Consider the following 57,263-nt stretch of genomic DNA (forward strand, 5'->3'; position numbering starts at 1 on the left):
GACGACGGAGCCGATGAACGGCGGCTGGCCGTACTGCCACGGTCCCAACGCGAACTACAACGAGTGGGACTACGCGACGTCGACGCCGGGCGACTTCTTCGACTGCGACGCCGGTGCCGTCAACAACTCGACGTGGAACACCGGCCTGGAGGTGCTGCCGCCGGCGACCGCGCCGCAGGTCTACTACGGCGACAAGGCCGGCGACCAGCCCGAGGTGCTCGACCCGCTGACCGAGTGGGGCGGCACCGGTCAGGCCCCGATGGGCGGACCGATCTACCGCTCGGCCGACTACCCGGACGCACCGGGCAAGTTCCCCGCGTACTGGGACGGCAAGCCGTTCCTGGCGGAGTTCTCCCAGGACTACGTCGCCGCGTTCACGCTCGACGAGCTGAGCAGCGACGGCGTGGTGACGGCCGTGGAGGACTTCCTGCCGAACGCGCACCTCACGAGCGCCGCCCAGCCCATCTGGGACAACGTCATGGACTTCGAGTTCGGTCCGGACGGCAACCTGTACGTCCTCGAGTACGGGGACGGCTTCTTCCGCCAGAACCCGGACGCAGGCCTGTACCGCGTGTCCTACAGCGAGGGCAACCAGCACCCGCAGGCGTCGTTCACCGCCAGCGCGATCTCCAGCAGCGAGGCCCCGCTCGAGGTCACGTTCGACGCCTCGCGGTCGAGCGACCCCGAGGGCGCCGAGCTCACCTACGAGTGGGACTTCGACGGTGACGGCCAGACCGACGCCACCGGCGTGAAGGTCACGCACGAGTTCACCGAGCTCGGGCAGTACGACGTCATCCTGCGGGTCACGGACCCCGAGGGTCTGTTCACGCTCTCGACGAAGCAGATCACCGTCGGCAACACGGCGCCCGAGATCAGCGTCGACGTCGCGGACGGGGCGATCTTCGACTGGGGCGACAAGCTCGAGCTGGGCGTCTCCGTGCACGACGCCGAGGACGGCGACGAGGTCACGTGCACCGACGTGAAGTTCACGTTCGGCCTCGGCCACAACACCCACGCCCACCCGGAGGTCACCGGGACGGCGGCTGCGACGGCAGACGGATGCGGCATCACGATCCAGACCAACGCGGACGCCGTGGAGCACGGTGAGGGCGAGAAGATCTTCGGCACGCTCGTCGTCACCTACACGGACAAGGCGCAGGGCGAGGTTCCTGCGACGACCGGTGAGCTCACGCGCATCTTCAAGCCCGAGGAGCAGCAGGCCGAGTGGTACGACGAGGCCGAGGGCGTCGAGGTCGTCGCCGACGAGACCGCCGACGCCGGTGGCTACGTCACGTCGCTCGACGCGGGCGACTCGTTCGCCTACGAGCCCGTGGCCTTCGAGCACGCCCCCTCGGGCGAGGCCATCAACCGCGTGACCGTCCTCGGTCGCGGCGAGGGCACCGTCACGCTGGGCTGGGAGGGCGCCGACGGCACGACCGACGAGTCGCTCGCCGAGCTCCGCTTCGCCAGCGAGGGCTGGACCGACGTCACCCGGACGCTCACCAGCGTGCCGGAGGGCTCGGGCAAGGTCGTCGTGACGAGCACGGGCGGCGTCGACGTCGACAACGTGTTCTTCGGGAAGTCCGTCATCATCCCGGCGGACCAGGTCTCGCTCCAGATGTTCTCGCTGATCCCCTGGGTCACCGCCGACGGCCAGCCGGCCGTGCTCGACCGCCTCGGCGAGATCGGGCTCCAGAACATCGAGCCCTTCGGCGGCAACTACTCCGGCCTGACGGCGGAGCAGTTCCGCGCGCAGGCGGACTCCGCGGGCCTGAGCGTGCCGTCCTCGCACTACAACGTGGGCGAGGCGACCTTCGACGACACGCTCGACTACGTGGCCACGGTGGGGCAGAAGTACGTGGGCTCCGGCGGCTTCCCCAGCCCGGGGATCGGCAGCCTGGAGAACACGCTCGCCACGGCCGAGACGATGAACCGCCTCGGTCAGCGCTCCGTGGAGGCCGGCGTCGGCAAGGTGTTCGGCCACAACCACGACCAGGAGTTCACCACCAAGTACGAGTACGACGGTGAGCTCACCTCGGCGTGGGAGATCCTCGTGGCGGAGACGGACCCCGAGTTCGTGACCTTCGAGCTCGACACGGCGTGGGCCGCCCACGCGGGCGTCGACGTCCCGGCGCTCATCGAGCAGTACGGCGACCGCATCGAGCTCATGCACATCAAGGACGCCGTCAACCTCAACGCCGGTGGTCGCCCGACCTTCACCAACCTCGGTGACGGCGACATGCCGCTGCAGGAGATCCTGGCCGCCGGTCAGGAGGCGGGCGTCGCGTACTACGTCATGGAGTACGACATGGCCGCCGACGGCGAGTCCTTCGCCACGACCGGGTTCGAGTACCTCACCGGTGAGGCCGCGGGCGGCTCGGAGGAGCCGACCGAGCCGGTCACCATCCCTGTGGACAAGGTGTCGATGCAGCTGTTCTCGCTCAGCTCGTGGAGCCGCCAGATCGGCTGGGAGGGCGTCTACGACCGCCTGGGCGAGATCGGCTTCCAGAACGTCGAGCCCTTCGGGTCGAACTACGCCGGCCTCACGGCGGAGCAGGCTCGCGCCCAGTTCGACGCTGCCGGTCTTCGTGTCCCGTCGTCGCACTACACCGTGAACGAGGGCACCTTCGACGCGACGCTCGCGTACGTCAAGACGATGGGCCAGGAGTACGTGGGCTCGGGCGGCTTCCCGTCCCCGGGTATCGGTGGGGGCCTGGAGAACGTGCTGGCCACGGCCGACGCCATGGACCGTCTCGGCGCGCGTTCGGTCGCGAACGGCACCGGCAAGCTGTTCGGTCACAACCACGACCAGGAGTTCACCACCAAGTACGAGTACAAGGGTGAGCTGACCTCCGCGTGGGAGATCCTCGTGGCGGAGACGAACCCCGAGTACGTCGCCTTCGAGCTGGACACGGCCTGGGCGGCGAACGCCGGCGTGGACGTGCCGGCGCTGATCGACGAGTACGCGGACCGCATCGAGCTCCTGCACATCAAGGACGCGACCAACCTCAACGCGGGTGGGCGTCCGACGTTCACCAACCTCGGTGAGGGCGACATGCCGCTGCAGGACATCCTGCGGGCCGGTCTCGACGCGGACGTGGCGTACTTCGTCATGGAGTACGACGGCTCGCCGGCGAACGACGTGTTCTCCGTCGAGGGCTTCGAGTACCTCACCGGCATCCCCGCCGGTGCGGACACCCCGGAGGTCGACGTGACGGTCGAGCCGCGCTGCCTGGCCGGCAAGACCTACGTCGCGGTCCGTGCGCTCAACGCGGACGACTCCACGCTCGACATCGCGATCGAGACGCCGTTCGGCGCCAAGACCTTCGCGGACGTGGCCCCGGGCAAGAACGCCTACCAGTCGTTCAACGCTCGGACCACGGAGATCGAGGCCGGCGAGGTGACCGTCACCGTGACGGACGTCGACGGCGTGACGGACACGGTCACGGTCGAGTACGCCGCGCGGTCCTGCGGCTGACGTGACCCGAACGCCGGGCGAGACGGGGGTCCGACACCGTCTCGCCCGGCGCCTCCGGGTCGCCACGTGGGGCGGCGGCCGATGCCGCCCCGCTTCTCAGGGGTGGTGTGCCCGTCCGGCAGCGGGCGCACCACCACCTGTCCGTGCCGTGCGTGGTGACCGCCGTGGCGGGCTACGCCTTCTCGGCGTGCACGACGGCGACCGGGTGCGTCGCGTGGTGCAGCACCTGCTGGCTCACGGAACCCAGGACCATGCCGCGCAGGTCACCCCGGCCGCGCGAGCCGACGACGGTCAGGGCGGCTCCCGCCGCGGCCTCCCGGATCGCGACGGACGGCTCGCGGTCCACCACGAACGTCTCGACGAGGACGTCGTCGTGCTCGGCGGCCCGCACGCGCGCGAGCGCCGCCTCGACGGTGCGCGACGCCTCGGCCCGCGCGTCGCGCTCGGCCGCGGTGTAGAACGACGGGTTCTCCTCCCACAGCGGCCCCACGGGCAGCCGCCAGGCGCACACCGCGACGACGCGCGACCGGGTGCGGGCCGCCTCGTCGAGCGCGAACCGCAGCGCCGCGTCGCCGTGCACGGACCCGTCGACGCCGACTACGACGTCCGTCGTCCGCTCGGCCCGGTCCACGACCGGCGGCACGACGACGACCGGCACGGGCGAGCGCGCGGCGAGCCGCGTCCCGACGGAGCCGAAGAACATGGAGCCGACCGAGCCCAGGCCGCGCGAGCCGACCACGACGAGGTCGGCGTCCTTGGCCTCGTCGAGCAGCGCCTCCGCGGGCGGGCCGGACCGCAGCGTGGTGCGCACGGGCACCGTGGGGTCGATGTGCGCGGCGCGCTCGGCGGCGGCCGACAGGATGGGTCCGGCGATCTCGCCCAGCTCCTCCACGCTCGGGTAGTACGCGCCTCCGACGAACGGCGTCGCGACCACCGGCACGTAGGCGACGTGCAGCACGCGGAGCTGGGCGCCGCGCCGGGCCGCCTCGTGCACGGCCCAGTCCAGGGCCTTGCCGCTCGTCGCGCTGCCGTCCACACCGACCAGCACGACCTGCTGCGTCGATCCGCTCACGGTTCCCACCTCGGTCCCTCGTCCCCTTCGCGGCGGACGTCCTCCCGCCGCCTGCACACCTCCTGGATACCCCGCGAGGCCGGGCGCACGCACCCTGCGACCGCCCCCGCACGCGGGGACCCACGGCTCCAGGTCGTGGGACGAAGGTCCCGCACCTGCGGCGTCAGACCTTCGCGCGCGCGAGAATCCGCCCCTGACGGGCTACGTTGTGGGCATGGGCTCTCCCCACCCGATCCGTGTGTTCCTGCTCGACGACCACGAGGTGGTCCGGCGCGGCGTGGCCGCGCTGCTCGAGGCGGCCGGTGACATCACCGTCGTCGGCGAGGCCGGCACCGCCGCCTCCGCGCTCGCGCGCATCAAGGCGACGCGACCCGACGTCGCGATCCTCGACGTGCGTCTGCCCGACGGCTCCGGCGTCGAGGTGTGCCGCGAGGTGCGCTCCGAGCTCCCCGAGGTCGGCTGCCTCATGCTGACGTCGTTCGCCGACGACGAGGCGCTGTTCCAGGCCGTGCTCGCCGGGGCGTCGGGGTACGTGCTCAAGCAGATCCACGGCTCCGACCTCGTCGGCGCGGTCCGCACCGTCGCGGCGGGCGGCTCCCTGCTCGACCCGGCGAGCACCGCGCGTGTGCTCGAGCGCCTGCGCCACGCCGCGGACGAGACGCCGGACCGGCTCGAGGGCCTGTCGCAGCAGGAGCGTCAGATCGTCGCGCTCATCGGGGAGGGCCTGACGAACCGCGAGATCGGCAAGCGCCTCTACCTCGCGGAGAAGACGGTCAAGAACTACGTCTCGCACGTCCTCGCGACGCTCGGTCTCCAGCGGCGCACCCAGGTCGCGGTGCTCGCGACCGAGATGCGCCAGGAGGAGGCGACGCGCCAGGGCGGCACCCCGGGCGCGGGCGCGCCGGCGGGGGACCGGCAGCACGGTGGCCAGCCCTTCCGTCCCTGACGGCGGCACCGGGCCCGTGCGTCCCGGGAGGCCCGAGGACTCGTCGCCGGACGGACCGGTGGCCGACGGCGGGGGTCCGGGCGACCGCGCGGCGTCGGGACCTTCGGCTCTCGCCGATCTGACACCGCGGCGCGACGATGTGGAGATGGACACAGTCGAGCGGACCGGGACAGGGGCACCGGTGGCGGGTGCGGGGGCCCTGACGGCCGAGCGTCCGCGCGCCTCGGCAGGGCTCGCGGAGCTCACGCCGGAGGAGAGCTACGCGCTCCTCGCGACCGTCCCCGTGGGCAGGATCGTCTACACCGACCACGCGCTGCCGGCGATCCAGCCGGTGAACTTCGTCCTCGACGGGCCGGACGTCGTCTTCCGCACCGCCGAGGGCTCCAAGCTCGCGGTCGCCGCGAGCCGGGCCGTCGTCGCCTTCGAGGTGGACCAGTTCGACGCCGAGGCCCGCTCCGGCTGGTCCGTCGTGCTCGTGGGCCGCACGTTCGAGGTCACCGAGCCGGTGGAGCGGGCACGGCTGCTCGCCCTCCCGCTCGTCACGTTCGTGCCGGGCGTGCGCGACCGCGTCATCAAGGTCGTCCCGCGCATCGTCACCGGGCGGCGGATACTGCGCTGAGGCCGCCCGGGCGACGGGTCAGACGAGCGGCACCCACCACTCGAGCCGCGTGCCGCCGTCGGGCAGCGCGGTCGCGGTGCTCGACCCGCCCAGCGCCGCCGCGCGCGCCTGCATGTTCCGCAGCCCCGAGCGGCGCCCGCCGGGCTGGATGCCCACGCCGTCGTCCGTCACCGTGAGGCGCGCCTCGTGCGCGGTCACGGACAGGTGCACGACGACGTGGCTCGCCTGCGCGTGCCGCGCCACGTTGGTCAGGGACTCGCCGAGCACGACGACGAGCTGGTCGGCGACCTCGGCCGGCAGGCTCGGGCCGCCGTCGGACACGCCCGCGCCCGACCCCTCGGCCGCGACCTCCACGCTCACCTCCGGCGCGAAGCCGAGCACCGTCGTCGCGGCCTCCGCCTGGGCGCGGAACCGGTCCTCGATCGACGGCGCGTCCGGGTCGGTCGCCGTGTGCAGGGCGAAGATCGTCGAGCGGATCTGCCGGATCGTCTCGTCGAGGTCGGAGACGGTCTCCTCGATCCGGGTCCGCGCGTTCGGGTCGGCCACGAGCGGCTGCACGCTCATGAGCGTCATCGCGGACGCGAACAGGCGCTGGATCACGACGTCGTGCAGGTCGCGCGCGATGCGGTCGCGGTCCTCGAGCACGCCCACCTGCTTGGCGCGGCCGTAGAGCCGCGCGTTCTCGATCGCGACGCCCGCGGCCGCGGCGAGCGCGATCACGGCCGCCTCGTCCTCGGCGGTGAACTCCGTCGTGGAGTCCTCGCCGCCCGCCCCGGGCACCCGCTTGTCCGTGAGGTAGAGGTTGCCGAACACCGTCTCGCGCACCCGGACCGGGACGCCGAGGAACGTGTGCATCGGTGGGTGGCCCTCGGGGAAGCCGGCCGAGCGGACGTCGTCGGCGATCTCCGGGACACGGATGGGCTCCGGGTTGTCGATGAGCTCCCCGAGCAGGCCCTCGCCGTGCGGCCAGTGGTCGATCGCGGCGACCTCGCCGTCCGAGAGCCCGAGCGGGATGAACTGGGCGAGACGCTCGCGGCCCGAGGCGTCGAGCACGCCCAGCGCGCCGTACCGGGCACCGGTCAGCTCCATGGCCGCCTCGACGATGCGTCGCAGGACCTGCGGGAGGTCGAGGTCGCTCGTCACCGCCACGACGGCGTCCAGCACGCGTTGCCCGACGTCGGTCGGCAGGTCGGTCGTTCCGCTCACCTGACGCAGTCTCCCAGACGCGGGGCCCGGGGCGGCACCCGGGGGCAAGGGGGAGTGACGTGGGCGACACCCCGCGCTATCGTGCGTCCACATCTCGGGACGTCCGTCGCCGTCCTGCCGGTCGCCCGCCGCGCCCGGCCCGGCGCGAGCCGACCGAGGCCGTCGACGCAGGGGCCGAAGGGACGCGGTGCCGCATGCCGACCACCGACCAGGGCGCGGGGCCTGCCACGGCGACCGTGCTCGCCGACCTGCGGGCCGCCGTCGGGCACCTGCACCCTGACGACCCCGCCGAGCTCGTCGCCATCGCCGACGACCTGCGCGCCCTCGGCAGTCCCGCCGCCGCCGTGCCGTTCTACGAGTCGGCCGTCGAGCACGGCGTCCCGGGGGCCGTGTACCGCCTGGGCGTCGCCCACCACGAGGCGGGCGACGCCGCCGAGGCGTTCCGCTGCTTCGAGCTCGCGGGGCTCGCGGGCGACGTCCTCGGCGCGTTCATGGCTGCGCAGGTCGCGTCCGAGCGCGGCGACCTGCACGCCGCCCGCCGGTGGTACGAGCAGGCGCAGGACGTCGAGGGCGCCTCCGTCCGGCTCGCGCAGGTGCTGTCCGACCTGGGGGAGCAGGACGCCGCCGCCGACCTCCTCGTCGCCACGTCGGGCGAGAGCTGGGAGGCCGCCGTGGAGCTGGCGCGCAGCGGCGCCCTCGCGGGGGACGACGCCGTGGCCCTCCTCGAGCGCTGGGCGGAGGCGGGTGAGGCGCGCGTCGCGGCGGCGCTGGCGGACCTCTACGTGCGTGCGGGCCGCGCCCTCGACGCGGAGGACCTGCTGGAGCAGGCGGCGCTCGTGGGCGAGCCGACCGCGCGCACGGGCCTCGGCGTCCTGCGGCTGCGTGCCGGCCGGGTCGCCGAGGCGATGACGCTCTGGAGCGAGGCCGCCGCCCAGGGCGACCCCCAGGCGGCAGAGCTGCTCGCGCGCTTCGGCTGAGCACGGGGGCGCGGCGACGCGGGTGCCACGACAGAAAGGCGCCCGGCGGGCGACCCGCTCCGTCGAGCGTCGGTCGCCCTGCCGGGCGCGGAGGGGCGGGACGTGCGGGTGGTCTCCCCACCGCCCGCACGTCCCTCTTCCCCCGGGAGCGACTCCCTGCAGCGACGGCCTCAGAATCGTCGCGCGGTATCGGTCGCCCCGTAGGCCCGCCGCACACGGCGGGCTGTCGGAACCGTCAGACCAGCCAGGCGTTGCGCTGGACGAACGGGATCTTCTTCCACGCCTTGCCGAGGCCGAGCACGCTGCCTGCCCCGAGGAGCGTGAGCGCGATGATCGTCAGGGCCATGGTGATGTGGTCGTCGATGATCGGGTTGGTCACGAGCGGGAGCTCGGCCAGGTACATGAGCAGGAGCAGGAGCGTGCCGCTCACCGAGGCGACCCGCATGCCGATGCCCAGGATGAGGGCGAGCCCGATGCCGAGCAGGCCGACCATGAACAGCACGTCGATGAACGCGTTGCCGGCGAGGCCGCTGAAGAAGCCCGAGAACGTGCCCTCGAGGTTCGACAGGAACCCGGTGGTCGGGCTGTTCCCGTTGATCCACGACCGCTCGGCGGGGGTCGCGAACCCGAGCCCGAACGTCTTGTCCAGGAACGCCCAGAGGAAGTAGAAGCCGATCACGATCCGCAGGACGCCGAGGACGACCTGGGTGTGTCGCGGAGCGCGCTCCGCGAGGCTGAGGGTCTCCGGCTCGTTGCCTTCGACCGTGGGGAGCGGCGCGTTGGCGTTCCGCTCGATCGTCCCCTTCATCAGTGTCCCCTCTCATCGACCCGGCCGGTGCGGTCGGGCTCCTGAGACCAAGCAAACCCCTGTGAAGGAAGGGTGGACGTCAGGCAAAGGTCGCCGCCCACGGGGACCTAGGTCACCGGTCAGCGGGGCGATCCCGCGCGAACGATGCGTCCCGGGCCGGACGATGCGTCCAGGGACGCAGCGGGCGGACGCAGACGCAGCGCTCGCCGGGCCCTTCGGCCGGGTGGCTCAGGAGCCGGTCGACCCCTCGAGCTCCGCACGCAGCTCGTCGACACGCGTGCGCAGGCTCTCGATCCCGTCCCGGACGGCGGCGTCGGCACCGGAGAGGGAGTCCGCGACCGCGTCGAGCTCGTTCGACGCGTCCTCGAGCGCGGTCTCCGCGTCGGCGAGCCGCTGCTCGGCCTCGGCGCGGGTGTCCTCCGTGGCCGTGGCCGCCTCGTCCGCCGCGGCGCGGGCCTCGTCCGCGGCTTCCTGAGCCGCCGCGACGGCATCCTCGGCACGCGTGCGGGCCTCGCCGGACAGCGAGCCGAGGTCGTCGGTGAGGGAGCGGACGTCCTCGCCGATGGTCTCGGCCTGGGACCGGGCGTCGTCGAGGAACTGCTGGACCTGGTCCCCGGTGAGGGTGAACTCCGGCACGCTCACGGAGCCGTCCTCCGCGCACCCGGTGAGCACGAGGGCCGTGCCGACCGCCGCGCCCAGCACGAACGAGCGTGACGTTGACCTGCGGTGACGCGTCGGTGAACTCATGGCGGCATTCTCCTCCGTGAACATGAGACAGGGGTGAGAGCCTCGTGGAGGCGGTGTACGGTAGGCGGACGAGGGCACTGTGGCGTGCAGCACACCGACCGGTGGGCGTGCGCAGCCGTGACGTCGGGCGCGACGACGCGCAGAACCGGCGTGCGGGACCGCAGGTCCGTGGCAGGGCACGAAGCACGGGAGTGAGCGGTGAGCACCACGGCAGAGCACGAGGGCGCGGCGGACGACGTGCCCGAGACGCCTGAGCCTGCCGCGCCCGGCGCCGCGCCGTCCCCGACCTTCGCGCGACGCGCACGCGCCGTCTCTCACGTCCTCATCTCCTCGGCGCTCGCGATCACGCTGGCCGCGGCGCTCGCGGGGAGCGTCGAGCCCCGCCCCGGCGCGTCCTTCTTCGTCGCCGAGGCCGCGACGGCGACGCAGGTCTCGGCGCTGTCGAGCACGCTCGGTGCCGGTCTCGACGAGGACCAGCAGCTCGACGGCGCGATCGAGGTCCTCGCGACCGCGAACGCGCTGGCCGACGGCGAGGTCACGGCTCCCGTGGAGCAGGCGCGCGCCGAGCTCGGGATGCTCCTCGCCACCTACCTCGCCCAGCAGGACGCGGCACGCCGCGTGCCCGTCCAGGTGGTCCCCGACGGCGGGCTCGACCTCGACGAGTCGCTCGACGACACCGAGGTGCCCGACCTCCCGGAGCCCGTCGACCCGGGCACGGGTTCCGACGACCCGGGCGACGACGAGGGCGGGACGACGGCCCCCGGAGGCCCCGCGCAGCAGCCCGCGTCCGTGGGCGCGACGGGCGACACGGACGCGGTGCGCACGTCGGCGGTCCGCACCGCACCGAGCCCGAGCCCGACGAGCAGCCCCGACCCCACCGCGTCCCCGAGCCCGAGCGGGTCGCCGAGCCCCAGCGGCTCGCCGAGCCCGTCGCCCTCGAGCGACGCCCCGACAGGACCGACGGCGCCCGGCGGCGCCGGAGGCGCTGGGGGCTCCGGGGGTGACCGCACGCTCCCCGAGGACGCCGTGCCCGCTCCCGACGGCGTCGCCCCGGGGGAGCTCGGCGGCACCCCGGGAGACCTGGACGACCCGTCGGGTGACAGCGGTGACGGTGCGCACGCGGAGGACGACGACCACGCGCACGGGGACGTGACGCTCGATGACGTCGTCGTCTCGGCGACCCACCTCGCGGACCTGCTCGGCACGGACTTCTCTCCCGTCGGTGTCGTCCCCGCGGCCGGGGCCACGGCGCTCGCGGGCACGACCCTCGCGGAGCGGCTCGCCGAGGTGGTCGAGAAGTACGCCGGCTCGACGGCGCAGTACCAGAACGGGCGGATCCCTCCCGAGGCGCTGTGCGCGCTCGACTTCGCGCCGGGCAAGACGCTGCGCTGCGACGCGGCGGAGCAGCTCGAGGCGCTCGCCGCGGAGTTCGAGAAGGAGTTCGGGTACGCGCTCAAGATCACCGACGCGTACCGCCCCTACGACGACCAGGTGCGCCTCAAGGCCATCAAGCCGTACCTCGCCGCGGTGCCGGGGACGTCCCAGCACGGTTGGGGCCTCGCGATCGACGTCGGCGGCAACGTCCCGTCGGGGACGTCGCGGGAGTACGTGTGGATGCGCATGCACGGCCCGGACTACGGCTGGGACAACCCCGCCTGGGCGCGGCCCAACGGGTCCAAGCCCGAGCCGTGGCACTTCGAGTTCTTCGCCGCGGGCAAGATGCCGACGCGGTACACGCCGTCCGAGGGCACCGCCCCGACGACCCCGCAGAAGCCGTCGACCCCGGGTGCCCCGGCCCCGGCGCCCAAGCCCACGCCGCCCGAGCCCACGAAGCCGACCACGCCCACCAAGCCGACGACGCCCACCACGCCGACCACCCCGAAGCCGGAGGAGCCCGCGAAGGTCGCCGTGCCGGCAGGCCTCGTCGGCACGACGCAGGCCCAGGCGGCGGCCGCGCTCGCGAACGCGGGGTTCAAGGTCAGCGTGACGACGCAGGAGGACGCCGCCGCGGCGGGCACCGTGATCGCGGTCAACCCGGGCTCGGGCACCGCGCTCGCGAAGGGGAGCACGGTGACGATCGTCGTCTCGACCGGGCCTGCCGACCCCGAGCCCCCGGTGGACCCCGAGCCGCCGGTCGACCCGGAGCCGACCCCCGACCCCGAGCCGACGCAGGAGCCGACCGTGGCGCCGACGTCCGCACCGACGGAGGAGCCCACGGCGGAGGCGACGGAGACGACCGCGCCCTGACGCGCGACGTCGTCGTGTCCCGTGCGCAGAGGGCGGTCGCGCTCGCGGCGGCCGCTCCGACCGCGGACCTCGGATATTCGTGTGCGCCGCGGCGGGCGGCCGCGTAGCCTCGTCAGCGATGTGATCCTCACCTGCCCCGACCGCTCCGTCCCGTCGAGCCCGTCGTCGTGGCCCCCGCGCTGTTCCTCGCGCGTGCGCGTGCCACCCGGGCACCTTGGTAGGTGATCGCCCCATGGCCCGTTCCACCCCTGTCCTCCGTGCGTCCGACGTCCGCGTGTCCTTCGTGGGCCGCCCCGTGCTGCGCGGCGTCGACCTCGCCGTCGACCCCGGTCACCGCACCGGGCTCGTCGGCGAGAACGGCGTCGGCAAGTCCACCCTGCTGCGCGTGCTCGCGGGCACGCTCGTGCCCGACGACGGGGCCGTGACCCGGCCCGACGACCTCGGGTTCCTGCACCAGGAGTTTCCCTACCCGCCGTCGACGACCGTGCGTGCGGTCGTCGACGACGCGCTGGCGCGCGTCCGGGCGATCGAGCGCGAGCTCGAGGAGGCGGCGCTCGCCCTCGCGGGTCCCGACGCCGCGGGGCCCGTCGCGGGCGCCGACGCGGTGTACGCGCGCGCCCTCGACCGGGCCGAGCTCGCGGACGTGTGGGACGCCGACGCGCGCGCAGCGCGCACGCTCGCCGGCCTGGGTCTTGACGTCGACGGCGTCGCCGGCCGCGCGGTCGGCTCGCTCTCGGGCGGTCAGCGGACGCGGCTCGGCCTGGCCGCGCTGCTGGTGCGTCAACCCGGCGCGCTGCTGCTCGACGAGCCGACGAACCACCTCGACGACGACGCGGCCGAGTTCCTCGCGGCGGCGCTGCGCGCTCTCCCGGGCGCCGTCGTGCTCGCGAGCCACGACCGGGTCTTCCTCGACGAGGTGTGCACCGAGATCCTCGACCTCGACCCGGTGGCCGAGCCGCTGCGAGGCGCCGCGGACGGCGCGTCGCGACCCGGTGGCGCGGCCACCTTGTACGGGGGCACGTACAGCGACTACCTCGGCGCGAAGCGCGTCGAGCGCACGCGCTGGGAGCAGCGGTTCGAGGCCGAGCAGGCGGAGCTCGCCGAGCTGCGCCGGTCCGTCGCGGTCACCGCCCGCGACGTCTCGAAGAACCGCGAGCGTGGCAACCAGGCGAAGATCCTCTACGACTTCAAGGGGGAGCGCGTCCAGAGCCAGGTGTCGCGGCGCGTGCGCAACGCCCAGCTGCGGCTCGACACCCTCGAGCGCGACCAGGTGCGCAAGCCCCCGCCGCCCTTGCGCTTCGCCCGGCCGAGCGGCCATGGCGCCCTCGCCCCGGGCGGGGGCGACGTCGTCGCCTGGGCGCGGGGCGTCGTCGTGCACCGGCCGGCGGGTACGGGCGCGCCCGGCGAGCGCGCCGACCGGCTCGACATGACGGCGTCGGGCGTGCCCTCGATCGAGGTCGCGCGCGGCACGCGGCTGCTCGTCACGGGCGCCAACGGCGCGGGGAAGTCGACGCTCCTGCACGTCCTCGCGGGCGACCTGGCACCCGACGCGGGCACGGTCGGGCGTGCGCGCGGGGTGCGCGTCGGGCTGCTGGAGCAGGACGTCCACCTGCACGACGACGACCGGACCCCGCGCGAGCTCCTCGCCCTCGCGCAGGGCTGGGACCCGGCCGACCGTGCGGGCGCGCGCGAGGCGGCCGTGGACGCGCACGGGCTCCTCGCGCCGCGCGACCTCGGGCGCCCGCTCGCGGAGCTGTCGGTCGGCCAGCGGCGGCGCGTCGTCCTCGCCATGCTCGTCACGCAGGCGCCGGACGTGCTCCTCCTCGACGAGCCGACGAACCACGTGTCGCTCACGCTCGCGGGGGAGCTCATGGAGGCCGTCGACGAGTGGCCGGGCGCGGTCGTCGTCGCGTCGCACGACCGGTGGCTGCGGCAGCGCTGGACCGGCGACGTCGTGCACCTCGCGTGAGCACCGCAGCTGTCGGGGCCCCACGCGCCTCCCGACCCGTGGGGCGCCGACAACTCGCTGGCCCGCGGCGCCGGAGGGTGCCTAGGGTCGGTGCGTGGACGTCGAGCAGACCGGTGCCGTGGCACCGGACAACGCGTGGAAGCAGGTCGTCGCGTCGCTCGCGGACGCGGGTCGGCTGGAGGTGCTCGCGCGCGTCGTGACGGAGGGCCCCGCCGAGGCGGTGCTCTCGGCCGACGAGCGACGGCGGCTCGCGCCGCTCCTCGCCGCCGGGGTGGTCGTGCGCGACGAGGGCGGGTTCCTGCGCGCCGCGCCCGAGCGGTTCTCGGCGCTCCTCGCGACGGCGCCCACGCCCCGGCCCACGGGCCCCGAGCGGTTCCTCGTCGACGGACGCCTGCTGCGATCGCCCAAGCGCCTGCGCGACCGCGAGCTCGTGGTGCGGTTCCTCGCGGCGCAGGTGCTGCCCCTGGAGGAGCCAGTCACCGAGCTCACGCTGACCAAGCGGCTCGCGGCCCGAGCGGCGGACCCGGTGTCGCTGCGCCGCGCGATGGTCGACGCCGGCCTCGTGCACCGCACGCGCGACGGCGCCGAGTACTGGCGCACGGTCGTCACGGAGTTCGACGACGTCTGACCACCGGGCGCACGAGCGCGGCGGGGTGGTCGTCGGACGTGGCGACTAGGGTCGGTGCCATGAGCAGCGAGCGCGCCCTCGCGGCGCTGGAGGCGTCGGGCATCGACTACACCGTCACGCGGCACGGGCGGGTGGGGTCGCTCGAGGAGGCCGCCGCGGCCCGGGGCGTGGACCCGGCGCGCGTCCTCAAGACGATCGTCGTGCGGCGTGCGGAGGACGACTACCTGTTCGTGCTCGTCCCGGGTGACCGCCAGATCTCCTGGCCCAAGCTGCGCTCGCTCCTCGGCGTCTCGCGCCTGTCGATGCCGGACAAGGAGGTCGCGCGCGACGTCACGGGCTACGAGCGCGGCACGATCACGCCGTTCGGCTCGACGCACGCCTGGCCGGTCGTCGCCGACGTCCGGGTCGTGGCCGGACCGGGGGCGGGCGACGAGGTCGACGTCGCGGGGGACGAGGGCGCGGAGCCCGACGCCGCGGCGCGCCTCGTCTCGATCGGCGGCGGCGCGCACGGCGTCGCCGCGACGGTGGACGGGCGCGCGCTCGTCGGCGCGCTGGGCGCGCAGGTCGCGGACGTCACGGAGCCGCTGTAGCGCCCTCGACCGCACCTGGCGCGGCGGTTGTGTGGGTTCGGAGAAAGGTCGAGGACCACCCCCTCGGGGGCTGGTGTGCGCCGCGCGTCGGGTGCAGACTCGTTCTGCTCCGGTCACGGTCGCCCGGCGCGACCCGTCGCCCGACGGCGGCGCGTGCGACCGTACGGAGCCTCGCGGGGGCGCGCGGGGAACAGGCCGTCACCGCCGGACGTTGTCCGGAGGGGCGGCCGACAGCACGCAGGACGACTCGAGAGAGACGGTGAGCGGGAACCGTGGACACAGGCAGCGCGATCGACCGGACGAGCGGGATCGTCTACGCCCCGGCGGACGGCGGCGTGGTCGTGACGATGTGGGGAGAGATCGACGCGGCGCTGCGCGACCGCGCGAGCGAGGCGATGTCGTACGTGCTGGACACGCGCGGGCGCGTGGTGGTGGACGTCGCCGACGTGACCTTCATCGACTCGTCGGGCATCGCGTTCATCATCCAGCTCTACATGCTCGGCGAGGAGGACGGCCGCGACGTGGTGCTCCGCGACCCGTCGACGAGCATCGTCGAGCTGCTCGAGATGATCGGCATGGGCGGACGTATCCCGGTCGAGCGCAGCGGCGCGACGACGGGCCCGATCGAGGTCGTCGGCGCGGTCTGACGCCGGCTCGCGCCGGCCGCGCGGGTCCCGGATGCTGTGGGACCCGGCCGGTACGGTGCGGTCATGCGCATCCTGCACACGTCCGACTGGCACCTCGGGCGTACGCTGCACGGGGTCGACCTGCTGGAGCACCAGGCCGCGCACCTCGACCACCTCGTCGAGCTGACCCGCTCGGAGCGTGTCGACGCCGTCGTCGTCGCGGGTGACGTGTACGACCGCGCGATCCCTCCCGTCGACGCGGTGTCGCTCCTCTCGGACGCGGTCACGCGGCTGGCGGAGCACGCGCACGTCGTCGTCACGCCGGGCAACCACGACTCCGCGGTCCGGCTCGGGTTCGGGGACCGCGTGATGCGTCCGGGCGTGCACCTGCGCGCACGGCTGTCCGACGTCGGGGCGCCCGTCGTCCTCGCGTCGCGCCACGGGAGCGGCACGGGCGACGCTCCGCTGCTCGTCTACGCCCTGCCGTACCTCGACCCGGACACGGCGCGTCACGCGCTGGCCGACGACGCCTGGTCCGCGGGCGCGGACGAGGGCGCGGCCCCGCGCGCCGACGGTGCGCGGGCACTCGCCCGGTCGCACGAGGCGGTCATGGGAGCCGCGATGCGGCGCGTCGGGGCCGACCTCGCGCGTCGCCGCGGGCAGGACCAGGCCGCACGGGCCGTCGTCGTCGGCCACGCGTTCGTGGTCGGCGGGCTCGCGTCGGAGTCGGAGCGGGACATCCGCGTGGGCGGGGTCGACGCCGTGCCCGCGGCCACGTTCGGTGGCTGGGGGATCGACTACGTCGCGCTCGGGCACCTGCACGGCCCTCAGCGCGTCACCGTTCCCGACGTTTCACGTGAAACTGCAGGTCACGGCAGCGGGTCGGCGACGATCGCGCGCTACTCGGGGTCGCCGCTCGCGTTCTCCTTCTCGGAGCTGCACCAGCGCAAGTCCACGGCGCTCGTCGACCTGGACCGGCTGGGCGCCGGCGGGGACCCGGACGCGGCGGTCGAGCTGATCCCTGCGCCGGTGCCGCGCCGCCTCGCGGAGGTCACGGGGACGCTCGACGACCTGCTCGGGGCGGCGGGCGAGCCGCACGTCGACGACTGGCTGCGGGTGGTCGTGACGGACACCGTGCGACCCGCGGAGCTCTACGCGCGCATCCGGGCCCGCTTCCCGCACGCGCTCCAGGTGACCCACCGCCCGCCGCGCGTCGCCGAGCGGGAGGTCGTGACCGCCGTCGGGCCGGGGCGCGACCCGCTCGACGTCGCGCGGGACTTCGTCGAGCACGTGGCGGGCCACGCGCCGAGCGACGCGGAGGTCGCCGTGCTGCGCGAGGCGTTCGAGCTCGCGCTGGCGGAGGAGCGGAGCGCCTGATGCACCTGCACTCGCTGACCTTCCAGGCGATCGGACCGTTCGCGGGCCTCCATCACGTCGACCTCGCGGCCCTGGGCGCGTCCGGGATCTTCCTGCTCGACGGGCCCACGGGCGCGGGCAAGTCGACGGTCATCGACGCGATCGTCTTCGCGCTGTACGGCAAGGTCGCCTCCGAGGCCGCGAGCGACGACCGCCTCCGCTCGGCGTTCGCGGCACCCGAGGTCGAGTCGTTCGTGGACCTCGTGCTGGAGGTCCCGTCGGGCGTGTACCGCGTGCGCCGGACACCCGAGTACCTCCGGCCCAAGAAGCGCGGCACGGGTACGACGACCCAGCAGGCCTCGGTGCGGCTCTGGCGCCTGGCAGGCGTGCCGAACGCAGAGGCCCTCGCGGGGGTCGACGGCCCGCCCGGCGAGCTGGTCTCGTCGCGGCTCGACGAGGCGGGGGAGGAGATCCGCCGCATCGTCGGGCTCGACCGTCGCCAGCTCGTGCAGACGGTCGTGCTGCCGCAGGGCGAGTTCGCGACGTTCCTGCGCGCGAAGCCCGAGGACCGGGCGGTGCTGCTCCAGAAGGTCTTCGGCACCGAGCTCTACCACCGCGCGGCGGTGCGGCTCGCCGAGCTCGCGCGCGCGGCGCGGACCAGGTCGGACGGCGCACGGCAGGGCGTGCGCGCCGCGGTCGAGCGGTTCACCGGGGCGGCAGGGCTCGTGCCCGACGACGCCCGGCGACTGCGCGCGGCCGCTCAGGACGACGCGCGGCTGCGGCGGGCCGACGAAGCCGACGTCGCCCGGGCCGTGGCAGACGTCGCTCGGGGTGCGGTGGAGGTGGAGAGGCCGACGGACCTCCACGCTGCGGACACCGTGCTGTCGTCCTCGACGGACACCGCCCTGTCGTCCCCGACGCCTCTCGTCGACGGTCGGGTCGTGGGGGTGGGGCCCGCCGCGCCCGCGGCGGCGGTCGACGGCGCAAGCGCCCCGGTCGCGGGCGTGCACGCGCTCGCCCTGGCGCACGTCGCGGGGCTGGAGGCCGAGGCGGAGGTGCTGGCCGAGCGCGAGCTCGCGGCCAACGCGGCGCTCGTCGCGGCGCGCGACCGCCTCGACGCCGAGCGGGCGGTCGCGGACGCCGTGGACCGCCGCGCACGGCTGCGCGTCGAGGAGGCACGCCTCGCGGAGGAGGAGCCCCGGGTCGCCGACGACCGTCGGCGCGTCGACGCCGCGACCCGTGCCGCCGTGGTCGCCCCCGCGGCGGAGGGTCTCGTCCGCGCGGAGCAGCTCCTCGCCGCCGCGCACGACCGGCTCGCGCTCGCGCGGACGGGCGCACCCGCGCCCCTCGCCGACGCCGACCCGACCACGCTCGAGGCGCTGCGCGCCGACGTCGCGACGGCCGGGGTGCGCGTGGCCCGCCTGCTCCCCGTCGGTGCATCGCTCCCGGGCCGCGACCGCGCGGTCGCCGACGGACGCAAGGACGTCGCGCGGGCGACCGAGGAACGGGCGCGCGTCCTCGACGAGCTCGCCGCGCGCCCGGCGCGCCGTGAGGAGCTGCGCCTGCGGCTGGCGTCGCTCGCGGAGACGGCCGGGGCGCTCGGGGCCCACCAGGAGCGGGCGCTGCGTGCGCGCGCGGTCGAGGAGGCGGCGCGGCAGGCCGCGACGCTCGCCGCGGAGGAGGAGATGGCCCGTGCCGTGCGCACGGAGGCCGCGACGGCCGCGCGCGCCGCGGTCGAGCAGGAGGCGCGGGTCCGGGCGGCCCGCATCGCCGGCCTCGCGGGAGAGCTCGCCGCCGGTCTCGTCGAGGGGTCCCCGTGCCCGGTGTGCGGCGGCACGGACCACCCGGCCCCGGCGCCGCTCGCGGACGACCACCCCGCGGCGCAGGACGTCGAGGAGGCCGAGCGCCGCCGTGCCGAGGCGGAGCGGGTGCTGCACGACACCTCGGCGCGGGTCGAGGTCCTCGCGGAGCGGCTGGCCGCGCGCCGTCGGGACGCCGAGGGCCTGGCGCCGCACGAGGCGGCGGAGCGGGTCGCGGAGGTCGACGCCCTCGTCGGGGGTGCGCGAGCGGCGGCGCACGAGCGGGCGGACGCCGAGCGCGAGCTCGCCGCCCTCGACGACGCCACGCTCGCCCTCCAGGAGCGCGCCGCCGGGCTGGCGGAGATGATCGCCGGCACGACGGCCCGCGTCGAGGAGCTCGCGACGACGCTCGACGCCGACCGGGCCGAGATCCGTGCGGAGGTCGCCGCGGCCGGACCGCTGGTGGAGCTGGCCGACCTGCCCGACGCCCTCGCCGACGAGGGTGGGACCCGGAACCCGGTCGCCGTCCTCGCCGCGGCGCTCGACGACCGGCTCCGCACGATCGACGCGCTCGCCGACGCGGGTGCCGCGGTCGCCACCGCGGAAGAGGCCGTCGACGAGCGCGCGGCCGAGCTCGCCACCCTCGTCGACCGGTCGGGGTTCGTGGACGCCGCCGACGCGCTCGCGGCCGTCCTCGAGGAGCCGGACCGTCGGGCGCTCGCGCGGCGCGTCGCCGAGCACGACGCGGCGCGTGCCGCCACGACCGCCGGGCTCGCCGACCCGGCCCTCGCGGACGTCCCCGAGGACGCGCGTGCGGACGTCCCCGCGGCGCGGGCCGCGGTCGCCGAGGCTGAGGCGACCGCCCGGGCAGCAGCACGCCGGCACGAGCTCGTGGCCCGCCAGGCGCAGTCCGCGAGCGCCGCGGCGGAGGGGATCGGGGCGGCGGCGGACGACTGGGCCAGGGCCCGCGACGCGGCAGAGCCGGTCGCGCGCATGGCCGCGCTGGCGTCCGGGTCCGGCGACAACGTCCACGCGCTCACGCTCGCGACGTTCGTCCTCGTCCAGCGGTTCGAGGACGTCGTCGCGGCGGCGAACGAGCGCCTCGCCGAGATGTCGTCGGGCCGGTACGAGCTCGTGCGCAGCGGGACGCGCGAGGACGTGCGCGCGCACAAGCGTGGGCTCGCCATGAAGGTCCTCGACCACGTCACCGAGTGCGAGCGCGACCCGCGGACGCTGTCCGGCGGCGAGACGTTCTACGTGTCCCTGTGCCTGGCCCTCGGGCTCGCGGACGTCGTCACCGCGGAGGCGGGCGGTGTCGAGCTGGGGACGCTCTTCGTCGACGAGGGCTTCGGCAGCCTGGACCCCGAGACGCTCGACGCCGTGCTCACGGCGCTCGGTCGGCTCCGGGCGGGGGGTCGTGTCGTGGGCGTCGTGTCGCACGTGGAGGCGCTCAAGCAGTCCATCGCCGAACGCATCGAGGTGCGGCGCGTGCCCGGAGGCGGGAGCACGCTGACCGTGCGAGCGTGAGGACGACGGCGCTCGCCCGGGACGTCGGTGGAAAGACGCCGGCCGGAGACGCCGGTCGTCGACGCCGGCCGGAGACGCCGAGCGGAGAACGTCGGCCGGACGCGCCGACGACCGGTCGAGGCGACCGGGTGCAGCGGGCCGCCCATCGGCGGTGAGGGGTGGTGCGGATGGCGGGACCGACCGGGCCGGGAGGCGCGGCGAGCCCCCGCGACGCCCGGCTGCGGCGGCGCTGGGACCGGGAGGCGGGCGCCTACGACCGTGGCATGGCTGTGGCCGAGCGCCGCTTCTTCCCGGACGTCCGCCCCCGCGCGTGCGGGCTCGCGGCGGGCGAGACCTTGGAGGTCGCGATCGGCACGGGCCTCAACCTGGCCTACTACCCGGCGCGGGTGCTGGACGGCCGTCTGACGGGCGTCGAGTGGAGCTCGGGGATGCTCGCGGTCGCACGACGGCGGGCGGCGGAGCGGGGGGTCGACGTCGACCTCCGGCTCGGCGACGCGCAGCGCCTCGACCTTCCCGACGACACCTACGACACCGTGGTCTGCACCTTCTCGCTGTGCGCGATCCCCGACCACCGTGCCGCGCTCGCGGAGATGGTCCGCGTGCTGCGTCCCGGCGGCCTGCTCGTCCTCGCGGACCACGTCTCGTCGACGTCGTGGCCGTTCCGCGCGCTCCAGGCGATGGCCGACGTCGTGAGCGTCCCGCTCGCCGGGGAGCACTTCCGCCGCCGTCCGTTGCGCTGGGTGCTCGACGCCGGGCTCGCCGTCGAGCGGCACGAGCGCACGCGGGCCGGCGTCATCGAGTGGCTCGCGGCGCGCACACCCGGTCCACGAGCTCGGTGACCGCCGCGCGCACGGGGCGTGGCGGCGCGCCGCCGTCGAGCGCGAGCGCTGCGCGGTCGAAGGCCGCGGAGAGCAGGAGCGTCAGCGCGTCGAGGCGGTCGTCGTGCGCGACGTCGTCCCCCACGCGTGACGTCGTCGGCCGGGCCCTCCCCGCCGGGCGCGAGTTGCCGTCGCGTGCTCGGCCTGTGCGGGCCTCGTCGTCAGGCGCAGCATCGGGTGCGCCGTCGTCGGGCGTGGTGTCGATCACCGCGGCGAGGCCCGCGCGCAGCGTGCGACGGGCGTGGCGCGCGTCGAGGGCGTCGGCCTCGGCGGCACCGAGCACGGCCGGGGCGTCGACGAGAAGCAGGCGCGTCCGGCCCGGGACCGCCATCGCGTCGAGGTAGGCCCGCGCGCCCTCGACGAGCATCCCGCGGGCGTCGGGGGCGTGCGAGCGGGGGGCGGGGGGTGCGTCGCTCGCACGGGGTGTCGTCCGGTTGGCGCTCGCGGCTGCGGCTCCGTGGACGCTGCCGACCGGGCCGGTTCGTGCCTCGATCTCGCGCGCGACCGCCTCCGCCTCGGCCTCGACGACCGCCCGGAACAGGTCCCGCTTGTCCGCGTAGTGGTGGTAGAGCGCGCCGCGCGTGACGTGTGCGGCCGCGGCGATCTGCGGTGTCGACGCCTCCGCGTACCCGGGGTCGACGAACAGCTCGCGCGCCGCGGCGACGAGCGCGGTCCGGGTGGCGCGGGTGCGCTCGGCGTTGGTGCGACGAGTCCCTTGCATACCGACAGACTGTAGGTCATGCTTGGATGCAGACAGCCTGTTTGTTTATGCCAGACCAGGAGGAGAAGACCGTGCGCATCACGAGCTGGTACCCGGTGCTCATGACCGGCGACGTCGCGGCGACCGCGGCGTTCTACGTCGAGCACCTCGACCTCCGGCCGCTCTTCACGAGCGACTGGTACGTGCACCTGCAGTCCGCGCACGACGAGGCCGTGAACCTCGCCGTGCTGGACGGTGACCACGAGACGATCCCCGAGAGCGGGCGGGGGAGGGCGAACGGGCTCCTGCTCAACCTCGAGGTCGAGGACGTCGACGCCGTCCACGACCGCTTCGTCGCGGCGGGCCTGCCGATCCTGCGCTCGCTGCGCGACGAGGCGTTCGGCCAGCGGCACTTCATCACGGCCGACCCGAACGGTGTCCTGATCGACGTCATCACGCCCATCTCGCCGACGGGCGAGTTCGTCGAGCAGTACGAGGAGTCGGCGCTCCCTGCCGACTGACCGGACGTCCCCTCAGAACGTGGGCGGGAGGAACCCCGTCGAGCCGGTCGCGACGACACCCGCGACGACCACGACCGCGACCAGCACCGCGGTCCGCGCCCGGGGGCGGGCGCTGCCGTCGGCCGTGGATCCTCCCGTCGTCGGTACCCGCCGGAGGGGAGGCGGCCGGCAGTGCGATCGGCGGGCCTCGGTCCCGACCCGGTCACCATGTCACAAGACGGCGCCTCCTCGGTCTCTCTCCTACGGGGGGCAGGAGCGGCGACCGAGGTCCGCGGTCGCTGAGCGTCATCGCCAGGTGGACGCCCGGTTCGGTCGGAGCACCCCGGCGCCGTCGAAGGAGAGCACCAATGTCAGCAGCATCGTCCCCGCTCGAGCGCGAGCTGCGGCGCATGGAGGTCATCGCGCGCCGCGAGCAGCTCCGGCTCGTGGGCCGCGCCCTGCCCCGCGTGGCGGAGCGCCGCCGGTGGGCAGACTCCCCGCGCCGTCAGTCCCCGACGACCGCGACCCGGTAGTCGCCCCGCAGACGCGCGTCAGGCCGAGTGCTGCACTCCTGGCCGAGCGTTGCACCTCCGGGTGCCGCCCTCGGCCCGGAGCGCGTCTCTCGGCGCGCGGGTGCTCAGTCCAGCGCGCTCAGGCCGGCGAGGTCACGCGCGCGGAGCAGCACGTCGTCGAGCATCTGGGGCGTGAGGCGCCCGGTGAAGGTGTTCTGCTGGCTCACGTGGAAGCACCCCAGGAGGGTGAGGGTCTGCGCCGGGGCCGGCTGCCCGGCGTCGGGCACCTCGCTTGCGGCCCGTCCCGTCGCGACGCCGCCCGGTGCGGGTGACCGACGGCGCAGCGCCACCTCCGCGCCGTGCGCGAACCGTGGGCGGGGGCGCGGCACGTCCCACCCCTGCTCGGCGAGCGTGGACAGCAGCGCCTGCCACCCGAACCCGCCGAGCACGACGGCGACGCGCACGGTCTCCCCGAGCAGCTCCACCTCGCGCGCGAGGTACGGCCCGCACCGGCGGCGCTCCTCGGGCGTGGGCTTGTTGTCGGGCGGGACGCACCGGACCGGAGCGGTGACGCGGATCCCGGTGAGGTGCAGCCCGTCGTCCGCGGACACCGAGGTCGCCTGGTTGGCGAGCCCCGTGCGGTGCATGGATGCGAAGAGGAAGTCGCCGCTGCGGTCGCCCGTGAACATCCGGCCGGTGCGGTTGGCCCCGTGCGCGGCGGGGGCGAGCCCGACGACGAGGATTCCCGCGTGCTCGTCGCCGAACCCGGGGACGGGCCGGGCCCAGTAGTCGTCCTCGCGGAACGACGCGCGCTTGACCTCGGCGACGTGCTCGCGCCACGCGACCAGCCGCGGGCAGGCCCGGCACTCGACGAGGTGGTCGTCGAGCGCCGCGAGCGTCGACGCGGTCCGCGCGGCGAGCGGATACTCGGGTTCGTCGGGCATCACCCGCCCATTCTCCGCGCCGAGCACGACATGGGGGTCGTTATCCGCCGGATGACGACCCCCATGTCGTGCTCGACCGCGAGCGAAGTCGTGCTCGCGGCGCCGGTCCGGCCGGTCAGGCGCCGCGGTCGGCGAGCACCGTGGCCTCGGCGAGCGCAGCGGCGTCGTCGGGGACGTCGACGGCCGCCTCGCGACCGGTCGTCGCGGCGGTCGTGCCGCCGGCCGGCTCACGCGTGCCGAGCGCGTCGGCGGCGTCGTTCGGGACGGGCGCGCCGAACGTGTGCCGCAGGCCGAGCAGGACCGCTCCGGCGATGACGACCACGCCGAACATCACCGCGGCCATCGTCACGGGCGGGGACCCGCCGAGCAGGCCGGTCACCGGCGCGACGATCGCGCCGACGCCGAACTGGAAGGCCCCGATGAGCGCTGCGGCGCTCCCGGCGCGGTGCGCGTTGCGCTCGAGCGCGATGGCGGGGACGGACGGCATGACGAAGCCGGCGGTACCGAGCGTGAGGACGATGAGCGGGACGAGCCAGGCGAGCCCGCCGCCGGCGAGCGCCGCGACGAGCAGACCGCCCGACAGCACGAACCCGGCAGCGACCGCGCCCTGGAGGATGCGCTCGGGCGCGACGCGGCCCACGAGCGCGCCGTTGATCTGGCTGCCCGCCGTCACCGACACCGCGCCGACGCCGAACACGATCGCGTACTGCTGGGCGGACATGCCGAAGAAGTCCTGGAACACGAACGTCGACGCGGAGATGTAGGTGAACATCGCGGCCATGTAGAAGCCCGCGATGAGCGCGAGGCCGATGAACGACCAGTCGCCCAGGAGCGAGCCGTACGACCGCAGAGCGGCGACGGTCCCGCCGGAACGACGGCGCTCGGCCGGCAGCGTCTCGCGCAGGCGGAGCAGCACGAGCACGAACAGCACCGCCCCGACGACGGCGAGCGCGACGAACATGCCGCGCCACGACCCGAGCCGCAGGAACTGGGCGCCGATGGTCGGCGCGAGGATGGGAGCGACGCCCACGACGAGCATGAGGCGCGCGATGACCTTGCCGATCTGGTAGCCCTCGAACGAGTCGCGCACGATCGCCATGGAGAGCACCATCCCGGCGGCCGCGGACAGGCCCTGGACGAACCGCAGGCCGGTGAGCGCGGCGACCGACCCGGCGAACACGATCCCGACGGACGCCGCGACGTACACCGCGAGGGACACCAGCAGGGGTGCGCGCCGGCCGATCGCGTCGGAGACCGACCCGATGAGGAGCTGCCCGATCGCGAGCCCGGCGAGCGTCGCGGTGAGCGTGAGCTGGACGCGGGACTCGGTCGTGCCGAGCTCGTCGACGATGCGCGGGAAGGCGGAGAGGTACAGGTCGATCGTCAGCGGACCGATCGCGGTGAGCGCGGAGAGCAGCAGGACGAGGCCCGCGCTGATGCGCCCGGGTCGGGCGGGAGCGGCGGGGCTCGTGGAGCCGGTGCCCGGCGGGGCGGCGACGGGCGCGGTCGGCGCCGGGGTCGCGGGGGGAGTGGAGGCCATGACAGGGGCAACCCCGCGCGGGGTGCCGCATGTTCCCGGACGCCGTACGTGATCGGATGCTGAGACGGCGGAGCGGTCTCAGGCTCTGCCGGGAGCCTCGCCGTCGTGCCGGCCGTCACGGTCGTCGGCGCCGACCCCGCGCCCGCCCCGCGGCTGCGAGACCGCGCCGCGCACGGGCTTCCTCGGCGGCGTCGTCGAGCTCGACGGCGAGCGCGCGGGCCGCGTCGTGCAGGTCCGCCGCGCGCGAGGCGTCGCCCCCGGCGAGCACGGCCTCCCCGAGCGCGTTGAGCGCCTCCGTCTCGACGAGCCGTGCGCGCACGCGGCGCGCCAGCTCGACCGCGTCCTCGCCCACGCTCACGGCCTCGGCGACGGACCCCGCGGCGAGCAGCGCGGTCGCGAGGGCGCTGCGGGCCTCGGCCTCGGCGTCGGGGTCCCCGAGCGCGACGGCCGCGTCGACCGCGGCACGCAGCTCCACGAGCCCGGCCCCCGCCGCGTCGGTGCGTGCGAGGAGCCGACCGACGTGCACCCGTGCCCGCGTCGCCAGCCCCGCGTCGCCCAGAGAGGTCGCGCTCGCGAGGGCGTCGCGGTGCAGCGCGAGCGCGCGGTCGAGGCTGCCCTCCGCCTCGGAGAGGATCGCGGCGTTGCTCGACACGATCGCGACGTTGAGGACGTCGCCCACGCGACGTGACAGCGCGAGCGCCCGGTCGTAGCCGTCGCGCGCGTCGTCCCGCCGCCCGAGGATGCGGTGCACGTCGGCCAGGTTGCCGACGGCGCGGCCCTCGCTCACGGGGTCGCCCGCGGTCCGCGCGCCGGCCGCCGCGTCGCGGTACGCCGTCTCGGCCTCGTCGAAGCGGCCGAGCCGCTTGTACACGTTGCCGACGCGGTTGAGCGTCTGGCCGGGACGCGGGTCGTCGCCGCGCTCGAGCGAGCGGACGAGCTGGGCGAGCGCCTCGTCGTACCGGCCGAGCCGTTCGAGCGCGCGCCCGAGGTCGCGCCCGGCCTGGGACCGCCCGGAGGGCCGTCCGTGCTCGACCGCCGCCGTGTGCACCGCGACCGCGTCGCCCCAGCGCCCCGCCGAGTCGAGGTACGGCGCGAGCAGGGCGGAGAGGTCGGTCACCGGGTCGGCGAGCTCGTGCTCCGCGGCGAGCGCCGACGTCGCGACGAGCAGGTCCCGGTGGGTGTCGAGCCACGCGAGCGCGACGTCGGTGGTGCTCCTCACCGCCGCGGCGCCCGACGCGGCGGAGCCCGACCCGGTCGGACCCTGCTCGGCCGAGCGCCCGGTCACGTCGTGGTGAGGCGCCGCTGCGCGCACGGCGGGCCGGGCGTCGTCGAGCAGCCGGGCGGCGAGGCGCCCGACGGCCGCAGCCCGCGCGGAGAACGGGTCGTCGGACCGGGCGAGGTCGGCGGCGAGGGCGCGGACGGCGTCGGGCACGACGACCTCGCCGCGCGGCCCGCTCGTGAGGAGGTGAGCGCGCCCCAGCGCGGCGAGCGCGTCCCGGCTCTCGCTCGTCGAGACGCCGAGGAGCACGGCGACCCACGCGGCGTCGAGCGGCACCGGGACGAGGGCGAGGAGGCGCAGGGCTCGGGCGTGGTCCGCGGGGAGGTCGCGGTGCGCCGCGGCGAGCGCGGGGTGCAGGGCCGGTCCGGGGAGGTCCTCCACCCGGCGGGCGTGGTCGGCGAGCGACCAGCCGGGCCGGGCGCGGACGTCGTCGGCGACGCGCACCAGCGCGGCGGGGAGGCCCCCGCACGCGCGGACCAGCCGGGTGGCCGCGCTCGGCTCGGCGACCGCGCGGTCCGCGCCGACGAGCGACCCGAGGAGCGCGAGCGCGTCGGCCTCGGGGAGCGGGTCCAGGGTCGTCCCGGCCGCGCCGGGGAGGTCGAGCACGTGGTGCGCCGTGGCCACGACGCGTGCCCCGGCCGGCAGGTGCGCGACGACGTCCGCGACCTGGGCGGCGGAGGTCACGCCGTCGAGGACGACCGTCGTGCGGCGCCCGGCGAGCGCGGCCGCGAGGGCCGCGGCGAGCGCGAGGACGTCGCGCGCCTGCGCGTCCGGCGGCGGCGCGCCGAGCGACTGGAGCAGCGCGTCGAGCACGACGGCGGCCGGTGGCGCCTCAGCGGCAGGCACCCCGCGCAGGTCGACGAGCGCGACGACGTCCGCGGGGACCTCGCGCGCGACGGCGAGCGCGACGCTCGTCGTCCCCGTCCCGGCGAGGCCGGTGACGGTCGCGACGCGCGGCGCCGCACCGCCTCCGTGCGCGTCCTGCTCACCCGTCGCCGCCGCGAGCACCGCGACCACCCGTGCGACCTCGCCGTCCCGGCCGACGAGCGGACGGTCGGGCACCACGTCCCCTGTCCGCACGGTCGGTGACCCGCCGGGCCGCCCGTCCAGGGCGCGCGGCGGCCCGGTGCGTGACGCCTCGCCCGGCCCCGCGCCGGTCGCGGACGCCGCCCGCGCCGCCGTCCGGTACGCGGCGCGCCACCCCGCGGGTCGGGGGTCGCCGAGGACCTGCGCGACGTCGGCGAGGAGGTCCACGTCGAGCCGCGTGCGGCCCGCACGGAAGACGTCGTAGACGGTCACGCGGCCCGGCCGGGCCTCCGCTGCTGGGACGCCCCGGGCGGTGCGGAGCGCGCCGACGCGCCGCGCGATCGCGGTGTACGACGGCTCGCCCGCCCAGGCCCGGAGCGCACGCAGTCGTACCGCGAGCTCGTCCACCGACTCGGCGCCCACGGGGGACGGTGGGGGGTCGGGGGGCATCGCGCCAGGCTAGCGACGGCCACCCGCCGCCGCCCGACGTGGTCTCGCCGTGCGGAGGCGCCAGGCGGGGGCGACCGGGTGAAACCTGCGGCGGCGTCGTTCGGGTTCGTTCGGGATCCGTGCCCCGGGGCGACACCACGGTCACGCTGCCGGAGGCCGCGACGACCGCGGCGCGACGGACCGCGTCGGTGGCGCGGGGAGACGAAGGAGCGACGGTGGGCCTGTTCGACAAGCTCAAGGACATGTTTTCGGGGACCGCGGACCTGTACGCGAAGGAGGACGCGCCTGCGCTCACGCCCGCGCAGCAGCGGGGCCTCGCGCTGGGTGCGGTCTACGCCGTGGAGGGCGTGCTGCCGATCAACGCGCTGACCGTGGAGGCGGACGCCCGCACGGCCGCGAAGCCGCTCGCGGCCGGATGGGACGTGCGGGGCGCCGACGACGTCGAGCGCACGTACGAGTTCCTGCTCACCCAGGGGCACCGCGGCTACTACGCGATCGCGATGCCCAAGGTCGAGGAGCTGTACTCGGGCCGGCTGAGCCGCCGGGACGCGAAGGGCGCGGCCGAGCAGCACGCCGCGCAGGTGCGGCAGGAGGCGACGGCGCGCGGGCTCGACCCCGAGCGTGCGGTCGCGTTCTACCAGGGCTGGAGCGCGTCGGCGCAGGTGGGCGGGCACGGCGAGCTCGCGGACCCGCTGCCGCCGTCGATCGCGGCGTGGGACGCGGCGCGGGTCGTGCACGTCAGCCGCCTGGCGGTCGACGCCGGGTTCGTCACGCAGGAGCGGGCGTGGGCGGCGATCGAGGAGGCCGTCGTGATGTCGCGCCCCGCGTACGCGTCGTGGGAGCAGTTCGGCGACGGGTTCCTCGCCGGGCGCGCGTTCTGGTCGGCGGGCAACCGGACCCCGATCGACCAGGACCTGCCCGACTTCAAGCGCGCGGTGCGGCGTCTCCTGGACACCGAGTCGTCGCCGTGGCGGACACTGTCGTACTGACGGCGGCCGACCCGCGCCCGGCGGGCGGCAGCGGACGGTCTTCCAGGGATCGAGCGACGGGACGGAGGGCGGACGGTGCACCGGTCGCCGTGGTGGTGGCGGGCAGGGGTCCTGCTCGTCGTGGTCGGCGTCGGCACGGCGGTCGTGCTCGCGGACGACGGCCTGCGCTCGGAGGTCCATGCGGCGCTGTCGAACCTCGCGCGGGCGCTGTTCTGACGACGGACGCGCCGTCGAGAACGACGGCACGCCCCGTCGAGCACGACCTTGCTGTCGCCATGAGCCTCAGAACGGCAGCAAGGTCGTGCTCGGCGCGGTGGTCAGCCCTGCGCGTCGCGCCAGGCGACCCACTCCCGCACGAGCGACAGGTCGTAGTCCGGCCCGCTCGTGCCGACCGTGAACAGCGTCGCGCCCGCGGCCACGAGCGCGTCCGCGGACTCCGACGGCGGCCGTGACACGCCGACCGAGCGCTCGACGAGCGCGGCGGTGTCGCGGCCGACGGCCTCGCCGTGCTCGTCGAGGATCGCGCTCTTGCGTGCGAGCGTCTCCGCGTCGCCGAACGAGTGCCACACGTCCGCGTGCTCCGCGACGACGCGCAGGGTCTTGCGCTCGCCGCCGCCACCGACGAGCACGGGGATGTCGCGCGTCGGTGTGGGGTTCGACGCCGCCCACCGGGTCTTGATGCGCGGCAGCGCCTCGGCGAGGTCGGCGATGCGCCCGCCCGCGGTGCCGAACTCGTAGCCGAACCGGTCGTAGTCCTTCTGGAACCAGCCCGCGCCGATCCCGAGGATCAGGCGCCCGCCGCTGATGTGGTCGACCGTCCGCGCCATGTCGGCCAGGAGGTCGGGGTTCCGGTAGCTGTTGCAGGTCACGAGGGCGCCGATCTCGACGCGCTCCGTCTGCTCGGCCCACGCGCCGAGCATGGTCCAGCACTCGAAGTGCTTGCCGTCGGGGTCGCCGGTCAGGGGGAAGAAGTGGTCCCAGTTGAAGATGACGTCGACGCCGAGGTCCTCCGCGCGCAGCACGGCGTCGCGGACCTGGGCGTAGTCGGCGTGCTGCGGCTGGAGCTGGACGCCGATGCGGTACGGATGCCGGGATGAGGTCATGCCGGGCAATCTACGTCGGGGTCGAGAACGACGACACCCCGCGTCGAGCACGAGGTTGCCGTCGCCACGAGCGTCAGAACGACAGCAAGGTCGTGGTCGGCGGACCTAGGGTGGGCGCATGAAGCGACTGGTGGGCCTGCTCGTGACGCTCGTGGTGCTCGTGGCGGTCGCCGTCGTGGCGGACCGGGTCGCGGTCGGCGCCGCGGAGCGCGGCGCGGTGACCGCGTTCGAGCAGCAGGCCGACGACGTCTCCGGGGCGCAGCTCGACATCACCGGGTTCCCGTTCCTCACGCAGCTCGCGCGCGGCGAGCTGACGCACGTCACCGGCTCGGCGGACTCCGCGTCCTTCGGCGGCTACGCGATCTCCGACCTCCAGGTCGAGGCCGACGGCGTGAGCACGTCGGAGCCGTACCGCATCGCGTCCGGGACCGCGTCGGGGGTCATCGCCGCCGAGTCGCTCCAGCAGATCGTCGCGGAGCAGACGGGCCTGGACGTGGGGATCACCGCGTCCGACGACGTCCTCTCGCTGGCCTTCGACCTCCTCGGCGCCACGATCACGGTCGACGTCACGCCGCGCGTCTCCGGGCCGGCCGAGCTCGCCGTCGACGTGGTCGCGGTCCGCACGGGCCTCGGGACGGTGTCGGTCGACGACCTCCCGTCCGGGATCTCCCGCGCCCTGTCCGACCTGCGGGTCCCGCTCGACCTGCCCGACGGCGTCGCGCTCGACTCCGTGTCCGTCGTCGACGGCGGGGTGCGCGTCACGGTGACGGGGACCGACGTCGTCGCCGAGGACCTGGTGGCGTCGTGACCGGCGCGGGACGGTCGCGGTGAGCGAGGCGCCCGTGGACGAGCGCCACGTGCTCGCGGCGCGCCTCGCCGCGCAGCGCCTGCGGTCGCCCGACCTGCCCGACGTCCCGAGCGCGGTCGGGCACCTCGTCGCGGTGCAGGGCCAGGAGTTCCAGCCCGCGCTGTGGGGCCTCACGCGGAGGGTGCGGCCGGACGCACGGCCCGGCGCGGCCGGGGCCGCCGCGGCCTGCGACCGCGGGGAGGTGGTCCGCACGCACGTGCTGCGCCCCACGTGGCACCTCCTGCGTCCCGACGACGCCCGCTGGCTCGTCGAGCTCAGCGCGCCGCGCGTGCACCAGGCCAACGGGACGATGTACCGGCAGGTGGGCACCGCCGGGCACGCGGCGGAGATCGACCTCGTCGTCGCGGCCGTGCAAGAGCGGCCCCGCACCCGGCGCGAGCTCGCCGGACTGCTCGCCGCCCACGGGCGCCCGCTCGAGGGACTCGCGCTCGGGTACGTGCTCGCGCACGCCGAGCTCGACCGGCTGCTGATCAGCGGTCCCCTCGACGGGAAGCAGCAGACGTTCGCCGCGTTCGACGACCGCGTGCCGCCGGGCTACGGTCCGCTCGGCGAGCGGTTCGACCGCGACGCCGCGCTCGTCGAGCTGCTGCGCCGCTACCTCGCGAGCCGGGCGTACGCGACGGTCAAGGACGTCGCGCAGTGGTCGGGGTTCACGCTCACGGACGTGCGGCACGCGCTCGACCTGCTCGGCGACGAGGTCGTGGCCGTCCCGGGCGCGGGCTCGCTGGACGGCGCGACCCTGTGGCGGCTCGCCGACGCCGACCCCCGGGTGCTCGCACCTGAGTCGTTCGCGGGCGCCGTCGCGCCCGACGGCGACCCGGCCCGACCGGTCGTCGACCTGCTCCAGAGCTACGACGAGCTCTTCATGTCCTACGGCGAGACGCGCGCGGTCGTCGTGGCCGACGGCGTCGGCCTCGGCGACCGGCTCGGGTCGTTCATCCACGCCGTCGCGGTCGACGGCGTCGTCGTCGGACGGTGGCGATGGGTGGTCGGGACGCGCGACGTCGTCGTCGAGCCGCAGTGGCGCCGCGCGCCGACGCTCGCGGAGACGGCGGCGTTCGACGAGCAGGTCGCCGCCGTCTCCGCCCACTGGGCGCGCGCCGCTGACACCGCCTCGTCGCGCCGGTAGGGTGCGGTCACACCCGCAGAGCGGCGGGTCGCGCGGGGACAGGGGGACGACGATGCACGACGCCACGCCGAGGGACGAGATGCCCACCGAGGGGTCGGCCGCCGACGGTGGACCCGGGCGTCGCCCGCCCACGCGGGCCCTCCTCGTGGGAGGAACGCTCGTCGTCGCCGTCCTCGGGCTCGGGATCGCCGCGGCGCTGACCGGCCGCGCGGCAGGGACCGAGCCGAGCGACGCCGTCGGCGGTGCACCGGCCGCGGATGCGCCCGACGCCGACCCGGCGCTCGCCGCGGAGACCTCGGCACCCCCACCCGCGGAGACGAACGGGGTGCAGGCGTGCGGCGGCTACGCAGGCTCCGCGGGGACGGCGATCCAGGTCCGGGGCGACGACGGCGAGCCGGCCGAGCTCGGCGGGCTCGAGGGGTGGTGGAACAGCACGCCGGCGAGCGACGCCGGGGGCTGGCTCGACGTCGAGAAGTGGCCCCGTCAGGTGCTCGACCACCCCGCCACGGTCACCGTCGAGACGACGACCGGCACCGTCCTGGAGTCGTTCGACCGCCGCACGTGCACCGGCGTCGAGGGCTGGACGGCGCCGGACCTGTCCGCGCTCCCGCCCTCGACCGTCGTCGTGCTCGACGCCGAGACGGGTGAGGTCCTGGCCGAGCACCCCGTGGAGCTCGTGACGCCCTGAGCGCACACTGGTCGGATGACGGCTCTCGCGACGGACCGCGGCCTGACCATCGCCGAGGCGGCGGAGGCGACCGGGCTCACCACGCACACGCTGCGCTACTACGAGCGCGACGGGCTGCTGCCCGACCCGGTCGAGCGTGCGTCGTCGGGCCACCGGCGGTACCGCGAGCAGGACCTGGCCTGGGTCACGCTCGTCACGCGGCTGCGCGCGACCGGCATGCCCGTGCGCGAGGTGCGCGCGTACGCGGAGCTGGTCCGTGCCGGGGAGGGGAACGAGGCCGAGCGGCTCGACCTCCTGCGCGCGCACCGCGAGCGCGTGCGCGCCGAGCTCGAGGCGGTGCGGACGCACCTCGACGCGATCGAGCACAAGATCGACGTGTACGAGGCCCGCACCACGCGAGAGGACTGCTGACTGCCCGCGCACCCCTTGACTTCGAGCGCGCTCGAAGAAGCAGCCTGGGGTCATGACCCGCACGAGCTCCTCCACCCTCCCCACCCGGACCCTCGGCAGCGCCCGGAACGGCACCGCGCTCGACGTCGGCGCCCTCGGCCTCGGCTGCATGGGCATGTCCGCCTACTACGGCGCGACGAGCGGCGCCGGCTCCGCGACGGACGCCGAGTCCGTCGCCACGATCCACCGCGCGCTCGACCTCGGCGTCACGCTGCTCGACACCGCTGAGGTGTACGGCCCTCACACGAACGAGGAGCTCGTCGGGAGGGCCCTGCGGTCCTCCGGCGTCGACCGCGACCAGGTCGTCGTGGCGACCAAGTTCGGCTTCCGCTTCGCGCCCGACGGCTCGCGCGGCCTCGACTCGCGCCCCGAGAACGTGCGGCGCGCCCTCGACGGGAGCCTGCGGCGCCTGGGCGTCGACCACGTCGACCTCTACTACCAGCACCGCGTCGACCCCGACGTCCCGATCGAGGAGACCGTCGGCGCGATGGCGGAGCTCGTCCAGGCGGGCAAGGTCCGCCACCTCGGGCTCTCGGAGGCGGGCGCCGACACGATCCGCCGCGCGCACGCCGTCCACCCGATCACCGCGCTCCAGACCGAGTACTCGCTGTGGACGCGCGACGTGGAGGCCGACGTCCTGCCGACAGTGCGCGAGCTCGGGATCGGCCTCGTGCCGTACTCGCCGCTGGGCCGCGGCTTCCTCACCGGCGCGATCCGGTCGGCCGACGACCTCGCCCCCGACGACTTCCGGCGCAGCAACCCGCGGTTCGTCGGAACCGCGCTCGAGGCCAACCTCGCGCTCGTCGAGCGGGTGCGCGCCCTCGCCGACGCGAAGGGCGTCACGGCCGGCCAGCTCGCGCTCGCGTGGGTCCTCGCGCAGGGCGACGACGTCGTCCCCATCCCGGGGACCCGCCGCGTCGCGCGCGTCGAGGAGAACGTGGGCTCGGCGGCCGTCGTGCTGGGCCCTGAGGACCTCGCGGCGCTCGCGGACGCCGTGCCGGCGAGCGCCGTCGTCGGCGACCGGTACGCGGACATGACGCCGCTCGGTCGCTGACCCGAGCACGCCGCTGCCCGTCGTCGAGCACGACATGGAGGTCGTCCTGGGCGCCAGAACGACCCTCATGTCGTGTTCGGCGGGGAGGGGGGTGGGAGGGTGGGGGCGTGACGACTTCGACCGAACCCGCCCGGCCTGCCAACTGGGCCGGGAATCTCACCTACTCCTCCGCCGAGGTCGTGCACCCCGCGACGCCGGACGCGCTCGCCGACGTCGTACGGCGGTCGCCGCGCGTCAAGGCGCTCGGGTCGCGGCACTCGTTCGGGGACGTCGCAGACACGCCCGGGACGCACGTCGTCCTCGACCGGTACGACGACGGCCGACCGCCCGTCGTGGTCGACCCCGCCACGGGCGTGGCGTCGGTCGCGGCGGGGCTGCGGTACGGCGACGTGACACGGCAGGTACAGGCCGCGGGCCGCGCGCTCGCGAACCTCGCGTCGCTCCCGCACATCTCCGTCGCGGGGTCTGTCGCGACGGCGACCCACGGCTCGGGCGACGAGGTCGGCTCGCTCGCGAGCGCCGTCGTCGGGCTGGAGCTCGTCACGGGCGACGGCGAGCGGCGCCTCCTGCGACGCGACGACGCGGACTTCCCCGGCGCGGTCGTCGCGCTCGGGGCGCTGGGCGTGGTGACGCGGGTCGAGCTCGAGACCGTCCCGACGTTCGACGTGCGCCAGGACGTGCACGTCGGGTTGCCCTGGGACGCGGTGACGGCGCACTACGACGAGCTCACGGCGTCGGCGTACTCGGTGAGCCTCTTCACCGACTGGGGGCCTGACGGCGTGCAGCAGGTCTGGCGCAAGTCGCGCCTCGCCCCCGGGGAGGCCGGGGCCGCGCGTGAGGACCTCTTCGGGGCGACGCCCGCCGCGACGATGCTGCACCCCCTGCCCGGCGTCGACCCCGTGCACTGCACGCGCCAGCTCGGCGAGCCCGGCCCGTGGAACGAGCGGCTGCCGCACTTCCGGCTCGACTTCACGCCGAGCAACGGCGCGGAGCTCCAGTCGGAGTACCTCGTGCCGCGCGCCCGGGCGCAGGACGCGTTCGCGGCGATGCGCGACCTCGGCCCGCGCGTGACCCCGCTGCTCCAGGTGGGGGAGGTCCGCACCGTCGCGGCCGATGCCGCTCCGCTGTGGCTCAGCCCGTTCGACGGCCCGGCCGTCGGCGTGCACCTCACGTGGAAGCCCGTGCCCGACGACGTCGCGCGCGTCCTGTCCGATGTCGAGGCCGCGCTGCTCCCGCTCGGCGCGCGCCCGCACTGGGGCAAGCTCTCGCACGCGCTCGTCCACGACCCGGGCTCGGTCGCGACGCTCTACCCGCGGTTCGACGACTTCGGCGAGCTCGTGCAGCGGTACGACCCCGACGGCCGCTTCCTCGGCGGCTACGTCGAGCGCCTCCTGGCGAGCTGACCCCCGCGGCGCCGCCCGCCGAACACGCCCCCATCCGCCGTCGAGCACGAGATGAAGGTCGTTATCGGGCGCAGAGCGACCCCCATGTCGTGTTCGGCGGGGTGGTTCGTCACGGTTCGGCGTCGATGTTCCTGCCGGTTTGGTGAGGAGAGCCGTGCGGCCTCACACTCGTGCGCAGGTGCTGCGCACCGCCGGGTCCTCTGTTCCCCGTACGTTCCTCGGCCCCCGGGCCGGGTGCTGACGTAACACGACGGAGACGATCGGTGTCTACGCTGCCCCTGCCCGGCCCCCACCCCGATCGGAGAACACTGTGCGTACGACCCTACGCAAGCTTCCCCTCGGCCTCGTCGCGCTCACCGCGACGAGCGCCCTCCTGCTCACCGCGTGCACCGACGCGTCCCAGACCGGGACGGACGGCAGCACCGCAGGGTCCGACGAGACGTCGTCCGCGCCGTCGTTCGACCCTTCGACGGTCGAGGTCGACGACGCGGCCGCCGCGCTGCTGCCCGAGGACGTCGCGTCCGCGGGGACGCTCGTCGTCGCCTCGAACACGGAGTACGCGCCCGCCGAGTTCATCGACGCGGACGGCACGACCCCGATCGGCTTCGACATCGACGTCATCAAGGCCGTCGGCGCGACGCTCGGGCTCGACGTCGAGGTCCAGTCGGCCGACTTCCCGGCGATCATCCCGGCGCTGGGCACCAAGTACGACGCCGGCATCTCCTCCTTCACGATCACGGAGGAGCGCATGAAGGAGGCCAACATGATCTCCTTCCTCAACGCGGGCTCCGCGTACGCGGTCGCGGCGGGCAACCCGGACGACGTCGACCCGGCGAGCCTGTGCGGGCTGACCGTCGCCGTCCAGACGGGCACCATCCAGGACGAGGACATCGCCGTGCAGAGCCAGGCGTGCACCGACGCGGGCGAGGAGAAGATCGACATCCTCCAGTACGAGTCGCAGTCCGACGCCACGACGAACGTCGCGGGCGGCAAGGCGCAGGTCCTCTACGCCGACTCGCCGGTCATCGGCTACGCGGTCGAGCAGACCGGCGGCCAGCTCGAGCAGCTCGGCGACGTGTTCGACAGCGCGCCCCAGGGCGTCGTCGTCGCGAAGGACGACACCGAGCTCGCCGCCGCGATCCAGGCGGCGCTCCAGTCGCTCATGGACAGCGGCCAGCTCGTCGAGATCCTCGACGCGTGGGGCAGCGGCGACGCCGCGCTCGACACCGCGGAGATCAACCCGTCCGTCGGCTGACACGCCCGCGCAGCCTCAGCCCATCCCCCCAGTCCCCGCCGTGTCGCGGGCGCCCACCCGGCGCCCGCGACCGGCACACTGGACGCCTGCGCGGACGACGCCGTCCGCGCGGCCCGGCTCGTGCCCCGAGCCCCGACACCCCGAGGTGCACCATGACCGGTAGGACACCCGGCGGCGACGCCGCCGGCGCACCGGGCGACGACCCGGTCCCCGACCGCATCCACGCCCGACCCGTCCCGCGGCCCGGCCGGTGGATCTCCGCCGTCGTGCTGCTGATCCTCGCCGCGATGGCCGCCAACGCCCTGCTGACGAACGAGAAGTTCCGCTGGGACGTCGTCTGGCTCTACTTCCGCGACGTGACGGTCGTGCGCGGCGTGGGCTGGACGCTCGTGCTGACGTTCTGCTCGATGGCGATCGCGATCGTGCTCGCCGTGCTGCTCGCGATCATGCGACGGTCGGACAACCCCGTCATGAAGTCGGTGAGCTGGGGCTACATCTGGTTCTTCCGCGGCACCCCGATCTACACCCAGCTCGTGTTCTGGGGTCTCGTGTCGGTGCTCTACCCCCGCCTGAGCCTCGGCATCCCGTTCGGCCCCGAGTTCTTCGAGTTCCGGACGGCGGACCTGTTCACGGCGTTCGTGTGCGCGCTCATCGGGCTCTCGCTCAACGAGGCGGCGTACCTCGCGGAGATCGTGCGCGCCGGTCTCGGGTCCGTCGACCCGGGCCAGACCGAGGCGGCCAAGGCGCTCGGCATGAAGGACGGCAAGATCCTGCGGCGCATCGTGCTGCCGCAGGCGATGCGCGTCATCGTGCCTCCGACGGGCAACGAGACCATCTCCCTGCTCAAGACGACGTCCCTCGTGCTCGCGGTGCCGTTCACGCTCGACCTCCAGTACTCGACCAACGCCATCGGCAACCGGATCTTCCTGCCGATCCCGCTGCTCATGGTCGCGGCGATCTGGTACCTGCTCATCACGAGCGTCCTCATGGTCGGCCAGCACTACATCGAGCGGTACTACGGTCGCGGGTTCGGCACGCAGACGGCGGCCCGACGCCGCGGACGCGGGCCGGGAGGCACGGGCGGCCGCAGGAAGCCCAGCAAGCAGGACCTCATCGCCGCGTCCGGCACGACCAAGGACGACCCCTTCCTGGAGGTGACCCCGTGAGCGGGACGCAGGACGCGCCGTCGCGCACGAGCGACACGACCACCGCCCCGATGGTGCAGGTCGAGGGCCTGCACAAGATGTTCGGCGACCTGCACGTGCTCCGGGGCGTGGACCTCGAGGTCCCGCGCGGCTCGGTGTGCGTCGTCCTGGGACCGTCCGGGTCCGGCAAGTCGACGCTCCTGCGCTGCGTCAACGAGCTCGAGGAGATCACCGGCGGGCGCATCCGCGTCGACGGCGAGCTCATGGGCTACCGCGAGGTGACCAAGGACGGGCGTACCCGCCTGTACCGCCTGCACCCCAAGGTCGTCGCGCGCCAGCGCTCGCGGATCGGCATGGTGTTCCAGCGGTTCAACCTGTTCCCGCACATGACGGCGCTCGAGAACGTCGCGGAGGCGCCGGTCCAGGTGCAGGGGCTCGGGAAGGCGGCCGCGCGGGCACGGGCCACCGAGCTCCTGGAGCGCGTCGGCCTCGCCGACCGCGCGGACCACTACCCGGCGCAGCTCTCCGGCGGGCAGCAGCAGCGCGTGGCGATCGCGCGGGCGCTCGCCATGGAGCCCGAGCTCATGCTGTTCGACGAGCCGACGTCGGCGCTCGACCCCGAGCTCGTCGGCGAGGTGCTGGCCGTCATGCGCGACCTCGCGCGGTCCGGCATGACGATGATGGTCGTGACGCACGAGATCGGGTTCGCGCGCGAGGTCGCGGACACCGTCGTCTTCATGGACGAGGGCGTCATCGTCGAGCAGGGCACGCCCGACCAGGTGCTCGGCGACCCGCAGCACGAGCGCACGCGGTCGTTCCTCGCGCACGTGCTGTAGGGAGGTCCCCTCAGCCCGCGCGGCGGCGGCGCGGGAGCGCGGGGGCGTCGTGCCCCGGGGCGAGGCGGGGCGAGAGGCCCGTGGGGCGTGCGACCGTGACCATCTCTCCGCTGAGCGCCCGGCCCAGGTGCACGAGCGGCAGCATGTTCTCGTGCTCGACCACGAGCGCGTCGTAGATCGGGGTCTCGCTGTCCGGGGCGTGGGAGCGGGTGTTGGAGGGAGATCGCGTCAGCACGCCTCCCACCTTCGGTGAACGACGTGCGTTCCGCGACCGGAAGCGGTGACGTGTCCGTGAGACGTTCGTGGAGACCGGGCGCGCACGCCGAGCACCGGCGCCGACGAGCCACCGGTGGCGCGACGTCGTCGGGCGCGGTTCACTGCATCCGGACGCGCACCGGCCGCCGCGTCCCGGTCGCACCCGGGAGGACCGCATGAGCCTCGCCCCGATCGTCCACGAGCTCCGGCTCGCGTGCCCCGTCGAGGTCGCGTTCGACACGTACGTCGACCGGATCGCGGAGTGGTGGCCTCCGGGATACACCGAGGACGCCCGCTCGTTCACCGGCCTCGTCGTCGAGCCCGTGGTCGGCGGTCGCGTGGTCGCGTCCCACGGTGCGGACGAGCAGGTGTGGGGGCGTGTCACCCTCTGGGAGCGCGCGACCCACCTCGCGCACACCTTCACCCCCGGGCAGCCCCCGGGCCGGGCGTCGCTCGTGCGGCTCGACCTGCGGCCGAGCGCGACCGGGACCGCCGTGCGGTTCGAGCACGGCGGGTGGGCTCCCGGCAGCGAGCGCGTGCGGTCGCGCTTCACCGGGTGGCCGCGCATCCTCAGCCGCTACGCGCACCTCGCCGAGCACCCCGACCCGGAGAAGTGAGCTCCGGGCTCGCGGGCGTCCACCGCGGTCTCACCAGCCCCAGTCGCCCCAGTCCCAGCCGCCGTCGTCGGTGTTCCCGTCGTTCCCGTTGTTGCCGTTGCCGTTGTTCCCCGGACCGGGCTGGTTCTGCTGGTCGCGCTCGTCCTGCTGCTTCTGCCGGTCGTCGAGCTCCTGCGACCGCTTGGCGGCGTCCTCCTCGGCCTTCGTGATCGCCGCCTCGCGCTCGGTGAGCTGCGTCGTCGCCGCGTCGAGCTCGGCCCGCTGGGCCTCCAGGTCGGCACGCTCCGACTCGAGCTGCTCGCGCTCGGCCGCGACCTCGCTCTGCACGCGCTGCGCCTCGGCCTTCTCGCGCTGCGCCTCGCCCTGCGCGGAGAGCGTCAGGCCGATGCCGACGAGCAGGCCGAGGGCGACACCCGCGAGACCGACGGCGGTCGGGACGAGCCACCGGCGGCCGCGGTCGGGGGCGGCGTCCTCGTCGTCGTCGGCGCCGGGGAGCGCGAGCGGACCGACACCCCCGGGGGTGCGCGCCGGGTTCGCCGTCGCGCGCGGCGGTGCCGCGGCCGGGCCGGCGGGCGTCGGGCCGACGGCCACCACGCCGGACCGTGCGGCTCCGGCCGAGACCGTCGGGGCCGCGCCCGCGACCGCCGGGCGGGCGGCCGGGTCGTCGAGCAGCGCGCCGAGCGCGGGGAGGATCATCGTCGAGCCGGCGACCGGGTGGTCGTCGACGGCGCCCGTCGCGACCGGGGCGAGCGTCGCCACGTGCGTCGCGTCGACCCCCGGGCCGGTGGGGGGTGCGCCGACGACCGGGGTCGCCCCGGAGGAGCGCGCGCGCAGCGACCGGCGTGTCGGCGTCCCGGGCCCGGAGGGCAGGGGCTCGGTCGTGCGGAGGACCGGCGCGTCCGGGAGGGGCACGGGGACCGGGGGCCCCGAGGCCGCGGCGTCCTCCCAGAACACCCAGCCCGGGGGCGGGGCCGGCCAGGACGGGTCCGGGTGCCAGTCGGTCGTGGGGGTGAAGCCCTGGGGGACGGGCCACCCCGGGGGCGGCACGAACCGCACGGCCATGGGGTCCTCCTTCGGTAGCGTCCGGCGCACGGTCGACGGGGACGCAGGGTCTCGACGGGGCTCCGGGTTCGACGGGAACAGTAGGGGAGTCGTGGCCACCGGCACGAATCGGCGCCGCGGCGTGGGTGGCCGCTGGTAGAACGGACGCAGACCGGCGAGGCGGCCCAGCTCCCGCCCGGCGGCGATCGTCCCCGACCCGGAGGTGTGCGTGTTCCTCGTCGACGAGCCGGCGCTGCGGACCGTCGCGGCCGATCCCGGCCGGACCGTCACGGGCAGCGCGCCCGCGCGCGAACGCGTCCTCGTGCACTCGGCGAGCGACCTCGTCGTCGCCGCCGACTGCGAGTACCGGCTCCTGTGCCGGCTCGACGAGCAGCTCGGCCGTGCCCCGCGTCCCGACGCCGGTGAGGACGCCATGCTCGCGCGCACCGCGGCGCTCGGCGCGCGGCACGAGCGCGAGGTCCTCGCCGGCTACGAGGCCGAGCACGGTGCGTTCGACCCGACGACGGGCCGCGGCGTCGTGCGCCTCGAGGCGCCGGGCGGGGTCTCCTGGGACGAGCTCGTGGCAGCCCAGGCGAGCACGCTCGCCGCTCTCGAGGCCGGCGCCGACGTCGTGCACCAGGCGGCGTTCTTCGACGGCTCCTTCCACGGGCGCGCCGACTTCCTCGTCCGGACCGGCACCGACGACACGGGGGCGGCCCGCTACGCCGTCGTCGACACCAAGCTCGCGCGGCGCGCCAAGGTCCCCGCGCTGCTCCAGCTCGCCGCGTACGTTGACCAGCTCCAGGCCGCGGGCGTGCCCGTCGACCCCGACGTCTCGCTCGTGCTCGGCACGCGTGAGCGCACGTCGCACCGCCTCGCCGACCTCCTGCCCGTGTTCCGGGACCGCCGCGACCACCTCGTCCGGCTCACGGCCGAGCACGTCGCGCGCGACGGTCGCGCCCCCTGGGACGACCCGGGCGTCCGGGCTTGCGGGCGCTGCGCCGACTGCCGGGCGCAGATCGACGCGCACCGCGACGTGCTGCTCGTGGGCGGGGTGTACGAGTCGCAGCGCGCACGGCTGCACGCGGCGGGGATCCGCACGATCGACGAGCTCGCGGCCGCGACCGACGAGACGCCGGTCCCCGGCGGCATGAGCCGGTCCACGTTCGCGAAGGTCCGACGTCAGGCCGCGCTCCAGCTCGGCACGGGCCCGTCCGACGGCACGGTCGTGTGGGCCGACGCGTCGGGGCCGCACGAGCTCTCGTGGCGCATCGACGACCCGGCCCCGGTGCTCGCGCTGCCCGCGCCGAGCCCGGGTGACGTCTTCTTCGACTTCGAGGGCGACCCGCTGTGGACGGACGCGGGCGGCACGAGCTGGGGCCTCGACTACCTGTTCGGCTGGGTCGAGCGTCCCGACGCGCCCGAGGACCGCCCGCCCTTCCACGCGCTGTGGGCGCACGACCTCGCGGCGGAGCGCGACGCCCTGGTCGCGTTCGTCGACCACGTCAACGCGCGCCGCCGCACGTACCCGGACCTGCACGTCTACCACTACGCCGACTACGAGCGCGCGCACCTGCTCGCCATCGCCGCGCGGCACGGCGTGTACGAGGAGGAGGTCGACGACCTCCTGCGCGACGGCGTCCTCGTCGACCTCTACGCCGTCGTGCGCCAGGCGCTGCACGTCTCCGACAAGTCCCGGTCGATCAAGAAGCTCGAGCCGCTCTACATGGGCGACGAGCTGCGCACCGGCGACGTGACCACCGCCGCCGCGTCCGTCGTCGCGTACGCGGAGTACACCGCGCTGCGCGAGGCCGGCCGCGACGACGAGGCGGACGAGCTGCTCCGCGGGATCGCGGACTACAACCGGTACGACTGCGTGTCGACGCTGCGGCTGACGGACTGGTTGCGGCGTGCGGTCGCTGCTCGTGACGACGCGACGGTCGGCCTGGGTGCGGGGTCGGGGGAGACGCGCGCCGTCTACCCTCCGCATCCTCGTCCCTCGGATGCTCCCGCCAGGCCCGCCACGACGGCGCGCGTCTCCCCCGACCCCGCTGCGTCCGTCGCCTCTGCCCGGGGCGAGTCCGCGGCCGACAGCCGTGGGGAGGCTTCGGCGGAAGGGATCGCCGTGCAGGAGCGGTCGTCCGCGGTGGTGCTGGAGGAGGAGATCCGGCAGGTCGTGGGGGAGGACCGGGCCCGGCGCGGCGCCGACGAGCGGGCGCTCGCCCTCTACGGCGCGGCCACCGGGTACTTCCGGCGGGAGGCGAAGCCGTTCTGGCACGAGCACTACTCGCGGCTCTCGCTCCCGGTGGACGAGTGGCTGGGGCGCCGCAACGCGTTCCTCGTCGAGCAGGCCGAGGTCGTCTCGGGCTGGGAGGTCGAGCCAGGACGCCGGACGTGGTCGCGCCGCCTCGAGCTCGTGGGCCGGCTCCCGGAGGGCAGCGACCTGCGCATCGGCGTGGCGCCGTACGTCCTCTACGACCCGCCGCTGCCGCCGTGCGTCAAGACCGCGGCCGACGGGGTACGTGGCTGGCTCACGGGCGCGTCGATCGTGGACGCGGTGCGTCGAACGACGCCCGCGGGCGAGCGGGACGTGCTGGTCGTGCGCGAGCAGCTCCCGACCGGTGCCGAGCCGTTCGACGCGACCCCCGTCGCGCTCACCCCGTCGCCGGGCCCGAGCGCGAAGCCGCTCGAGGCGGCGGCGGAGGCCGCGGCACGGACCGCGCTCCGGACGTGGCAGACGACGGGCGCGCTGCCGCGCGACGCCGCGACCGACGTGCTCCTGCGGCGGAACCCACGGCTCGCGCCGGCGACCGCCGCAGGTTCGGACGGCCTCCACGTGCTGGAAGGTCACGACGGCGCGCACTTCCCGGAGGGCGCCGACGGAGCGACCGGGCCCGGGCTCCCGCCCGTCGTGGACGGCGACGTCGTCGCGGCGGTCACGGCCGCCGTCGAACGGCTCGACGACTCGTACCTCGCGGTCCAGGGCCCGCCCGGGACCGGCAAGACGTACGTCGGGTCGCGCGTCGTCGCGCGGCTCGTCGCACGAGGCTGGCGGGTCGGTGTCGTCGCCCAGTCGCACGCCGTCGTCGAGAACACGCTGCGGGCGGTCGTGCTCGGGGCGGGCGTCCCGCGCGAGGTCGTGGCGAAGAAGATCGCGGCGGACGGGCCGTCGGCGCGCGCCGTGTGCGACGAGCTCGACGGCGCCCACCTCGCGACGTTCGCGACGCAGCCGGGGCCGCGCGTCGTCGGCGGGACCGCCTGGGACTTCGCGGCCGACCGGCTCCCGGCCGGAACGTTCGACCTGCTCGTCGTCGACGAGGCCGGTCAGCTCTCGCTCGCGACCACGGTCGCCGTGTCGCGTGCCGCCCGCCGGCTCCTCCTTCTCGGCGACCCGCAGCAGCTCCCGCAGGTGAGCCAGGGGCGCCATCCGGAGCCCGTCGACCGGTCCGCGCTCGGCTGGCTGGCCGACGGCCACGGTGTGCTGCCCCCGGGGCGCGGCTACTTCCTGCCGACCACCTGGCGCATGCACCCGCGCCTCGCGCAGGCCGTCTCGACCCTCGCGTACGAGGACCGTCTCCATGCGCACCCGTGCACCGCGGAGCGCGAGCTCGACGGCGTCCTTCCCGGGGTCGAGCAGGTGCTCGTGGAGCACGCGGGGAACTCGGTGCGCTCGCCCGAAGAGGCGGCCGAGGTCGTCCGCCAGGTCGAGCGGGTCCTCGGGCGGACGTGGACGACGACCGTCGGCGGGGTGGAGGAACGCCGTCCGCTCGGGCAGGGGGACGTCCTGGTCGTCGCGGCGTACAACGCGCAGGTGTGGGCCGTGCGCGCGGCGCTCGAGTCGGCTGGGTACCCGGACGTCCAGGTGGGCACGGTCGACCGGTTCCAGGGCAAGGAGGCGCCGGTCGTCGTCGTGACGCTCGCCGCCTCGTCGGGCCGCGAGGCGTCGCGCGGGCTCGGGTTCCTGCTCTCGCGGCACCGGGTCAACGTGGCGGTGTCGCGCGCGCAGTGGAGCGCGGTCGTCGTGCGCTCGCCCGGACTCACCGACCTCCTGCCGCACTCCCCGCGGGGCGTCGAGGAGCTCGGTGCCTTCCTCGGGCTGACGGGCTCCGCGCCCGGCGGCTGAGCGTCGTCCGCCCGGCCGAGCACGCTCCGCCCGGCCGGGCGAGGTGGAACCGGCGGTGTGCGCCGGGTCAGAACTCCCCGAAGCCGCCGAAGTCGTCGAATCCTCCGCCGAAGTCGCCGCCGCCGAAGTCCCCACCGCCGTCGTAGCCGCCGCCGTCGTCGCCGCCCGCGTGCTCGCCCGTCGCCTCGACCGCTCCGCCGTCGCCGCCCTCGGCGGCGCCAGGATCCTCGGCGCCCTGCTCGGCCGCCGCGTCCTCCGCGACGGGCTGCGTCGGGTCGGCGAACGCGGGCCCGAACAGCGCGTTCGCGACCGCCGAGCCGATGACGACGCCCGCGATCGTGCCGAGCAGGCTCGAGCCGACCATGGCGCCGAACCCGGGTGCGCCCTGGCCGCGGCCGGCGAACGTGCGCTCGAGCGTGCCGGGTTGGCGCATCTCGGCGCGCGTCGCCATCCGGGCGAGGTCCTGCGGTGCGTCGGACGTCGCGCGCTCCGACGCCGGGACCTGCTCACCCAGCTCGGTGAGCACCTGCCGTCGCTGCTCGGGCGTCAGGCGGGCGAACGCCTCGGCGTGCGCCTGCTCGACCTGGTCCGGCGGCGCGGTGCGCAGCAGGTACCGGTAGCGGTCGACCGCGACCTGGTCGGGCGTGCGGGGCCCGGCCGCGCCGACGCGCGCGTCCTGCGGCGCGCTGCCGTAGACGGGCTGAGCGGGGTTCTGAGTGGGGTGCTGCGCGGCCGAGCCGTAGGGGCTCGCCTGCTGCGGCGCACCGTACGGGTCACGCGGCTCGCGGCCGAGGAGCCGGTCCAGGAATCCCATGGGTCGTCCTCCGAGTTCGGTGGCGCGGCGTCGGACGCTCGCGCGGGGGTCGTGGCCGGTACGGCTCACTCCCGGATCAACGCGGACCCCCGGCCCGCGGTTCCGCCTGCGCCGCCGAACCCGGGGTCGAGCGTCACGCGTGCCGCCGCGTGCCCCACGACCCCGGGTTCGCGGGGCCGCGCTCTCCGCCGAACCCGGGGTGACGCGTCATGTCGACCGTCGCGTGACCCACAGCCACGGGTTCGGCACCTCACCCGACGAACGACCAGACCCGGACGCACGAGCGCCCCCGACCGGAAGGTCGGGGGCGCTCGGTGAACGATCGGTCGGCGCGACCCGCGAGGGTCGTCACCGGGGAGATCGGATCAGATCGCGCGGATGTTCTCCGCCTGCGGGCCCTTGGGGCCCTGCGTCACGTCGAACTCGACGCGCTGGTTCTCCTCCAGCGTGCGGAAGCCCTGCGACTGGATCGCGGAGTAGTGCGCGAACACGTCGGCCGAGCCGTCCTCGGGGGCGATGAAGCCGTAGCCCTTCTCGCTGTTGAACCACTTCACGGTTCCGGTAGCCATTGTTACTCCTTCAAGAGTGTGGAAACACCCCCCGCGGGCGCAGGGGAGTACATCACGGTGTTCGTCGTCAACTCTTGGGTAACAAGGTCCGCCGGGCGCCCGCCGGGTGGCGGTCACATCGACGCGAGGACAAGCGAGGCACTGCAATCTCGGGGTCAACCGTACAGGGTATGCCCCTTCTTGGCCATGGCTTGCCCCGCGAGTGTCGTGACGACCTCACGACGGCCCGACGCCGCAGGTCACGGCCCGAGCGCGGTCAGCTCCACCACCGGTACGACCCGTCGCCAGTCGGCCTCCCCGTGCTCGGCGGCGAGGGGCTCCGCCCACTCGCGGAGCACCGGCTCCAGCACGGCCCAGCCCCGCGCGTATCGGGAGGCGTAGTCGCGCAGGAGCCGGGCGCCGTCGTCGGGCGAGAGCGTGCGGGCGGTGCTCCGCACGTGCCGGCGGCGACCCACCCACACGAGCACGCGCGGGTCCGCGACGACGTTGCGGTACCACTGCGACCGGGGTCCCAGCCCGGCGACGACGAGCCACGACCCCGGCGCGGGTCGGTCGGTCACCTCGAGCACGACGTACCGCGCCTCGCCCGTGGACCGGCCGCGGTGGCCGAGGAGCAGGAGCCGTCCGCCGGCGAGGAAGCCGAGGCCGGAGCGGAAGAGGACGATCGGGGCCCGAACGAACCAGCGGGTGTGCAGGAGGTGGGACGCGAGGGCCATCGCTCCACCGTAGGCGGACGCCGGAATCGGCACATTCGTACCGTCCACGGAACGAAACGAGACCCTTACGTTACGAGTCGGTAACAACTCCCTGCGTCCCACGAAATCCGATCCGCCTACGTTCGCGTCACCCAGGAACGCGGAGGCGCCACCTCCCGCGGATTCGTGGGTCCGGAGCCCTCCGAGATGCCGCGGAGGGCTCCGGGCGACACGTCCGTGAGCAGGTTTCGTCGCCGGGTGACCTGTGTCACTATTCAGCACGCAATTCAGTGTTGAATTCAGCGATCGACCGCGGGGAGAAGCGGCTTGGCTGCCCTCCGCGGGGATCAGGACCACGGAGGTTGGCATGCATCGCACAGCACGACGGGCGAGCGGGGGCGCTGCTCTGCTCCTCGCGGCCACTCTCGTCCTCACCGCCTGCGGTCCCCAGTCCCAGGGCGGCGGAGACGAGACGACCGGGACGTCGACCGAGACCGACGACGGTGGCGGCTCGGCCGAGCTGAGCATCGTCCCCTCGGTCCAGATCGACATCGACGGCGCCGAGGTCGAGGCGACCGAGGCCGGCAACCCGGCCGACCCGGCCGGCGACGGCAGCGCCGAGTGCGCCGAGGGCACGTCGATCGCGATGGCGGGTGCCCTCACGGGCCCGAACGCCGCGCTCGGCCTCAACATCCTCTACGGGGCGCAGGTCGCGGTGGACGCGTTCAACGCGGCGAACCCCGGGTGCCAGGTGACCATCAAGGAGTTCGACACCGAGGGCGACCCGCAGAAGGCCACCCAGGTCGCGCCGCAGATCGTCGGTGACGCGTCCGTGCTCGGTCTGCTCGGCCCGGCGTTCTCCGGCGAGACCGCCGCGACCGGCGACGTCTTCAGCCAGGCGGGTCTGCTGTCGCTCACGGCGTCGGCCACGAACCCCGACCTGACGAAGAACGGCTGGACGAACTTCTTCCGCGGCCTCGCCAACGACGCCGTCCAGGGCCCGTCGGTCGCGAAGTACCTCGTCAACACGAAGAACTTCTCCAGCGTCTGCGTCGTCTCCGACAACTCGGACTACGGCATCGGTCTCGCCCAGCAGATCACCGAGGGCCTGGGCGACGCCGCGAACGAGGACTGCGCCGCCGAGGTCAAGACGGGTGACAAGGACTTCTCGGCCGCCGTCCAGATCATCTCGGGCGCCGACGCCGACGCGGTCTTCTACGCCGGCTACTACGCCGAGGCGGCGCCGTTCGTGCAGGGTCTGCGCGACGGCGGCGTCGACATCCCGTTCGTCTCGGCGGACGGCACGAACGACCCGCAGTTCGTCTCGCAGGCGGGCGAGGCGTCCAAGGGCGCGATCCTCTCCTGCCCGTGCGGCCCGGCTCCGGAGGACTTCGCGGCCACGTACGAGGAGACGAACGGCCAGGCGCCGGGCGTGTACTCGGTCGAGGGCTACGACCTCGCGACGATCATGCTCACGGGCATCGCGTCCGGGGTGACCGACCGCGCCGGCCTGATCGACTACGTGGCGAACTACTCCGGTGAGGGCCTGGCCCGCACCTACGAGTGGGACGACACGGGCGAGCTCGCCTCGGCGCTCATCTGGATCTACGAGGTCCAGTAGTCCGACGACGACGGGCGCCCTGCCCCGACGCCCCGCACCGCGCGGGGCCGGCGGGCGGGGCGCCCGTCGTGGACCACGACCTCGTACACCAGAGAGAGAATCAGGGAGCGTCATGCCCGCTCTTGCTGACGCGCTGATGCACAGCGCGACCGCCGGTCCCCTCGTCCACCAGTCCCTCATCGACTTCAACATCGCCGGCCTCGCCCGGAACTTCTGGGGCCTCACCATCGAGGGCCTCACCTACGGCGCGATCTACGCGCTCGTGGCCGTCGGCTACACGCTCGTCTACGGCGTGCTGCGGCTCATCAACTTCGCCCACTCCGAGGTCTTCATGCTCGGCATGTTCGGGCAGTACGCGACCCTCATGCTCCTGGGTTTCGCCCCGAGCGGGAACGTGTACGACAAGGGCATCGCCCTCACCGTCCTCTACCTCGGCATCGCGATGCTCGGCGGCATGCTCGTCGCGGGCGGCGCCGCCGTCGGGCTGGAGCGCGTGGCCTACAGACCGCTGCGACGGCGCGGCGCCCCGGCGCTCGTGTTCCTCATCACCGCGATCGGGATGTCGTTCATCATCCAGGAGTTCGTGCACTTCGTGCTGCCGAAGCTCACGGGCGGCACCCTCGGCGGCGTCAACGCGCAGCAGCCGATCCGGCTCGTGCAGCCCGAGGTGCAGTTCACGATCGGCGGCGCGCCGGTCACGAACATCACGCTCGTCATCATCCTGTCCGCGCTGGTCCTCGCGCTCGCGACGGACATGTTCATCAACCGGACGAAGTTCGGCCGCGGCATCCGCGCCGTCGCGCAGGACCCGGTGACCGCGACCCTCATGGGCGTCTCGCGCGAGCGCGTCATCATGCTGACGTTCCTCATCGGCGGCATCCTCGCCGGCGCGGCCGCGCTGCTCTACACGCTGCGCGTGCCGAACGGGATCATCTACTCCGGCGGCTTCATCCTCGGCATCAAGGCGTTCTGCGCCGCGGTGCTCGGCGGGATCGGCAACCTGCGGGGCGCGCTGCTCGGCGGCCTGCTGCTCGGTGTCATGGAGAACTACGGCCAGGTCGTGTTCGGGACGGAGTGGCGCGACGTCGTCGCGTTCGCGCTCCTGATCATCGTCCTCATGTTCCGCCCGACCGGCATCCTCGGCGAGTCGCTGGGGAGGGCACGCGCATGAGCACCTCGACCCCTGCACCCCAGCCCGCCCCCGAGGGGCGCCCCACGTCCATGCCCCCCGTGGGCCGGGTCGCGACGAAGGACCGCCCGCACGGCGGCGTCGGCGACCGGTTCCGCCTCTGGTGGGACGCCCAGGCGCGACCCACCCAGTGGCTGATCGGCGTGCCGTTCCTGATCTTCATCGCGCTCGTGCCGATCCTCAACATCCCGGTGCTCACCACGGTGGGGACCAACTTCGGCGGCGTCATGGCGCAGTTCGGCATGATCGCGCTCATCGCCATCGGCCTCAACGTCGTCGTGGGCCAGGCCGGCCTCCTCGACCTGGGCTACGTCGGCTTCTACGCCATCGGCGCGTACACGGTCGCGATCCTCACGAGCCCCGACAGCCCGTGGAACCAGACCGACGAGTGGCTGTCGCAGGACTGGGCGTGGCTCGCGGCGCTGCCGATCGCGGTCGCGATCACGTCGTTGTCCGGGCTGATCCTCGGCTCGCCCACGCTGCGCCTGCGCGGTGACTACCTCGCGATCGTCACGCTCGGCTTCGGCGAGATCGTCCGCCTCCTCGCGGACAACCTCGACGAGCTGACGGGCGGCGGCCAGGGCCTGCGCGGCGTCGCCTACCCCCGGGTGGGCGTCACGGAGGAGCTGCCCAACGGCGTCTTCTCGGCGGGCAACGCCGCGGGCACGCTCAACTCCGGCGTGTGGTGGTACTGGCTCAGCCTCGTGTTCATCGTCATCTCGCTGCTCCTCGTGGGGAACCTGGAGCGCTCGCGCGTCGGGCGTGCCTGGGTCGCGATCCGCGAGGACGAGGACGCGGCGGAGATCATGGGCGTCCCGACGTTCCGCTTCAAGCTGTGGGCGTTCGTCATCGGCGCGTCGATCGGCGGCGTCGCGGGCGCGCTCTACGCGGGCCAGGTGCAGTTCGTCATCCCGACGAACTTCAACGTCATCAACTCCGTGCTCTTCCTCTGTGCGGTCGTGCTCGGCGGCCAGGGGAACAAGCTCGGGGTGATCCTGGGCGCGTTCATCATCGTGTACCTGCCGAACTTCTTCCTCGGTCGCACCGAGCTGTTCGGCATCCCGATCAACGGCAACGAGATCGCGAGCTACCGGTACCTGTTCTTCGGGATCGCGCTGGTCGTGCTCATGATCTTCCGTCCACAGGGTCTGATCCCCGTCCGGCAGAAGCTGCTCGCCTACGGGCGTGAGCTCTACGTGGCGGCGCGCCGTACGGCGCAGGCCGCCACGCGGTCGGGGTCCGACGGCGGAGCGCGGCCGGGCTCCCCGGCCGTCGCCACGGCGTCGGGCGGGACCAGCGCGGGAGAGAGCACGACGGACGGGGAGGAGACCCGATGAGCACCCACGACCCCGGCGGCATCGGGGCGGGCGGCGAGCACGGCGACGAGCACCTCGCGTCGTCGGGCCGCGCCGACTCGTCGCGCGCCGACCTGTACATGCCGGGCGCCGTCCTGGAGGAGCCCGCGATCGTCGACGTCGCCGAGGTGCGACCCGAGCTCGCCAACCCCGAGCTCGTCGACGCGATGGTCGCGCCGGACCGCACGGTCCACGCGAAGGTCGGCGAGCCGCTGCTCCAGATGCAGAACGTCACCGTGCAGTTCGGCGGTCTCGTCGCGCTGGACGACGTGACGTTCGACATCCGGCGCGGCGAGATCCTCGGCCTCATCGGGCCGAACGGCGCGGGCAAGACGACGGCGTTCAACGCGATGACCGGCGTCTACCGGCCCACCAAGGGGCAGGTCGTGTTCGACGGCTCCCCGGTCGGCAAGCTCAAGCGCTACCGGATCACGCAGCGCGGCATCGCCCGCACGTTCCAGAACATCCGCCTGTTCAACGAGATGACGGCGCTCGAGAACGTCGTCGTCGGGTCGGACGCGCGCCACCGCACGTCCGTCCCGGGCGCGCTCTTCCGCACCCCGCGCCACCGGCGCGAGGAGCGCGACGCCATCGACCGGGCGCTCGCGCTGCTCGAGTTCGTAGGCGTGGGCGGACGGGCGACGGAGAAGGCGCGCAACCTCTCCTACGGCGACCAGCGCCGTCTGGAGATCGCACGCGCCCTGGCGACCGAGCCCAAGCTCCTGTGCCTCGACGAGCCGGCGGCGGGCTTCAACCCGGCGGAGAAGGAGTCCCTCATGGACCTCATCCGCCACATCCGCGACGACGGCTACACGGTCCTGCTCATCGAGCACGACATGCGGCTCGTGCGGGGGGTGACCGACCGCATCGTCGTGCTCGAGTTCGGGCGCGTCATCGCGGACGGCACGCCCGACGAGGTCACGAGCGACCCCAAGGTCATCGCGGCCTACCTGGGCGTGCCGGACTCCGAGCTGACCGCCGACGAGGGGGGCACGGGCGCGGACCGTGCCGCCGGGCCGACGACCGAAGGAGGCAGCGGCGATGCCTCTGCTTGAGCTGCAGGACATGACGGTCGCCTACGGGCGCATCGAGGCGGTACGGGGTATCTCGATCACCGTCGATGAGGGCGAGCTCGTCACCCTCATCGGGGCGAACGGCGCCGGGAAGACGACGACGATGCGCGCGATCTCGGGCATCCGTCCGGTGTCGCGCGGCAAGGTCCTCTTCGACGGCAAGGACATCACGAAGATGAAGGCCCACCTGCGGGTGCTCGAGGGCATCGTGCAGGCGCCCGAGGGGCGCGGGATCTTCCCCGGCATGACCGTGATCGAGAACCTCGAGATGGGCTCCTACGCGCGCACGTTCGCGTCGAAGGCCGAGCACGACGAGACCGTCGACCGGGTGTTCGACCTCTTCCCGCGCCTCGCCGAGCGCAAGGAGCAGGTGGGCGGCACGATGTCCGGCGGCGAGCAGCAGATGCTCGCGATCGGGCGCGCGCTCATGGCACGCCCACGGCTCCTGCTCCTCGACGAGCCGTCGATGGGTCTGGCGCCGATGGTCATCCAGCAGATCTTCCGCATCGTGTCGGAGATCAACGCCCAGGGGACGACGGTCCTGCTCGTCGAGCAGAACGCGCAGCAGGCGCTGTCGCGCTCCGACCGCGCCTACGTGCTGGAGACGGGCGAGGTCGTGCGCAGCGGCGGGGGCAAGGAGCTGCTGGCCGACTCGAGCATCAAGGAGGCCTACCTGGGCGTGGCCTGACCCCCGGCGCAACCCGGTCGAGCACGACCTCACGCGCCGTCGAACACGACATGGGTGCCGTTATCCGACGGATAACGGCACCCATGTCGTGTTCGGCGGGGTGGACCCCGGACATGTCCTGGACGTCGAGCAGGAGCGGCGCGACGACGAGCGGGGACCGGTCGGTAACGCTCGCGACCGGGCGGCGTTCGAGGACCGCGCGACCGTAGCCGAGCCGCCCTGTCAGCGCGGCGACGAGGCTCGTGCACTCCCAGCCGGGTCAGATCGGTGAGTTCGTCGTGCACACGGGCAGTGTGGCGGCGAGGCGACGGGCACGGCCGGGAGTGCACGAGTGTTCGTCGAGAGCTCACGACGGCGTCACGCGACGGTCGCCCGGCGTCACCGGGACGCCGCGGTGCGGGGCCGCGCCGTGCGGGGCGGCACGGCCCCGTCGCCTAGGCTGGACGCGTGCCGCTCCGCCGTCGTGACGCCCGGGACCGACTGACCTTCGAGCTGGTCGAGTCGGCGGACGTGGACGTGGACCTCGAGGACGACGGGCCCGTCTGGGGATCCGCCAGCGGCTCCACCCCTGCGCCGCGCGGCACCGCCGGCCCCGCGTGGTCGGGCGCCGCCCGGCCGGTGGACCTCGACGGGCGAGGACCCGGCCGGGGCGCGCCGGGCACCGGCCCCGAGGACGTGCTCGACACCGACACGCTCGACACCGACACGCTCGACACCGACGAGCGTGCGGCGGACGGGGTCCGTCCCGGCTCCACGCGGCCGTCCCGGCCCGGGCGGCGCACGGCCGTGGTCGGCGCGGTCGCCGCCGGGGTCGCCCTCGTGCTCGGCGGGATGCTCGCGGTCGACGCGTGGCACGGCAGGGCCGACATCGCCCGTCTGCGCGCCGCGCCGGGCGGGGTCGAACCGTTGCCCTACGCCCCGCGGGAGCAGTGGACGGCCGACGTCGGACTCACGGGCGGGCTCGCGCTCCTGCCCGGCACGCTCGTGACGGTCGTGGACGGGGAGGCGGTCGCCGTCGCGCTCGACGGTGGTGAGGAGCGCTGGCGGGTCGGTGTCGGGAAGGACGCGACGTGCGGGAACGGGCTCTTCTGGGCTCTGCCGTCGGGGGAGCCTGACGACACGCTCGTGTGCGTCGCACCCGTCCCGGAGCCCCCGGGAGGGATCGTCCGGGACCCGTCGCCGGAGATCGACCCCATGACCGGGCGCATCGTGGCCGCGACCTGGACGATCACGGTGGTCGACGACGACGGCGCGGTGGTAGGCCAGCGTGAGGCGAGCACGGAGGGCGCGCTCCTGACGCCGGGCCCGGGCGGGACGGTCGTCCGCGCTGAGCGGGTGGGCGACGTCCCGGCCGGCGAGGGCGCGGTGCTCGAGACGGACGACGCGACGGGGATGCCGAGCGAGATCCCGGACGGACGTCCCGCCGTCGTCCAGGTCGAGGACGCGCTCACGGGCGACGTGCGCTGGGAGGCGGAGCTGCCCTTCGTCGCGGGAGCGGGCCAGTGCATCACGTGGAGCGAGGCCGACGGCGAGGAGGCGATCCGCGCAGACCTCGAGAACCTGTGGACCGCGGTCGAGACGCGCCTGCTGCGTGTCGAGGGCTGCGGCGTCACGGCGTGGTTCACCCTCGACGGCGCGCGCCTGGACGAGGCCGACAACCCCGTCGACGGGGTCGTCGGCCTTGCCGACGGCACCTACTCCCGCGACCCGGTCGGCTACGACTACGGCTGGGGACCCTCGAGCGGGACCGAGCCGAACTCTGCGCCGGCGATCCTCGGGGCGGACGGGTCGGTGCTCTGGGAGCCGCCGGGCAGCGTCCTCTCGCCGTCGGCGACCGACGGGCGCCCGGTGCCCACACTCGTGCGGGACGGCCTCGACCTCGTCGCGTTCGACGTCGAGGGCACCGAGCTGTGGCGCACGTCCGAGCAGAGCACCTCCGGCGCGGTGCTCGTCGCGGCGGGAGGGACGCTCGTCGTCAGCAACGGGTACGGGGACGGCGCCCTGGCAGGGCTCGACCTGACGACCGGCGGCGAACGCTGGTCGCTCGACCGCGAGGAAGTGACCGCGGCGCTCGACGTCGGGACGGGATGGTCCGCCGACGTGGCCTACACGGACGGATCCCGGGCGATCCTCGCCGTCTCCGACTGGGACGCGGGGACGACGTCCCTGGTCGCGCTCGACCTCTCCGACGGCGGCGTCGCGTGGACGGCGGAGACCGCCGGTCCGGACAGCGGTTCCTGGGTCGCGCCCCTCCACGGTCGGCTCCTGCGGATGAGCGACACCGAGATCACCCGGCTCGGTTGACGGCAGTCCTACGCTGGGGGCGTGCCGCTCCGACGACGAGACGGCGGTGACGACCGTCGTACGTTCGAGCTCGTCGAGTCGGTCGGGGTCGACGTGGACCCCGACCTCCTCGACGCGCCGCACCCCGTGCTGCTCGGCGCGCTCCCGCGCGACGCCCCGCCTGGTCTCGAGCCGCACGACCCGACGGGGCTCAGGGGCGACGGCCTGGACGAGGTCGGTGCCGGAGGTCCCCTACCGCGCGCGCCCCGCGTGGACCGTCGGCGACGGCGGTGGGTCGCCGCGGCCGTGGTGACGGGTGTCGTCGCCGTGCTCGTGGGCGGGATGCTCGTCGTCGACGCGGTGACGAGCCGTGACGCGCAGGAGCGGCTCGAGGCCGCACGCGGGGCGGTGCGCCCCCTCGACGTCGCCCCGGCCGAGCGATGGACGGCGCCGGCCGCGGCGGACCGGGGCGTGGGGTTCCTGCCGGGCCTGCTCGTGACGGTCGAGGGCGACGAGGCGGTCGCGCTCGACCTGGACACCGGTGCCGAGGCGTGGCGCGTCCCGCTCGGCGGGGACGAGGCCGTGTGCGGGTCGTGGAGCCCGTGGGAGCTGTCGAGCGTGGCGTCGCGCGAGGTCGTGTGCGTCGCGGGGTCCGGGATCGGGCCGTTCTGGTACGACCCCGGGACGCGGTCGCAGCCCGAGCAGGGGGCGGGCATCCCCCCGGTGCACGTGACGGTCCTCGGTGCGGCGGGGCAGGTCGTGGGCGAGCGTGACGTCGAGGTGGGCGGCGCGATGGTCGCACCGGGGCCCGACGGCGGACTGGTCCGCGCGGAGCGCGTCGGGGAGCCGGGGGAGCCGAGCGGTCCGCCGGTCGAGGTCGACCCGGGCGCCGGGGAGTCGGTCGACGGCGTCGCGGGGCGCGACGTCCTCGTGACGGTCGAGGACGCCGTGACCGGCGACGTGCGCTGGCGGAGCGAGCTCCCGTTCCAGGACGTGCCGTGGTCGTGCACCACGTGGGACGCCGAGACGGGCGGCGAGGAGATCGACCCCGACCGGCTCACGCTCGTCGCGACGGAGACGCTGGTCGACGTCGGCGGGTGCGGCGTCGCGGCGTCGTTCCTCCCGGACGGCGAGCGCCTCGACGACCCCGACCTGCCCACCGACGGCGCCGTGCCGCTCGCGGGCGGTCGGTTCCTCGTCGACGCCGACCGGCAGGGCACGTCCGGGGCGCTGCGGGCCGACCGCGTGCTGGATGCCGCCGGGGTGCCCGTCCTCGACGCCCCGGGCGAGGTGCTCGACCCGCAGGCGACCGACGACCCGGCGCCCGGCGTGCTCCTCGTGCGCGACGGGATCGACCTGACCGCGTACGACGACGAGGGCGCGCGCCTGTGGACGTACGACGGCGCACGCGTCCCGGAGGCCGTCTACGTGCTCGCGGAGGGCACGGCCGTCGTCGGTACGGCGAGCACGGTCCTCGGCCTCGACGCGCTGTCCGGAGAGCAGACGTGGTCGCGGTTCCTCGACGACCTCGGGGACGACGAGGGACGGTCCGCCATGGTGACGCAGGCCTTCACGGACGGGCGGTGCGCGATCCTC

General features: G+C 74.8%; 48 protein-coding genes (1 of these 48 running past the window's edge). 34 read left to right on the forward strand and 14 right to left on the reverse strand.

Features of this window, described 5'->3' with window-relative positions; all coding sequences use genetic code 11:
- Positions 1-3,478 (forward strand): TIM barrel protein (locus tag AC6CH9_RS17225; protein WP_498155992.1); only part of this gene is annotated, 3,478 nt, incomplete at its 5' end.
- Between the two features lie 172 nt (positions 3,479-3,650).
- Here the strand turns inward: AC6CH9_RS17225 and AC6CH9_RS17230 are convergent.
- The gene (locus tag AC6CH9_RS17230) at positions 3,651-4,550 is read right to left on the reverse strand and encodes a universal stress protein (RefSeq protein ID WP_498155993.1); all 900 of its coding nucleotides are present in this window, start codon (positions 4,548-4,550) and stop codon (positions 3,651-3,653) included.
- A gap of 214 nt (positions 4,551-4,764) precedes the next feature.
- On the opposite strand from AC6CH9_RS17230, the gene AC6CH9_RS17235 reads away from it, so the two are divergent.
- Both AC6CH9_RS17235 and AC6CH9_RS17240 read left to right on the forward strand, forming a co-directional pair.
- Complete coding sequence (locus tag AC6CH9_RS17235) at positions 4,765-5,496, forward strand: response regulator (RefSeq protein WP_498155994.1); 732 nt, start codon at positions 4,765-4,767, stop codon at positions 5,494-5,496.
- Positions 5,497-5,641: 145 nt separating this feature from the next.
- Complete coding sequence (locus tag AC6CH9_RS17240) at positions 5,642-6,115, forward strand: pyridoxamine 5'-phosphate oxidase family protein (protein WP_498155995.1); 474 nt, start codon at positions 5,642-5,644, stop codon at positions 6,113-6,115.
- 18 nt (positions 6,116-6,133) lie between these two features.
- On the opposite strand, the gene AC6CH9_RS17245 is transcribed toward AC6CH9_RS17240, so the two are convergent.
- Positions 6,134-7,321, reverse strand: a complete 1,188-nt coding sequence (locus tag AC6CH9_RS17245) for a GAF domain-containing sensor histidine kinase (RefSeq protein WP_498155996.1) — start codon at positions 7,319-7,321, stop codon at positions 6,134-6,136.
- A gap of 194 nt (positions 7,322-7,515) precedes the next feature.
- On the opposite strand from AC6CH9_RS17245, the gene AC6CH9_RS17250 reads away from it, so the two are divergent.
- Positions 7,516-8,298 (forward strand): tetratricopeptide repeat protein, encoded by a 783-nt coding sequence (locus AC6CH9_RS17250; protein ID WP_498155997.1) that lies wholly within the window; start codon positions 7,516-7,518, stop codon positions 8,296-8,298.
- 235 nt (positions 8,299-8,533) lie between these two features.
- On the opposite strand, the gene AC6CH9_RS17255 is transcribed toward AC6CH9_RS17250, so the two are convergent.
- Together AC6CH9_RS17255 and AC6CH9_RS17260 are read right to left on the reverse strand one after the other, a co-directional pair.
- Positions 8,534-9,106, reverse strand: a complete 573-nt coding sequence (locus AC6CH9_RS17255; protein WP_498155998.1) for a hypothetical protein — start codon at positions 9,104-9,106, stop codon at positions 8,534-8,536.
- A gap of 228 nt (positions 9,107-9,334) precedes the next feature.
- Positions 9,335-9,853 carry a hypothetical protein gene (locus AC6CH9_RS17260; protein ID WP_498155999.1) on the reverse strand — a complete coding sequence of 173 codons (519 nt, stop codon included), beginning with the start codon at positions 9,851-9,853 and terminating at the stop codon, positions 9,335-9,337.
- Between the two features lie 198 nt (positions 9,854-10,051).
- Between AC6CH9_RS17260 and AC6CH9_RS17265 the strand changes: the two genes are divergently transcribed.
- The 8 genes from AC6CH9_RS17265 (at position 10,052) to AC6CH9_RS17300 (ending at position 21,434) form a co-directional block, all read left to right on the forward strand.
- Complete coding sequence (locus AC6CH9_RS17265) at positions 10,052-12,100, forward strand: M15 family metallopeptidase (protein ID WP_498156000.1); 2,049 nt, start codon at positions 10,052-10,054, stop codon at positions 12,098-12,100.
- Positions 12,101-12,332: 232 nt separating this feature from the next.
- Positions 12,333-14,069 (forward strand): ABC-F family ATP-binding cassette domain-containing protein, encoded by a 1,737-nt coding sequence (locus AC6CH9_RS17270; RefSeq protein WP_498156001.1) that lies wholly within the window; start codon positions 12,333-12,335, stop codon positions 14,067-14,069.
- A gap of 94 nt (positions 14,070-14,163) precedes the next feature.
- Complete coding sequence (locus AC6CH9_RS17275; RefSeq protein WP_498156002.1) at positions 14,164-14,697, forward strand: DUF2087 domain-containing protein; 534 nt, start codon at positions 14,164-14,166, stop codon at positions 14,695-14,697.
- 59 nt (positions 14,698-14,756) lie between these two features.
- Complete coding sequence (locus tag AC6CH9_RS17280) at positions 14,757-15,287, forward strand: aminoacyl-tRNA deacylase (protein WP_498156003.1); 531 nt, start codon at positions 14,757-14,759, stop codon at positions 15,285-15,287.
- A 272-nt stretch (positions 15,288-15,559) separates the two neighbouring features.
- Positions 15,560-15,934, forward strand: coding sequence for an STAS domain-containing protein (locus tag AC6CH9_RS17285; protein WP_231581660.1), 375 nt, complete (start codon positions 15,560-15,562; stop codon positions 15,932-15,934).
- Between the two features lie 63 nt (positions 15,935-15,997).
- Complete coding sequence (locus tag AC6CH9_RS17290) at positions 15,998-17,290, forward strand: exonuclease SbcCD subunit D (RefSeq protein WP_498156004.1); 1,293 nt, start codon at positions 15,998-16,000, stop codon at positions 17,288-17,290.
- Positions 17,290-20,595 (forward strand): AAA family ATPase, encoded by a 3,306-nt coding sequence (locus AC6CH9_RS17295; RefSeq protein ID WP_498156005.1) that lies wholly within the window; start codon positions 17,290-17,292, stop codon positions 20,593-20,595. The genes AC6CH9_RS17290 and AC6CH9_RS17295 overlap by 1 nt, the downstream gene beginning before the upstream one ends.
- A 167-nt stretch (positions 20,596-20,762) precedes the next feature.
- The gene (locus AC6CH9_RS17300) at positions 20,763-21,434 is read left to right on the forward strand and encodes a class I SAM-dependent methyltransferase (RefSeq protein WP_498156006.1); all 672 of its coding nucleotides are present in this window, start codon (positions 20,763-20,765) and stop codon (positions 21,432-21,434) included.
- On the opposite strand, the gene AC6CH9_RS17305 is transcribed toward AC6CH9_RS17300, so the two are convergent.
- A complete protein-coding gene (locus AC6CH9_RS17305) occupies positions 21,388-22,194 on the reverse strand; it encodes a helix-turn-helix domain-containing protein (RefSeq protein WP_498156007.1) in 807 nt (268 codons plus the stop codon). The two genes, AC6CH9_RS17300 and AC6CH9_RS17305, sit on opposite strands and share 47 nt — an antisense overlap.
- 47 nt (positions 22,195-22,241) lie before the next feature.
- On the opposite strand from AC6CH9_RS17305, the gene AC6CH9_RS17310 reads away from it, so the two are divergent.
- Together AC6CH9_RS17310 and AC6CH9_RS17315 are read left to right on the forward strand one after the other, a co-directional pair.
- Positions 22,242-22,694 (forward strand): VOC family protein, encoded by a 453-nt coding sequence (locus AC6CH9_RS17310; protein WP_498156008.1) that lies wholly within the window; start codon positions 22,242-22,244, stop codon positions 22,692-22,694.
- A 347-nt stretch (positions 22,695-23,041) separates the two neighbouring features.
- Entirely contained in the window at positions 23,042-23,206 is a 165-nt protein-coding gene (locus AC6CH9_RS17315; RefSeq protein ID WP_498156009.1) for a hypothetical protein, read from the forward strand.
- 104 nt (positions 23,207-23,310) lie between these two features.
- Here the strand turns inward: AC6CH9_RS17315 and AC6CH9_RS17320 are convergent, their stop codons facing one another.
- From AC6CH9_RS17320 to AC6CH9_RS17330, 3 genes are all read right to left on the reverse strand, one after another.
- Positions 23,311-24,129: a uracil-DNA glycosylase gene (locus tag AC6CH9_RS17320; RefSeq protein WP_498156010.1), complete on the reverse strand. Its 819-nt coding sequence runs from the start codon at positions 24,127-24,129 to the stop codon at positions 23,311-23,313.
- 115 nt (positions 24,130-24,244) lie between these two features.
- The gene (locus AC6CH9_RS17325) at positions 24,245-25,669 is read right to left on the reverse strand and encodes a multidrug effflux MFS transporter (protein WP_498156011.1); all 1,425 of its coding nucleotides are present in this window, start codon (positions 25,667-25,669) and stop codon (positions 24,245-24,247) included.
- A 115-nt stretch (positions 25,670-25,784) separates the two neighbouring features.
- The gene (locus tag AC6CH9_RS17330; RefSeq protein WP_498156012.1) at positions 25,785-28,424 is read right to left on the reverse strand and encodes a tetratricopeptide repeat protein; all 2,640 of its coding nucleotides are present in this window, start codon (positions 28,422-28,424) and stop codon (positions 25,785-25,787) included.
- Between the two features lie 215 nt (positions 28,425-28,639).
- Here AC6CH9_RS17330 and AC6CH9_RS17335 point away from each other — a divergent pair, with 215 nt between their 5' ends.
- Both AC6CH9_RS17335 and AC6CH9_RS17340 read left to right on the forward strand, forming a co-directional pair.
- Positions 28,640-29,413, forward strand: a complete 774-nt coding sequence (locus AC6CH9_RS17335; RefSeq protein ID WP_498156013.1) for a DUF1266 domain-containing protein — start codon at positions 28,640-28,642, stop codon at positions 29,411-29,413.
- A gap of 75 nt (positions 29,414-29,488) precedes the next feature.
- The gene (locus AC6CH9_RS17340; protein ID WP_498156014.1) at positions 29,489-29,629 is read left to right on the forward strand and encodes a hypothetical protein; all 141 of its coding nucleotides are present in this window, start codon (positions 29,489-29,491) and stop codon (positions 29,627-29,629) included.
- A gap of 101 nt (positions 29,630-29,730) precedes the next feature.
- On the opposite strand, the gene AC6CH9_RS17345 is transcribed toward AC6CH9_RS17340, so the two are convergent.
- Positions 29,731-30,516: an LLM class F420-dependent oxidoreductase gene (locus AC6CH9_RS17345; RefSeq protein WP_498156015.1), complete on the reverse strand. Its 786-nt coding sequence runs from the start codon at positions 30,514-30,516 to the stop codon at positions 29,731-29,733.
- A gap of 118 nt (positions 30,517-30,634) precedes the next feature.
- Between AC6CH9_RS17345 and AC6CH9_RS17350 the strand changes: the two genes are divergently transcribed.
- From AC6CH9_RS17350 to AC6CH9_RS17390, 9 genes are all read left to right on the forward strand, one after another.
- On the forward strand, positions 30,635-31,324 hold the full coding sequence (locus AC6CH9_RS17350; RefSeq protein ID WP_047231058.1) for an LmeA family phospholipid-binding protein: 690 nt from the start codon (positions 30,635-30,637) through the stop codon (positions 31,322-31,324).
- A 19-nt stretch (positions 31,325-31,343) separates the two neighbouring features.
- Entirely contained in the window at positions 31,344-32,513 is a 1,170-nt protein-coding gene (locus AC6CH9_RS17355; protein WP_498156016.1) for a DNA glycosylase AlkZ-like family protein, read from the forward strand.
- Positions 32,514-32,592: 79 nt separating this feature from the next.
- On the forward strand, positions 32,593-33,201 hold the full coding sequence (locus AC6CH9_RS17360; protein WP_498156017.1) for a hypothetical protein: 609 nt from the start codon (positions 32,593-32,595) through the stop codon (positions 33,199-33,201).
- Between the two features lie 15 nt (positions 33,202-33,216).
- A complete protein-coding gene (locus tag AC6CH9_RS17365) occupies positions 33,217-33,612 on the forward strand; it encodes a MerR family transcriptional regulator (RefSeq protein WP_498156018.1) in 396 nt (131 codons plus the stop codon).
- Positions 33,613-33,664: 52 nt separating this feature from the next.
- On the forward strand, positions 33,665-34,705 hold the full coding sequence (locus AC6CH9_RS17370; RefSeq protein ID WP_498156019.1) for an aldo/keto reductase: 1,041 nt from the start codon (positions 33,665-33,667) through the stop codon (positions 34,703-34,705).
- Positions 34,706-34,812: 107 nt separating this feature from the next.
- Positions 34,813-36,108 (forward strand): FAD-binding protein, encoded by a 1,296-nt coding sequence (locus tag AC6CH9_RS17375; RefSeq protein WP_498156020.1) that lies wholly within the window; start codon positions 34,813-34,815, stop codon positions 36,106-36,108.
- Between the two features lie 310 nt (positions 36,109-36,418).
- Positions 36,419-37,363 (forward strand): ABC transporter substrate-binding protein, encoded by a 945-nt coding sequence (locus AC6CH9_RS17380; RefSeq protein WP_498156021.1) that lies wholly within the window; start codon positions 36,419-36,421, stop codon positions 37,361-37,363.
- A 152-nt stretch (positions 37,364-37,515) separates the two neighbouring features.
- Positions 37,516-38,529 (forward strand): amino acid ABC transporter permease, encoded by a 1,014-nt coding sequence (locus tag AC6CH9_RS17385; protein WP_498156022.1) that lies wholly within the window; start codon positions 37,516-37,518, stop codon positions 38,527-38,529.
- A 50-nt stretch (positions 38,530-38,579) separates the two neighbouring features.
- Positions 38,580-39,344: an amino acid ABC transporter ATP-binding protein gene (locus AC6CH9_RS17390; RefSeq protein WP_498156100.1), complete on the forward strand. Its 765-nt coding sequence runs from the start codon at positions 38,580-38,582 to the stop codon at positions 39,342-39,344.
- Between the two features lie 10 nt (positions 39,345-39,354).
- On the opposite strand, the gene AC6CH9_RS17395 is transcribed toward AC6CH9_RS17390, so the two are convergent.
- Positions 39,355-39,579, reverse strand: a complete 225-nt coding sequence (locus tag AC6CH9_RS17395; protein ID WP_498156023.1) for a hypothetical protein — start codon at positions 39,577-39,579, stop codon at positions 39,355-39,357.
- 196 nt (positions 39,580-39,775) lie between these two features.
- Between AC6CH9_RS17395 and AC6CH9_RS17400 the strand changes: the two genes are divergently transcribed.
- The gene (locus tag AC6CH9_RS17400; protein WP_498156024.1) at positions 39,776-40,216 is read left to right on the forward strand and encodes an SRPBCC domain-containing protein; all 441 of its coding nucleotides are present in this window, start codon (positions 39,776-39,778) and stop codon (positions 40,214-40,216) included.
- Between the two features lie 30 nt (positions 40,217-40,246).
- Here AC6CH9_RS17400 and AC6CH9_RS17405 read toward each other — a convergent pair whose 3' ends face one another.
- Positions 40,247-41,278, reverse strand: coding sequence for a hypothetical protein (locus AC6CH9_RS17405; protein WP_498156025.1), 1,032 nt, complete (start codon positions 41,276-41,278; stop codon positions 40,247-40,249).
- A gap of 208 nt (positions 41,279-41,486) precedes the next feature.
- Here AC6CH9_RS17405 and AC6CH9_RS17410 point away from each other — a divergent pair, with 208 nt between their 5' ends.
- A complete protein-coding gene (locus AC6CH9_RS17410) occupies positions 41,487-45,380 on the forward strand; it encodes a TM0106 family RecB-like putative nuclease (RefSeq protein ID WP_498156026.1) in 3,894 nt (1,297 codons plus the stop codon).
- 67 nt (positions 45,381-45,447) lie between these two features.
- Here AC6CH9_RS17410 and AC6CH9_RS17415 read toward each other — a convergent pair whose 3' ends face one another.
- From AC6CH9_RS17415 to AC6CH9_RS17425, 3 genes are all read right to left on the reverse strand, one after another.
- Positions 45,448-46,194 (reverse strand): hypothetical protein, encoded by a 747-nt coding sequence (locus AC6CH9_RS17415; RefSeq protein WP_498156027.1) that lies wholly within the window; start codon positions 46,192-46,194, stop codon positions 45,448-45,450.
- Between the two features lie 365 nt (positions 46,195-46,559).
- Positions 46,560-46,763, reverse strand: a complete 204-nt coding sequence (gene cspE / locus AC6CH9_RS17420) for a transcription antiterminator/RNA stability regulator CspE (RefSeq protein WP_047231069.1) — start codon at positions 46,761-46,763, stop codon at positions 46,560-46,562.
- A 239-nt stretch (positions 46,764-47,002) separates the two neighbouring features.
- On the reverse strand, positions 47,003-47,479 hold the full coding sequence (locus AC6CH9_RS17425; RefSeq protein ID WP_498156028.1) for a nitroreductase family deazaflavin-dependent oxidoreductase: 477 nt from the start codon (positions 47,477-47,479) through the stop codon (positions 47,003-47,005).
- 346 nt (positions 47,480-47,825) lie between these two features.
- Between AC6CH9_RS17425 and AC6CH9_RS17430 the strand changes: the two genes are divergently transcribed.
- From AC6CH9_RS17430 to AC6CH9_RS17460, 7 genes are all read left to right on the forward strand, one after another.
- A complete protein-coding gene (locus AC6CH9_RS17430) occupies positions 47,826-49,079 on the forward strand; it encodes a branched-chain amino acid ABC transporter substrate-binding protein (protein WP_498156029.1) in 1,254 nt (417 codons plus the stop codon).
- A 112-nt stretch (positions 49,080-49,191) separates the two neighbouring features.
- The gene (locus AC6CH9_RS17435) at positions 49,192-50,250 is read left to right on the forward strand and encodes a branched-chain amino acid ABC transporter permease (RefSeq protein WP_498156030.1); all 1,059 of its coding nucleotides are present in this window, start codon (positions 49,192-49,194) and stop codon (positions 50,248-50,250) included.
- The gene (locus AC6CH9_RS17440; RefSeq protein ID WP_498156031.1) at positions 50,247-51,605 is read left to right on the forward strand and encodes a branched-chain amino acid ABC transporter permease; all 1,359 of its coding nucleotides are present in this window, start codon (positions 50,247-50,249) and stop codon (positions 51,603-51,605) included. Before AC6CH9_RS17435 ends, AC6CH9_RS17440 begins: the two co-directional genes overlap by 4 nt.
- Entirely contained in the window at positions 51,602-52,678 is a 1,077-nt protein-coding gene (locus AC6CH9_RS17445; protein ID WP_087470218.1) for an ABC transporter ATP-binding protein, read from the forward strand. Before AC6CH9_RS17440 ends, AC6CH9_RS17445 begins: the two co-directional genes overlap by 4 nt.
- The gene (locus tag AC6CH9_RS17450) at positions 52,665-53,384 is read left to right on the forward strand and encodes an ABC transporter ATP-binding protein (protein WP_498156032.1); all 720 of its coding nucleotides are present in this window, start codon (positions 52,665-52,667) and stop codon (positions 53,382-53,384) included. The genes AC6CH9_RS17445 and AC6CH9_RS17450 overlap by 14 nt, the downstream gene beginning before the upstream one ends.
- Before the next feature lie 447 nt (positions 53,385-53,831).
- A complete protein-coding gene (locus tag AC6CH9_RS17455; RefSeq protein WP_498156033.1) occupies positions 53,832-55,688 on the forward strand; it encodes an outer membrane protein assembly factor BamB family protein in 1,857 nt (618 codons plus the stop codon).
- 21 nt (positions 55,689-55,709) lie between these two features.
- A protein-coding gene (locus AC6CH9_RS17460; RefSeq protein ID WP_498156034.1) for an outer membrane protein assembly factor BamB family protein crosses the window boundary here: on the forward strand, positions 55,710-57,263 show its 5' portion. Its footprint extends 168 nt past the window's final position; only the first 1,554 of its 1,722 coding nucleotides appear in the window; its start codon is at positions 55,710-55,712; its stop codon lies beyond the right edge, outside the window.

The organism is Cellulosimicrobium sp. GQ32, from assembly GCF_059758455.1.

What these genes read in the sequence shown, in the direction of transcription:
- AC6CH9_RS17235 (WP_498155994.1), top strand. Translation starts at nt 4,765, where the DNA reads ATGGGCTCTCCCCACCCGATCCGTGTGTTCCTGCTCGACGACCACGAG.
- AC6CH9_RS17400 (WP_498156024.1), top strand. Translation starts at nt 39,776, where the DNA reads ATGAGCCTCGCCCCGATCGTCCACGAGCTCCGGCTCGCGTGCCCCGTC.
- AC6CH9_RS17440 (WP_498156031.1), top strand. Translation starts at nt 50,247, where the DNA reads ATGAGCACCTCGACCCCTGCACCCCAGCCCGCCCCCGAGGGGCGCCCC.
- AC6CH9_RS17270 (WP_498156001.1), top strand. Translation starts at nt 12,333, where the DNA reads ATGGCCCGTTCCACCCCTGTCCTCCGTGCGTCCGACGTCCGCGTGTCC.
- AC6CH9_RS17390 (WP_498156100.1), top strand. Translation starts at nt 38,580, where the DNA reads ATGGTGCAGGTCGAGGGCCTGCACAAGATGTTCGGCGACCTGCACGTG.
- AC6CH9_RS17370 (WP_498156019.1), top strand. Translation starts at nt 33,665, where the DNA reads ATGACCCGCACGAGCTCCTCCACCCTCCCCACCCGGACCCTCGGCAGC.
- AC6CH9_RS17255 (WP_498155998.1), bottom strand. Translation starts at nt 9,106, where the DNA reads ATGAAGGGGACGATCGAGCGGAACGCCAACGCGCCGCTCCCCACGGTC.
- AC6CH9_RS17435 (WP_498156030.1), top strand. Translation starts at nt 49,192, where the DNA reads ATGCCCGCTCTTGCTGACGCGCTGATGCACAGCGCGACCGCCGGTCCC.
- AC6CH9_RS17350 (WP_047231058.1), top strand. Translation starts at nt 30,635, where the DNA reads ATGAAGCGACTGGTGGGCCTGCTCGTGACGCTCGTGGTGCTCGTGGCG.
- cspE (WP_047231069.1), bottom strand. Translation starts at nt 46,763, where the DNA reads ATGGCTACCGGAACCGTGAAGTGGTTCAACAGCGAGAAGGGCTACGGC.
- AC6CH9_RS17260 (WP_498155999.1), bottom strand. Translation starts at nt 9,853, where the DNA reads ATGAGTTCACCGACGCGTCACCGCAGGTCAACGTCACGCTCGTTCGTG.
- AC6CH9_RS17295 (WP_498156005.1), top strand. Translation starts at nt 17,290, where the DNA reads ATGCACCTGCACTCGCTGACCTTCCAGGCGATCGGACCGTTCGCGGGC.
- AC6CH9_RS17430 (WP_498156029.1), top strand. Translation starts at nt 47,826, where the DNA reads ATGCATCGCACAGCACGACGGGCGAGCGGGGGCGCTGCTCTGCTCCTC.
- AC6CH9_RS17405 (WP_498156025.1), bottom strand. Translation starts at nt 41,278, where the DNA reads ATGGCCGTGCGGTTCGTGCCGCCCCCGGGGTGGCCCGTCCCCCAGGGC.
- AC6CH9_RS17250 (WP_498155997.1), top strand. Translation starts at nt 7,516, where the DNA reads ATGCCGACCACCGACCAGGGCGCGGGGCCTGCCACGGCGACCGTGCTC.
- AC6CH9_RS17315 (WP_498156009.1), top strand. Translation starts at nt 23,042, where the DNA reads ATGTCAGCAGCATCGTCCCCGCTCGAGCGCGAGCTGCGGCGCATGGAG.
- AC6CH9_RS17330 (WP_498156012.1), bottom strand. Translation starts at nt 28,424, where the DNA reads ATGCCCCCCGACCCCCCACCGTCCCCCGTGGGCGCCGAGTCGGTGGAC.
- AC6CH9_RS17290 (WP_498156004.1), top strand. Translation starts at nt 15,998, where the DNA reads ATGCGCATCCTGCACACGTCCGACTGGCACCTCGGGCGTACGCTGCAC.
- AC6CH9_RS17415 (WP_498156027.1), bottom strand. Translation starts at nt 46,194, where the DNA reads ATGGGATTCCTGGACCGGCTCCTCGGCCGCGAGCCGCGTGACCCGTAC.
- AC6CH9_RS17300 (WP_498156006.1), top strand. Translation starts at nt 20,763, where the DNA reads ATGGCGGGACCGACCGGGCCGGGAGGCGCGGCGAGCCCCCGCGACGCC.
- AC6CH9_RS17365 (WP_498156018.1), top strand. Translation starts at nt 33,217, where the DNA reads ATGACGGCTCTCGCGACGGACCGCGGCCTGACCATCGCCGAGGCGGCG.
- AC6CH9_RS17425 (WP_498156028.1), bottom strand. Translation starts at nt 47,479, where the DNA reads ATGGCCCTCGCGTCCCACCTCCTGCACACCCGCTGGTTCGTTCGGGCC.
- AC6CH9_RS17240 (WP_498155995.1), top strand. Translation starts at nt 5,642, where the DNA reads ATGGACACAGTCGAGCGGACCGGGACAGGGGCACCGGTGGCGGGTGCG.
- AC6CH9_RS17310 (WP_498156008.1), top strand. Translation starts at nt 22,242, where the DNA reads ATGCCAGACCAGGAGGAGAAGACCGTGCGCATCACGAGCTGGTACCCG.
- AC6CH9_RS17320 (WP_498156010.1), bottom strand. Translation starts at nt 24,129, where the DNA reads ATGCCCGACGAACCCGAGTATCCGCTCGCCGCGCGGACCGCGTCGACG.
- AC6CH9_RS17280 (WP_498156003.1), top strand. Translation starts at nt 14,757, where the DNA reads ATGAGCAGCGAGCGCGCCCTCGCGGCGCTGGAGGCGTCGGGCATCGAC.
- AC6CH9_RS17445 (WP_087470218.1), top strand. Translation starts at nt 51,602, where the DNA reads ATGAGCACCCACGACCCCGGCGGCATCGGGGCGGGCGGCGAGCACGGC.
- AC6CH9_RS17305 (WP_498156007.1), bottom strand. Translation starts at nt 22,194, where the DNA reads ATGCAAGGGACTCGTCGCACCAACGCCGAGCGCACCCGCGCCACCCGG.
- AC6CH9_RS17345 (WP_498156015.1), bottom strand. Translation starts at nt 30,516, where the DNA reads ATGACCTCATCCCGGCATCCGTACCGCATCGGCGTCCAGCTCCAGCCG.
- AC6CH9_RS17325 (WP_498156011.1), bottom strand. Translation starts at nt 25,669, where the DNA reads ATGGCCTCCACTCCCCCCGCGACCCCGGCGCCGACCGCGCCCGTCGCC.
- AC6CH9_RS17450 (WP_498156032.1), top strand. Translation starts at nt 52,665, where the DNA reads ATGCCTCTGCTTGAGCTGCAGGACATGACGGTCGCCTACGGGCGCATC.
- AC6CH9_RS17360 (WP_498156017.1), top strand. Translation starts at nt 32,593, where the DNA reads ATGCCCACCGAGGGGTCGGCCGCCGACGGTGGACCCGGGCGTCGCCCG.
- AC6CH9_RS17385 (WP_498156022.1), top strand. Translation starts at nt 37,516, where the DNA reads ATGACCGGTAGGACACCCGGCGGCGACGCCGCCGGCGCACCGGGCGAC.